The 57,142-nt window shown below is 62.8% G+C and carries 53 protein-coding genes and 1 pseudogene (2 of these 54 only partly in view); 37 read left to right on the top strand and 17 right to left on the bottom strand.

Annotated elements, in window-relative coordinates:
- From J4G32_RS14075 to J4G32_RS14045, 7 genes and pseudogenes are all read left to right on the top strand, one after another.
- Positions 1-384, top strand: partial view of an IclR family transcriptional regulator gene (locus J4G32_RS14075; protein WP_210495622.1) — the 3' portion only. Its footprint begins 366 nt before the window's first position; 384 of the gene's 750 nt are visible here — the last part of the coding sequence; the start codon falls outside the window, past its left edge; it ends in the stop codon at positions 382-384.
- Between the two features lie 57 nt (positions 385-441).
- The gene (locus J4G32_RS14070; RefSeq protein ID WP_210495619.1) at positions 442-1,590 is read left to right on the top strand and encodes a thiolase family protein; all 1,149 of its coding nucleotides are present in this window, start codon (positions 442-444) and stop codon (positions 1,588-1,590) included.
- Complete coding sequence (locus J4G32_RS21805) at positions 1,587-2,018, top strand: Zn-ribbon domain-containing OB-fold protein (protein WP_210495616.1); 432 nt, start codon at positions 1,587-1,589, stop codon at positions 2,016-2,018. The genes J4G32_RS14070 and J4G32_RS21805 overlap by 4 nt, the downstream gene beginning before the upstream one ends.
- 38 nt (positions 2,019-2,056) lie before the next feature.
- Entirely contained in the window at positions 2,057-3,115 is a 1,059-nt protein-coding gene (locus J4G32_RS14060; RefSeq protein ID WP_210495605.1) for an AbrB family transcriptional regulator, read from the top strand.
- 115 nt (positions 3,116-3,230) lie between these two features.
- The gene (locus tag J4G32_RS14055; protein WP_210495602.1) at positions 3,231-4,223 is read left to right on the top strand and encodes a D-2-hydroxyacid dehydrogenase family protein; all 993 of its coding nucleotides are present in this window, start codon (positions 3,231-3,233) and stop codon (positions 4,221-4,223) included.
- Between the two features lie 359 nt (positions 4,224-4,582).
- Positions 4,583-4,840 (top strand): annotated as a pseudogene (locus J4G32_RS22195) (hypothetical protein); the annotation flags it as partial.
- A gap of 357 nt (positions 4,841-5,197) precedes the next feature.
- Positions 5,198-6,778 carry an ABC transporter substrate-binding protein gene (locus J4G32_RS14045; protein WP_210495595.1) on the top strand — a complete coding sequence of 527 codons (1,581 nt, stop codon included), beginning with the start codon at positions 5,198-5,200 and terminating at the stop codon, positions 6,776-6,778.
- Here J4G32_RS14045 and J4G32_RS14040 read toward each other — a convergent pair whose 3' ends face one another.
- Genes J4G32_RS14040 through J4G32_RS14030 form a run of 3 tightly spaced genes read right to left on the bottom strand, consistent with a single transcriptional unit; the run spans position 6,779 to position 10,682 of the window.
- Complete coding sequence (locus J4G32_RS14040) at positions 6,779-7,810, bottom strand: ABC transporter ATP-binding protein (RefSeq protein ID WP_210495593.1); 1,032 nt, start codon at positions 7,808-7,810, stop codon at positions 6,779-6,781. It lies immediately after the preceding gene.
- Positions 7,810-9,717, bottom strand: a complete 1,908-nt coding sequence (locus tag J4G32_RS14035) for a dipeptide/oligopeptide/nickel ABC transporter permease/ATP-binding protein (protein ID WP_210495589.1) — start codon at positions 9,715-9,717, stop codon at positions 7,810-7,812. Before J4G32_RS14035 ends, J4G32_RS14040 begins: the two co-directional genes overlap by 1 nt.
- Complete coding sequence (locus tag J4G32_RS14030) at positions 9,717-10,682, bottom strand: ABC transporter permease (protein WP_210495586.1); 966 nt, start codon at positions 10,680-10,682, stop codon at positions 9,717-9,719. Before J4G32_RS14030 ends, J4G32_RS14035 begins: the two co-directional genes overlap by 1 nt.
- A 220-nt stretch (positions 10,683-10,902) precedes the next feature.
- On the opposite strand from J4G32_RS14030, the gene J4G32_RS14025 reads away from it, so the two are divergent.
- Positions 10,903-11,667, top strand: a complete 765-nt coding sequence (locus J4G32_RS14025; protein WP_246505067.1) for an SDR family NAD(P)-dependent oxidoreductase — start codon at positions 10,903-10,905, stop codon at positions 11,665-11,667.
- 241 nt (positions 11,668-11,908) lie between these two features.
- On the top strand, positions 11,909-12,619 hold the full coding sequence (locus J4G32_RS14020; RefSeq protein ID WP_210495581.1) for a L,D-transpeptidase: 711 nt from the start codon (positions 11,909-11,911) through the stop codon (positions 12,617-12,619).
- 178 nt (positions 12,620-12,797) lie between these two features.
- Here J4G32_RS14020 and J4G32_RS14015 read toward each other — a convergent pair whose 3' ends face one another.
- Positions 12,798-14,132 (bottom strand): TAXI family TRAP transporter solute-binding subunit, encoded by a 1,335-nt coding sequence (locus J4G32_RS14015; RefSeq protein ID WP_210495578.1) that lies wholly within the window; start codon positions 14,130-14,132, stop codon positions 12,798-12,800.
- Between the two features lie 445 nt (positions 14,133-14,577).
- On the opposite strand from J4G32_RS14015, the gene J4G32_RS14010 reads away from it, so the two are divergent.
- From J4G32_RS14010 to J4G32_RS14000, 3 genes are all read left to right on the top strand, one after another.
- Positions 14,578-14,976 carry a baeRF12 domain-containing protein gene (locus J4G32_RS14010; protein ID WP_210495575.1) on the top strand — a complete coding sequence of 133 codons (399 nt, stop codon included), beginning with the start codon at positions 14,578-14,580 and terminating at the stop codon, positions 14,974-14,976.
- Positions 14,977-15,174: 198 nt separating this feature from the next.
- A complete protein-coding gene (locus J4G32_RS14005) occupies positions 15,175-17,025 on the top strand; it encodes a mechanosensitive ion channel family protein (protein ID WP_210495563.1) in 1,851 nt (616 codons plus the stop codon).
- A 916-nt stretch (positions 17,026-17,941) separates the two neighbouring features.
- Positions 17,942-18,193 (top strand): hypothetical protein, encoded by a 252-nt coding sequence (locus tag J4G32_RS14000; protein WP_210495559.1) that lies wholly within the window; start codon positions 17,942-17,944, stop codon positions 18,191-18,193.
- 20 nt (positions 18,194-18,213) lie between these two features.
- Here J4G32_RS14000 and purU read toward each other — a convergent pair whose 3' ends face one another.
- The 4 genes from purU to J4G32_RS13980 all read right to left on the bottom strand — a co-directional run bounded on the left by purU (position 18,214) and on the right by J4G32_RS13980 (position 21,335).
- Positions 18,214-19,083 (bottom strand): formyltetrahydrofolate deformylase, encoded by an 870-nt coding sequence (gene purU / locus J4G32_RS13995; protein ID WP_210495556.1) that lies wholly within the window; start codon positions 19,081-19,083, stop codon positions 18,214-18,216.
- 78 nt (positions 19,084-19,161) lie between these two features.
- Positions 19,162-19,380 (bottom strand): SlyX family protein, encoded by a 219-nt coding sequence (locus J4G32_RS13990; RefSeq protein WP_343232653.1) that lies wholly within the window; start codon positions 19,378-19,380, stop codon positions 19,162-19,164.
- Positions 19,373-20,131 carry an oxygen-dependent tRNA uridine(34) hydroxylase TrhO gene (gene trhO, locus J4G32_RS13985; protein WP_210495547.1) on the bottom strand — a complete coding sequence of 253 codons (759 nt, stop codon included), beginning with the start codon at positions 20,129-20,131 and terminating at the stop codon, positions 19,373-19,375. The genes J4G32_RS13990 and trhO overlap by 8 nt, the downstream gene beginning before the upstream one ends.
- A gap of 373 nt (positions 20,132-20,504) precedes the next feature.
- Positions 20,505-21,335: a GntR family transcriptional regulator gene (locus tag J4G32_RS13980; protein ID WP_210495542.1), complete on the bottom strand. Its 831-nt coding sequence runs from the start codon at positions 21,333-21,335 to the stop codon at positions 20,505-20,507.
- A 455-nt stretch (positions 21,336-21,790) separates the two neighbouring features.
- Here J4G32_RS13980 and J4G32_RS13975 point away from each other — a divergent pair, with 455 nt between their 5' ends.
- The 17 genes from J4G32_RS13975 (at position 21,791) to J4G32_RS13895 (ending at position 38,317) form a co-directional block, all read left to right on the top strand.
- Positions 21,791-22,465, top strand: a complete 675-nt coding sequence (locus J4G32_RS13975) for an isochorismatase family protein (RefSeq protein WP_210495539.1) — start codon at positions 21,791-21,793, stop codon at positions 22,463-22,465.
- Positions 22,466-22,474: 9 nt separating this feature from the next.
- Entirely contained in the window at positions 22,475-23,383 is a 909-nt protein-coding gene (locus J4G32_RS13970; protein WP_210495534.1) for a polysaccharide deacetylase family protein, read from the top strand.
- Positions 23,384-23,399: 16 nt separating this feature from the next.
- Positions 23,400-24,329, top strand: a complete 930-nt coding sequence (locus J4G32_RS13965) for a polysaccharide deacetylase family protein (RefSeq protein ID WP_210495531.1) — start codon at positions 23,400-23,402, stop codon at positions 24,327-24,329.
- Positions 24,330-24,354: 25 nt separating this feature from the next.
- On the top strand, positions 24,355-25,800 hold the full coding sequence (gene leuC, locus J4G32_RS13960) for a 3-isopropylmalate dehydratase large subunit (RefSeq protein ID WP_246505065.1): 1,446 nt from the start codon (positions 24,355-24,357) through the stop codon (positions 25,798-25,800).
- Positions 25,800-26,411, top strand: coding sequence for a 3-isopropylmalate dehydratase small subunit (leuD, locus tag J4G32_RS13955; protein ID WP_210495528.1), 612 nt, complete (start codon positions 25,800-25,802; stop codon positions 26,409-26,411). Before leuC ends, leuD begins: the two co-directional genes overlap by 1 nt.
- Positions 26,412-26,488: 77 nt before the next feature.
- Positions 26,489-27,748 carry an ABC transporter substrate-binding protein gene (locus J4G32_RS13950; protein WP_210495523.1) on the top strand — a complete coding sequence of 420 codons (1,260 nt, stop codon included), beginning with the start codon at positions 26,489-26,491 and terminating at the stop codon, positions 27,746-27,748.
- A 78-nt stretch (positions 27,749-27,826) separates the two neighbouring features.
- Positions 27,827-28,696 (top strand): branched-chain amino acid ABC transporter permease, encoded by an 870-nt coding sequence (locus J4G32_RS13945; protein WP_210495519.1) that lies wholly within the window; start codon positions 27,827-27,829, stop codon positions 28,694-28,696.
- On the top strand, positions 28,693-29,679 hold the full coding sequence (locus tag J4G32_RS13940) for a branched-chain amino acid ABC transporter permease (protein ID WP_210495515.1): 987 nt from the start codon (positions 28,693-28,695) through the stop codon (positions 29,677-29,679). Before J4G32_RS13945 ends, J4G32_RS13940 begins: the two co-directional genes overlap by 4 nt.
- Positions 29,679-30,422 (top strand): ABC transporter ATP-binding protein, encoded by a 744-nt coding sequence (locus J4G32_RS13935; protein WP_210495511.1) that lies wholly within the window; start codon positions 29,679-29,681, stop codon positions 30,420-30,422. The genes J4G32_RS13940 and J4G32_RS13935 overlap by 1 nt, the downstream gene beginning before the upstream one ends.
- Positions 30,415-31,116, top strand: a complete 702-nt coding sequence (locus J4G32_RS13930; RefSeq protein ID WP_210495507.1) for an ABC transporter ATP-binding protein — start codon at positions 30,415-30,417, stop codon at positions 31,114-31,116. Before J4G32_RS13935 ends, J4G32_RS13930 begins: the two co-directional genes overlap by 8 nt.
- A 54-nt stretch (positions 31,117-31,170) precedes the next feature.
- Positions 31,171-32,067, top strand: coding sequence for an isocitrate lyase/PEP mutase family protein (locus J4G32_RS13925; protein WP_210495501.1), 897 nt, complete (start codon positions 31,171-31,173; stop codon positions 32,065-32,067).
- 41 nt (positions 32,068-32,108) lie between these two features.
- Entirely contained in the window at positions 32,109-33,545 is a 1,437-nt protein-coding gene (locus J4G32_RS13920) for an FAD-dependent oxidoreductase (RefSeq protein ID WP_210495497.1), read from the top strand.
- Entirely contained in the window at positions 33,542-34,324 is a 783-nt protein-coding gene (locus J4G32_RS13915) for an aspartate/glutamate racemase family protein (RefSeq protein ID WP_210495492.1), read from the top strand. Before J4G32_RS13920 ends, J4G32_RS13915 begins: the two co-directional genes overlap by 4 nt.
- Before the next feature lie 2 nt (positions 34,325-34,326).
- Positions 34,327-35,109 (top strand): aspartate/glutamate racemase family protein, encoded by a 783-nt coding sequence (locus tag J4G32_RS13910; protein ID WP_210495489.1) that lies wholly within the window; start codon positions 34,327-34,329, stop codon positions 35,107-35,109.
- A gap of 39 nt (positions 35,110-35,148) precedes the next feature.
- Positions 35,149-36,561, top strand: coding sequence for an MmgE/PrpD family protein (locus J4G32_RS13905; RefSeq protein WP_210495486.1), 1,413 nt, complete (start codon positions 35,149-35,151; stop codon positions 36,559-36,561).
- Positions 36,562-36,572: 11 nt separating this feature from the next.
- Complete coding sequence (locus J4G32_RS13900) at positions 36,573-37,499, top strand: 3-hydroxyacyl-CoA dehydrogenase NAD-binding domain-containing protein (protein WP_210495483.1); 927 nt, start codon at positions 36,573-36,575, stop codon at positions 37,497-37,499.
- Positions 37,496-38,317, top strand: coding sequence for a beta-keto acid cleavage family enzyme (locus J4G32_RS13895; protein WP_210495481.1), 822 nt, complete (start codon positions 37,496-37,498; stop codon positions 38,315-38,317). The genes J4G32_RS13900 and J4G32_RS13895 overlap by 4 nt, the downstream gene beginning before the upstream one ends.
- Before the next feature lie 6 nt (positions 38,318-38,323).
- Here the strand turns inward: J4G32_RS13895 and iolB are convergent, their stop codons facing one another.
- The 4 genes from iolB to J4G32_RS13875 are packed head-to-tail and all read right to left on the bottom strand — an operon-like array spanning position 38,324 to position 43,872.
- Positions 38,324-39,124, bottom strand: a complete 801-nt coding sequence (gene iolB, locus J4G32_RS13890) for a 5-deoxy-glucuronate isomerase (RefSeq protein WP_210495476.1) — start codon at positions 39,122-39,124, stop codon at positions 38,324-38,326.
- A gap of 12 nt (positions 39,125-39,136) precedes the next feature.
- Entirely contained in the window at positions 39,137-40,021 is an 885-nt protein-coding gene (gene iolE / locus J4G32_RS13885) for a myo-inosose-2 dehydratase (RefSeq protein ID WP_210495471.1), read from the bottom strand.
- Between the two features lie 50 nt (positions 40,022-40,071).
- Positions 40,072-41,919, bottom strand: coding sequence for a 3D-(3,5/4)-trihydroxycyclohexane-1,2-dione acylhydrolase (decyclizing) (iolD, locus tag J4G32_RS13880; RefSeq protein ID WP_210495467.1), 1,848 nt, complete (start codon positions 41,917-41,919; stop codon positions 40,072-40,074).
- 39 nt (positions 41,920-41,958) lie between these two features.
- The gene (locus tag J4G32_RS13875) at positions 41,959-43,872 is read right to left on the bottom strand and encodes a bifunctional 5-dehydro-2-deoxygluconokinase/5-dehydro-2-deoxyphosphogluconate aldolase (RefSeq protein WP_210495464.1); all 1,914 of its coding nucleotides are present in this window, start codon (positions 43,870-43,872) and stop codon (positions 41,959-41,961) included.
- A gap of 144 nt (positions 43,873-44,016) precedes the next feature.
- Here J4G32_RS13875 and iolG point away from each other — a divergent pair, with 144 nt between their 5' ends.
- On the top strand, positions 44,017-45,006 hold the full coding sequence (gene iolG, locus J4G32_RS13870; RefSeq protein ID WP_210495460.1) for an inositol 2-dehydrogenase: 990 nt from the start codon (positions 44,017-44,019) through the stop codon (positions 45,004-45,006).
- Positions 45,007-45,048: 42 nt separating this feature from the next.
- Here iolG and J4G32_RS13865 read toward each other — a convergent pair whose 3' ends face one another.
- Entirely contained in the window at positions 45,049-45,897 is an 849-nt protein-coding gene (locus tag J4G32_RS13865) for a MurR/RpiR family transcriptional regulator (RefSeq protein ID WP_246505064.1), read from the bottom strand.
- A gap of 275 nt (positions 45,898-46,172) precedes the next feature.
- On the opposite strand from J4G32_RS13865, the gene J4G32_RS13860 reads away from it, so the two are divergent.
- The 4 genes from J4G32_RS13860 (at position 46,173) to J4G32_RS13845 (ending at position 50,240) form a co-directional block, all read left to right on the top strand.
- The gene (locus J4G32_RS13860; protein WP_210495457.1) at positions 46,173-47,123 is read left to right on the top strand and encodes a sugar ABC transporter substrate-binding protein; all 951 of its coding nucleotides are present in this window, start codon (positions 46,173-46,175) and stop codon (positions 47,121-47,123) included.
- A gap of 66 nt (positions 47,124-47,189) precedes the next feature.
- Positions 47,190-48,329 (top strand): ABC transporter permease, encoded by a 1,140-nt coding sequence (locus J4G32_RS13855; RefSeq protein ID WP_210495454.1) that lies wholly within the window; start codon positions 47,190-47,192, stop codon positions 48,327-48,329.
- Positions 48,329-49,114: an ATP-binding cassette domain-containing protein gene (locus J4G32_RS13850; RefSeq protein ID WP_210495452.1), complete on the top strand. Its 786-nt coding sequence runs from the start codon at positions 48,329-48,331 to the stop codon at positions 49,112-49,114. The genes J4G32_RS13855 and J4G32_RS13850 overlap by 1 nt, the downstream gene beginning before the upstream one ends.
- Before the next feature lie 7 nt (positions 49,115-49,121).
- Positions 49,122-50,240, top strand: coding sequence for a Gfo/Idh/MocA family protein (locus J4G32_RS13845; RefSeq protein WP_210495447.1), 1,119 nt, complete (start codon positions 49,122-49,124; stop codon positions 50,238-50,240).
- A 1-nt stretch (position 50,241) separates the two neighbouring features.
- Here the strand turns inward: J4G32_RS13845 and recQ are convergent, their stop codons facing one another.
- Entirely contained in the window at positions 50,242-52,044 is a 1,803-nt protein-coding gene (recQ, locus tag J4G32_RS13840; RefSeq protein ID WP_210495441.1) for a DNA helicase RecQ, read from the bottom strand.
- Positions 52,041-53,312, bottom strand: coding sequence for a TIGR03862 family flavoprotein (locus tag J4G32_RS13835; RefSeq protein WP_210495437.1), 1,272 nt, complete (start codon positions 53,310-53,312; stop codon positions 52,041-52,043). The genes recQ and J4G32_RS13835 overlap by 4 nt, the downstream gene beginning before the upstream one ends.
- A 143-nt stretch (positions 53,313-53,455) precedes the next feature.
- Here J4G32_RS13835 and J4G32_RS13830 point away from each other — a divergent pair, with 143 nt between their 5' ends.
- From J4G32_RS13830 to J4G32_RS13820, 3 genes are all read left to right on the top strand, one after another.
- Positions 53,456-53,917, top strand: coding sequence for a CAP domain-containing protein (locus J4G32_RS13830; RefSeq protein ID WP_210495434.1), 462 nt, complete (start codon positions 53,456-53,458; stop codon positions 53,915-53,917).
- Positions 53,918-53,982: 65 nt separating this feature from the next.
- A complete protein-coding gene (locus J4G32_RS13825; RefSeq protein WP_210495430.1) occupies positions 53,983-55,758 on the top strand; it encodes an SLC13 family permease in 1,776 nt (591 codons plus the stop codon).
- A 51-nt stretch (positions 55,759-55,809) separates the two neighbouring features.
- Positions 55,810-56,010: a hypothetical protein gene (locus tag J4G32_RS13820; RefSeq protein WP_210495427.1), complete on the top strand. Its 201-nt coding sequence runs from the start codon at positions 55,810-55,812 to the stop codon at positions 56,008-56,010.
- A gap of 54 nt (positions 56,011-56,064) precedes the next feature.
- On the opposite strand, the gene J4G32_RS13815 is transcribed toward J4G32_RS13820, so the two are convergent.
- Entirely contained in the window at positions 56,065-56,346 is a 282-nt protein-coding gene (locus J4G32_RS13815) for a hypothetical protein (RefSeq protein WP_210495423.1), read from the bottom strand.
- Between the two features lie 159 nt (positions 56,347-56,505).
- Positions 56,506-57,142: the 3' portion of a M20 aminoacylase family protein gene (locus J4G32_RS13810; RefSeq protein ID WP_210495420.1), read on the bottom strand. 533 nt of this gene lie beyond the right edge of the window; only the last 637 of its 1,170 coding nucleotides appear in the window; its start codon lies off the right edge, out of view; the stop codon is at positions 56,506-56,508.

Below are 57,142 nucleotides of genomic sequence, written 5' to 3'. Positions count from 1 at the left end.
ATCCGACCGGGCGAAACAGTTGCGCTGGGACGCGGCGCGAGTGGAAAGCTCTTGCTTGCCTATAACGAGGATGCGCTGCTCGATCGGGTCATTGCCGAGAGCGCTGGCAGCTTGGACAAGGCCGCACTTGCGCGAAACCTCCGCTCCATCCGGAAACAAGGATTTGCCCATTCGCGGGGGGAGCGCGTCGAAGGGGCTGAGGCCATCTCGGTGCCGCTGCGCGATCACACCGGCCAGGTGCCATCCTGTCTCACGCTGACAGGCCCAAGCTTCCGCTTTTCATCGAAGCTGCAGCGCTTCACCGAGATCATGATCGATGCAGGCCGTCGCATTTCGCTCAGACTGGGCGCAGCGGATCCGCAAGCGAATACGCACGCGGCATAAAGAGACCACACTTGGCCTTCCGTCCGGCGAGGCCATTCCCGACAGCAGGATCTGGCAGTGAAAATATCCGATACCATCGCTTTTGCAGGTGTGGGCGCCACGCCACAGGGAAAGCTGAGCGGCCGCACCCCATTGGACCTCGGAATTGAAGCGTTCCGTCATGCCCTTGATGACGCGGGGCTGAAAAAGGACGATGTCGACGGGATATTGACGATGCCCGGAACGACCTCACCCGAGGGGGGCCTCCACTTTCTGCGGTTTGGCGAAGCCGTCGGAATCAATCCACGCTACACCGGCAGCATGACAATGGGCGGCGCCACAGCGGGTTGCCTCGTGCAGATGGGAGCGATGGCCATTGCCGCGGGCCTCGCAACGACGGTCGCCTGTATTTTCGGCGACACGGCCAAAACCGGCGGCAGCCGGTTCGACCGCGCCAGTGGCGGTGAAACCAGCTGGGCGACGTGGGGTATGATGAGTGCTGCTGCGAACAGCGGAATCGCGGCCGACCGTCATATGCACACCTACGGCACGACCAGCAGACAGCTGGCGGAGGTGGCGGTTGCATGCCGCTATCACGCCTCCCTGAATCCGGCAGCCGTGATGCGTGATCCGATCACCGTGGAAGATCATCAAGCCTCGCCCTGGATCGTCAGGCCGCTGCATCTGCTCGATTGCTGCCTCATCTCGGACGGGGCCGTCTGCGTCATCCTCACATCGACGGAGCGCGCGCGCGACCTTCGCAAGCCGGCCGTGCTGGTCGGTGGTTTCGGTCAGGCCCATACGACCATGAATCTCGAGCAGGAAGACTGGTGGTACGTCCCGCACCAGAAGCGGGCGTTGGCCGACGCCTTTGCGATGGCAGGTTGCGCGACCTCGGATATTCAGGTTGCGCAGCTCTACGACAATTTCACGATCTCCGTTCTGCTGTGGCTGGAGCATGCGGGATTTTGCGGAGCCGGGGAGAGCGGCGCGTTTGTTGAGAACGGCCGTATCAGGCTCGGCGGAGAATTGCCGGTCAATACTGCGGGCGGAAACTTGTCCGAGAGCTATATGGAAGGCTGGCTCCATATCGTGGAAGGCGTTCGTCAGGTCAGGGGCGAATCCGGCACGCGACAGGTTCCGGATGTCGAGCATTGCCTCGTCACCGGGCGCGGTATGATCCTGAACTGCTCAAATGCAATGATCCTTCGGAAGGATGCCCGATGACGAAGCCTGTTCCCGCCGCAACTCCCCTCTCTTTGCCCTTCTGGGAGGCCGCCTCGCGAGGCGAACTCAAAATGCAGAAATGCGACGATTGCGGCCATATCAGATTCCCGATTGGGCCCGCCTGTACGAAGTGTCTTTCGCCGCACAGCACATGGACCGGCGTGAGCCGCCATGGGAAAGTGTTGTCGCATCTTGTTTTCCACCGCGGTTACACGCCCGACTGGCGCACGGAAGTTCCTTACAGCGTCGTGATGCTGCAGCTTCCAGAGGGTCCGCGACTGTTTCTCGATGTCGTTGATCCTGACAAGAAGCTTGTGGAAGCCGATCTCGTCGGACAGCAGGTCCGCATCACCTTCGACACGATGGCCGACGGCGTCGGGGTTCCCCGGGCGCTCTACGAGGCACCGATGCAAGAGGCCCACACCTGACACGTCGCCCGCCCCGTCACCGCGCCATCGCTCGCACTGTGGCCTGCTATCTTGCGGCCGCCGCCGCAGGCGCGGGCGCATCGGCTACGGGGATTCCACTTGCCTGGATTCTGGCGCCTCTTGTCGTCTCGGCCGTGTTCTCGATCGCGGGCCTTGCGCCCTATGCACCTGTGCCGGTCCGGCGGATCGGACAGAGCATCATCGGCGCGTCCACTGGCCTTTATCTCACAGCTCCCATGATCACATCGGTCGGTTCCTGGGCTGGATTCCTCGTCGCGACTGCTGCCGTAGCCATCGCCAGTGGCGCCGTGCTCAGCATCGGCCTTGCCCGCCTCGCACGTATTGATGGCACAACGGCATACTTTGCGATGATGCCCGGCGGTCTCTCGGAAATGGCCACGATCGGGAGTTCCGTCGGCGCACACGCTGAAATGGTCGCGCTTGCGCACGCCATACGCGTGGCCGCTGTTGTCCTGCTCCTGCCGACGCTCATTCTCACTTTCGGAGAACCTGGTTCGGCTCCCGACCTTCCTGCCGCGGCGCCCCTCCCTTTCCTGACCGTCGTGCTCATCGTCCTCGTAGGCGGCGGCTTCGCCTACACCCTGTCGCTGGTCAAACTTGCAAACCCCTGGATGATCGGAAGCCTGATCGCTGTCAGCGTTCTGACAAGCTTTGGCTTCCTCCAGGGTCGCATGCCGTCGACGATTCTTGCGGCCGCCCAGATCGTTCTTGGTGTGAATATCGGCGTCCGCTTCCGTCGTGAAACACTCAGGAGAATGCCGCGCGCAGCCTGTGTCATGCTTCTGTTTGTCTTCATGCTCGGCGGGGTTCTCCTGATTTATTCGTACCTTGCGCAGGTGCTGACCGGGATCGATCTGGCCGATGCCGCTCTGGCTTCCTCGCCGGCGGGGATGGTCGAGATGAGCATCACGGCGCAGCTTCTTCATCTCGACCTGGCGATCATCATCGCATGCCACGTGATGCGAAACGTCATGGTGAACACGCTGGGGTTGCCTCTCTATCGCATTCTCGTGAAAGCCGGATGGCTTTCCAGTCCGGACAAGGAAACGTGCGAGAAAGGAAGGATCGATCCATGAGCGCGGCCGTCGTTGACCGACCTGAATCCCGGCGGAAGCGCCTCCCGTATATCGAAGTTTTCTTTGTCCAAACAGGCATGACAAGTGGGCGGCCCAGGCGCCGAAGGAGACCAAAATGCGGATAGCGATCCTGGACGATTACCAGAACCGAGCCCTCGATCTTGCCGACTGGTCCGCCGTGGCGGCGCAATGCGCGATTCAGGTTTTTGATCGTGCTTTTCCAAGCATCGATGCGGCCGTCGAATGTCTTCAACCTTTCGACATCCTCTGCACGATGCGCGAGCGCATGGCTCTCCCCCGCGAGCTCCTCGAAAGGCTGCCGCGCCTGAAACTGATCACGTTCACGGGCGCGCAGCATCGAACTCTCGATTTGGCGGCCGCCACAGACTTGGGGATCGTCGTTTGCGGCACAACGCGGAGAGGGAACGGCCATCACGCCACGCCCGAACTGGCCTGGGGCCTCATTCTCTCGCTCGCGCGCCACCTGCCATTTGAGGCGAACAACATGCGTCACTCGGGCTGGCAGCGCACGCTGGGCCAGGTCTTGTCGGGCAAGACGCTCGGCCTCATCGGCGTCGGACGTCTCGGCTCACGCATGGTTCCGATCGGTCGCGCGTTCGGAATGGAGATCATTGCATGGAGCCAGAACCTCACAGACGAAGCGGCCGCCGCTGTTGGGGTCAAGCGGGTCGACAAGCAAGAGCTCTTCAAGCGGAGCGACATCGTAAGCCTTCATCTCGTCCTGAGCGATCGCAGCCGAGGCGTTGTCGGCAGGCCCGAATTCGCCCTGATGAAGCCAACCGCCCTTCTGGTGAACACTGCGCGTGCCGGCCTCGTCGATAGCGAGGCTCTCCATGCCGCGCTCATTGGCAAGCAGATAGCCGGTGCCGGACTGGACGTCTTCGACCGCGAGCCGCTTCCGGACGACGATCCGATTCGTCAGTGGCCGAACGTCATTCTTACGCCGCATCTTGGCTACACGGTCGAAGAGCTGTTCCGCGTGTTTTATGAGGACACCGCCGATAACGTGCTGGCTTTCCTCGCCGGCAATCCCATCCGGGTCGTCAACCCCGCGGCGTTGGAAGGAGCAAGAGTGGCGCGGATTTGATCGGCCTGATCGCCGCCGCGGGGATTGTTTGGCGGGAGATCGCGGACCTTTCCGCTCGCCCGCGACTATCCCGAATCCCGCCCGCGGACGTGTCGCAGTGATAAACCGGGAGCCGCCGATGCGCACGCTTTCCCTGTCTGTCCGGTCGCCTGCCTCAACCCGTGGAAGTTGCGCACGCCCCTCCGAGACAGGGCACGACAAAGGATCGCGGTAGCATCATGTACCACTGATCTGATTAGAGAGGTATGGGAGCGGCGCTGCAACTCGTGGAACTAGGCCCCCGAAAGGCGACCAAACCTCGGAACTCCCCTATGTCATGCAAAAGCCTGGGGGCGTCATAGCGCCGAAACGACCTCGGCGGCATCACCAATACGATCGAAGCTCTCTTGCATTGCCGGCAGCGTGGCGTCGGCGCATGCCTCGGCGGCACAGCCAACGAGACTGATCAATCCGCACGCATCACGGCGCATATTGGGTTGGCCTGCGGAGCCGACTTCATGCTCACCAAGCCAGGGCTGGGCGGAGATGAGGGCCTCATGATCGTGACGAACGAGATGGCCAGATTCCTGGAGTTGATCCGTGCACGCCCAATGTCAAAGCGAGCTTTGACAAGTTGAATCGATGCAGTTCAGGCTCTCTTGCAGGCGGCAGATTTGAGTCCCGTGGGCGGCCAACCGGAATCGGCATGAGGACCGAGTGTACATGTGACTTAAATTCAAGACTTCATGCGGGCGTATCATCTTGCCCGATGGTCGATCCATCGAGGCACCCCGTATCGTCTTGGTTCTCGTGCATCAGACGCGCGGAAACGATGCAGGGACCGCTCGAAGAACGGGCAATTGCGCAGCATCACTGCAGCTTTTCAACTCGTTGCGTGCAAAGGCTTTGAGTGTTTGACAACAACTCAAAATCATGAACCCATGGTGCTTGTCGCAGCGGCGTGCTGCTTTCACATCGACACATCGGAGCGGCCCATGAAACTCCCTCCCTTTCGCCGTGCGCTGATGGTCTGTGGTGCCAGCTTCGCGCTCGCCAGTGCGGCATCCGCCGCAGATCCTGTGACGCTGATTGTTCCGCAGCTCGACTCGCCCAAGACTTTAAGTCCCAATTTCGCCATCGACAGTGGCGCCTATCCTGCTGCCAGCAACATCTACAGTACCCTGTTCACGATGGATTGGGGCGTGCTCCGCGGGACATCGGCTTACGGCGATCTAGCCGAGAAATGGGATGTCTCGGCGGACGGCAAGGTCTATACCTTCCACATGCGAAAGAACGTCAAGTGGCACGACGGGGAGCCTGTCACTTCGGCCGACGTCAAGTTCACCTACGACACCATCATCGCCAAGAAGTATCCGTATTCCACGTTTCTACGAAACGTCGAGTCGATCGAGACGCCCGACCCCGACACCGTGATCTTGCGCATGAAAACGGTCGACGTATCTGTGATTCCCATGATGGCGCAGGCGGCGCAATGGTGGGGTAAGATCTATCCGAAGCATCTGTGGGAGAAGGTCGACGGCTTCGATAAGGGCGACAATGTGCTCAAGCCGATCGGGAGCGGACCGTTCAAGTTTGTTCGCATGGAACCCGGCTCGGTGGAGCTTGCGGCAAACCCTGATTATTTCCGCGGCAAGCCCGCCGTCGACCGCGTCATTATCAAGCATGTGACCGACGCCAACGTGGCGCGGGCTGAGTTCGATGCCGGACAATATCCCTGGTTGCCGTTCGATTACGCGCCGCCTCTTTCTGAAGTGCCGGCGCTCCAGAAGGATCCGAGCGTGCAGGTCGTGTTCACGCCCTCGCATTACGGACGGGATCTTCTCATCAACATGCGCAAAGCGCCCTTCGACAAGCTCGAGGTGCGCCAGGCCATTTCCTATGCGCTCGATCGCGATGCGATCAACCGTCTGGCCTTCGGCGGCTTGTGGCGACCGACCTACAACGCAAGCGTGGAAACGCAGGAGAAATGGGTCAATCCCGCGGCTGTCTTCCCGCATTTCGACAAGGCTATGGCGGAGAAACTCCTCGACGAGGCGGGCTACAAGCGTGGTGCTGACGGATGGCGCTTTGCCACAACCGTCACCGGCCAGCCGCTGGCTGATTGCAAGGCCATGATGCCGATTATTGTTCAACAATTGCGACAGGTCGGAATCAACGCCAGCATCGTGCTGTACGATCAAGCAAGCTTCTTCAACATCCTCCCGCAGGGCAAGTTCGACCTGAGCTGCTATTCCACGCGGTATGGGCCCGATCCGGACGCCTATCGCGAACATTTCGCGACCGGCCGACCGCGCGACTACACCGGCTATAGCAACGCTGAGGTGGACGAACTTGCCGAACGTGCGATCACCCTCATCGACCCGGCCCAGCGGCAGCCTCTCTATCAGCGCATTCAGGCCAACATCGTTCGCGATGTCCCGTATGTGAACCTGTTCAACGAACAGAAGACCACTCTGAAGCGCCCGGGCTGGACCGGCTTCCCGACTGACGAAGATGGATTCAACAAGTCGATCACGTGGTACGGATATTCGGCTGTCAAACCCCCGGCAAAATAACTAGGCGACGCGCGGCTCGCGCACTGCGAGGCCGCGCGACGCGACTGTCTCTGCAAAATGACAGTCTGAGAAATGGCCAGCGGCCAAATTCACGCGCGGGGGGATCACCTCGCGACAGATGTCGGCTGCCAGCGGGCATCGGGGATGGAATCGACAGCCGCCGATGACGGCATCCGAAGCGGCTGCCTCTCCCCGTGTCTTGATCCGGCTGCGGCGTGTACCGGCTCGATACTCAGGCACTGCAGCGACGAGTAGCCGTGTGTAGGGGTGCGCTGCGCCCGCGATCATGACATCGGTGGGGCCTTCTTCGACGATCGTTCCGAGATACATCACGGCAATACGGCTTGACATGTGCCGGGCCACCGCGAGGTCGTGAGTGATGTAGAGATAGGAGAGGCCCATTCTCTCCTGCAGCTTCAACATCAGCGTCATGATGCTGGCTCTGATCGACACATCGAGCATGCTCACGGGCTCGTCAGCCACCACCAGCTTTGGCTCGAGAACAAGCGCTCTCGCAATCGACACGCGCTGAAGCTGGCCGCCGGATAGATCGGTTGGAAATCGGTTGGAAAAGATCGACGATGGCCGCAGGTCGACGGCGTCGAGCGCGGCCATCACACGCTCTCGACGCTCGGCTGAGGAATCGATCCCCTGAAGCCTCAGCGGTTCTGCGACGGATGTGCCGACGGTCAAACGGGGATCGAATGATTCATAGGGGTTCTGAAAGATCATCTGACAGTGCCGCCGATAGGCCCTCAGCGCCGCCCCGCTTAACGCGGTCACGTCCCGCCCCTCAAAGAGAAGGCTTCCTGAGGTTGGGCGTTCAAGTCGCGTGATGATGCGACCGGTCGTCGTCTTGCCGGATCCGCTTTCACCCACGAGAGCAAGTGTCTCGCCTTGCGCGATCGTGAGCGACACGTCGTCGACGGCGCGCAAGGGCGCTCGCTTAGCGCCCAGAAGCTGATCCATAAATCCGCCGCTGACGCCATAGTCCATCCGAAGATTGCGCGCCTCGAGAAGTCCACGGTTCATTAGGCCATTTCCCCGGCGGGTTGTTCAACGACGGCGGATGCGAAGTGGCAGGCTGCGAACTGATTGCCCGCGACGGGAAGAAGCTCGGGCGATTTCTCGCGACAGATGTCCTGAGACATCGGGCAGCGCGGCGCGAAACGGCATCCACTCTGCACGTCGCCCGCATGAAACGCCTCGCCCGATATGACGGCAAGTGCGGTCCTAGGCTTCGTCAGAGTCGGCGATGCGGCGATGAGCGCGCGCGTGTAGGGATGACTCGGTCTCTCGAAGATGGCTGCTGTCGATGCCAGTTCCACGATCTTGCCCGCATACATCACGGCGATCCGTTCGCAGGTCTCTGCGACCGCGCCCATGTCGTGAGAGATCAGGATCAGCGTCAAATTCAAGCGCTGGCGCAGTGCATCGATCTCGCCAAGGATTTGGTCCTGGATGAGGACATCCAGGGCGGTTGTCGGTTCGTCGGCGACGAGAAGTTTGGGCTCCAGCATGAGGCTGAGCGCGATCATCGCCCGTTGGCGCATGCCCCCGCTCAGCTGATGCGGATAGGCGCCGAGGCGATTGGGCGCGATCCCGATCATCTCAAACACTTCGGTCGCCCTCTGCCGAGCCTTCTCCCGGCCGTCCTTTGGACGGTGGAGACGATAGGCCCTGACCAGTTGGTCGCCGACCGTGAAAACCGGGTTCAACGCGTTCATCGCGCTCTGGAAGATGATGGCGACACGCGTCCAGCGGAGAGCCTGGAATCGCGGCTGACCGCGCTCAACGACCGCCCGGCCGTCAACAACAACGTCCCGGCCGTCAATGCGGATCCGGCCGGCGGACAGGACGGCGTTGGGTGGCAGGATCTGCAGCAGGGCAGATCCAAGGCTGCTTTTTCCGCATCCGCTCTCTCCGACGATGCCAAGGCTCTCGCCGCGCCGCAGCGCGAACGACAAACCGTCGACCGCCCGCACTTCGCGCCCGCCCACATAGTAAGTGAGCACGAGGTCATCGACCCGAAGGATCACATCGTCCGCGACGGGAGCCGGTTCGGGCGAAGCATTAATCGGTGGCCGGCGTCGCGCCACGCGTTGCCGGGCTCTGATCTGTGGATTCAGGGCGCGGTTGAGAGCGTCGCCGAGCAGATTCAGGGCGGAGACGAGGATCAGGAGCGACACGCCAGGAAAGATAGAAATCCATGGTGCGCTGCGCAGGTAGGCCTGACCCTCATAGATCATGCGCCCCCAGCTCACGCTGTTCTGGTCGCCGAGCCCGAGAAAGCTCAGCCCGGCCTCTGTGAGAATCGCGAGGCCCATGAGAATGGCGCCGTCCGTAATCAGGGGCGCGATGCCGTTCGGGATCACGTGAGACACAAGCGCCTGCCAGCTCGATGCTCCGGCGGCCAAAGATGCTTGAACGTAGGTCCGCGACTTAAGGCTGAGAACCTGAGCCCGCATGATCCTTGCCGATCGAGGCCATGTCGTGATGGCGATTGCAAACATCGTCAGCCCCAGATTAGAGCCGAATAGATTGACGATCAGGAGCACCAAAAAGAACGTTGGAATAAGCAGGAAGATGTCGAAGACGCGTCCGAGCACGCTGTCGACCCAGCCCCCATAATAGCCAGAAACCGACCCCACCACGATTCCGAGGATTGTCGACAGCGCCGAGGATCCGATCGCGACGATCAATGCGACGCGCGCACCCCAGATGATACGCGCCAAGATATCGCGCCCGAAATTGTCAGTGCCCATCCAGTACGCCGCACCGGGTGGCTGGGACGGGAGGGCATTCATCGCCTCCGGGTCAACCAGCCCCAGATACGGGACGGCGAATGCGAGGATCGACACGACGGCAACGATCGTCGCGCTGACGAGTGTGACGGGCTGACCGATGACGGCCTTCGCTATGGCAACAGATCTCGACATCACAGGGCGATCCTGGGATCGAGGACGGCGTAGAGAAGGTCTGTCGCCAGTGATGCAATGCCAACGGTCAGTGACATCAGAATGAAGGCGCCGATGATGACGGGTGTGTCGCGTGTGAGGATTGCTTCATAGATCAGGCGACCGAGCCCGGGCCATGAGAAGACGGTCTCCGTCAACACCGCGCCGGTCAGGACGAGACCGAGCTGCAGGCCGAAGACCGTGACGATCGGCAGGAGAGCGTTGCTGAGCGCATCACGAAGCACGATGTCGCGTTCAGGAAAACCGATGGCGCGCGCCGTCGTGATGTAGTTTTCGGATAACGCCTCGGAAACAGCGGTCTTTGCGATGCGAATGTACTGACCGATCCAGATGGCGGAGAGCGAGATCGCCGGAAGAACGAGGTGTCGGGCGACGTCAAGGACGGCGGGCCACCCCTCACGCACACCGCCGGGCGTTGTCATGCCGCTGGAGGGGAGCCAGCGGTTCATCACCGCGAAAACCAGGATCAGCATGAGGCCCAGCCAGAACACTGGGATGCTGAACAGTGCAACGGACAGGGTGCTGACGGTCGTGTCGAGCCAGGAGCCGGGCTTTTGTGCAATCAGGCTCCCGATCAATGTCCCGACGGCGACTGAAATGACGAGACTTGTCCCGACGAGCAGAAGGGTAGCGGGGATGCGGGGCAGGATGACGTCCAGCACAGGCGCATGAGAACGGTAGGATTGGCCCAGATCGCCTGTGAGGATGCGGCCGAAATAGCGCAGCAGCTGCTCACCGAGGGGCCGATCCAGTCCGTAACTGCTCCGCACGGTTGCCAGATATTCCGGATCTGCGGTCTCACCGGCAAGAATGCTGCCAATATCGCCGGGCGCAAGGTGAATCAGCACGAAATTGAGTGCTATGACGACGAAGACGACGAGCACGACCTGTATGGTCCGGAGCAAAATGTACTTCTGAAGACGCATCGATTGTCCGAACTTCTTCTCATTGAGCCGCGACTGACAGATCACAGGCAAGGACACGGCGCAGGGATCTGCGCCGCTCGAATGGGTCATGATCAGTGAAAGGATATGCGTTTGGCAGTCGGAGATATTCCGCCTGAAGCCGCTCTTTTATTTCTCGTCAAGTTCAGTCTAGATAGCAAAAGCATCCTTCGCTTATGCACAAATGTCGAGAGGGAATAAATTGTCTTTTGTAAATGATTTTTCTAACAGGACCGTTCTCGTCACCGGCGCAGGTCACGGCCTCGGCAGGGGCATCGCCCATGCCTTCGCCGATAGCGGCGCTGACGTTTGGTGCTGCGACCTCAATGAGGAGGGACTGCAGGAAACAGCGCGGCTTGCAACGCGCCCGATCAAAGTTCGAACGGTGGATGTGCGCGACAGGAACGCGGTCCAGGCCTATGCCGATGAGGCGCTGTCGAGCACAGGCCGGATCGACGTTCTCGTCAATGATGCCGGCGGCCTGGCAGGCCAGTCGGGAAAAGCAGTCGAGGATGTCAGTGCCGATGATTGGCAGATCATCTTCGACATCAACTCGACTGGCGCTTTCTACTGCACGCAGGCAGTCGTTCCAGCGATGAAGAAGGCAGGCTACGGACGGATCGTGAATATTTCGAGCGGGGCTGGTCTGGCACTGACGGTCACCGGCATCCAGGCATATGCCGCCACCAAAGCGGCGATGATTGGCCTGACCCGACAGCTCGGCCACGAACTCGGAGAATTCGGAATCACCGTCAACTGTGTGGCGCCGGGGTCCATCCCGTGCAATCCCTATTCGGAAGCAAAGTGGGAGTCGCTCGGAGCCGAAGGGCAGCGCGCGGCCTTGGAGAAGATCGCGATGCGGCGCACGGGCAAGCCGTCCGACATTGCAGGTGCCGTAATGTTCTTTTCGTCTGAACAGACAAGTTGGGTCACCGGACAGACGCTTCTTGTCGACGGAGGCAAATAGGACGGACCCGAACTGGGCAGCATCGGACCCAGGGTAGGCGCGCACGCGAGGGATGGTGGGGTTCCGCTTGGTGAGGGGCGGCGTCCCCGCAACCTTTCGACGTGCTGACCGTGCGGACGCTATCGTGTCTGATTCCGGCTCGCCCGCACCGTCTGCGGCAGGTGCTTGCCATTCGAGCCGCGCGAGGCCAATCTCGGATCCGCACGACAGTCGAGCAACGGGACATAGGAACTTTCAGATCATGATTTCGAATGGTAGTATTGACGATGCCCGGGAGGCAGACGACGTCGCTCGGCATGAGTTTCGGTCGGGGCTTCTGAACCGCCGGTCGTTTCTCTTTGGCTCTGCCATCGGCCTCGGCGCGCTCGGGCTGACCGGTTGCGCGACGTCCGACGGCATGAGCCTCGCCGAAGCCGCAAAGGTCTACGGGCCTGTGCCTGACGAGAAATTCCCCATTCCAGCGGTCGATGTCGCCAAGGTCGATCCGAAATATTTCCGCCGGACGGTGCGCTACGAGAGCAAGGAAGCGCCGGGAACGATCATCGTCGACCCGGGCAACTACTACGTTTACCGCATTGAGGGCGACGGAGATGCGACGCGTTACGGCGTCAATGTGGGCCGCGCCGGCTTCCAATGGAGCGGTGACGCCTATATCGGACGCAAGGCCGAGTGGCCGGTCTGGACGCCGCCCAAGGAGATGATCCAGCGCCAGCCAGAGGCCCGCCAATATGCTGGTGGCATGCCGGGTGGGCTCGACAACCCACTGGGCGCCCGGACCCTCTATCTTTATCAGAATGGCGTCTACACGCTCTACACGATCTACAGCACAAGCGTGCCCGAAACGATCGGGAGCGGCATCACAAGCGGTTGCATCGGCCTCCTCAGCCAGGACATGATCGACCTTTATTCGCGCACACCCGTCAAGACGAAGGTCGTGGTCCTGCCTGCATAGGCATCGGCGGCAGCTGCCTGAAGGGGGGGCGAGGATGGCCGTGGAGCAATTCTCTGGCATATCGCCAGGTAAAAGAGGGTTGCGACGCTCCTTCCGCTCGCATCGTCATTGCGAACTCACGTCGCCCAAAGCGTGTGCTTTGGCGCGACGCCGTGGTGAGCCGTCGCACGTTGCCGCGTTACAATGCCACCTGCCGCGACCCGAGCTCTCTCGCGACCCCGCCACCGGCTAGCAGCACACCCCGGCGGGCCTGGATCGCATAGCGTGCATGATTGACCGCAAGCGAAACCGTCGAGCCGTCGCCGGCGTGGCCGCTTGAGGCCACGGCGTTGTCGACAAGGCGATGCAGGGTTTCCTCTAGCCGGTCGAGTGTCACCTCGTCGGCGCCGCGGGCGGCGTCGGCAATCTGGATCATCTCACCGATCCTCGCCTGGTCGGCGAGCGAGCGGCGAGTTCTCAATCGCGCCAAGACGGCAGTAGAGAGGGACCCCAAAACGCTCAATACCGCCGCGAGCACGTAGAAATAGCTTTGGAATTCGTCGAAGAAGCTCTGCTCGCCATTATTGAGATAGTTGGCCACACCGGGATGAACCGGAAGGATAGGATTCTTGTCGTCAGGGTCTGGGGCCTCGATCTGGCTTGCGAGGGGGGTCAGCGCCACAAGCTTCGGCTTTCCCGTGAGAATGTCCCGCGCGATGGCGCCTGCGATGACGTCGAGCATGGTGTCGCTGGCAACAAGCCGATAGCTCACCGACAGGGTCGTGACCGTGTCGTCCGGCGTTGCCGGGCGCGTCCGCAGACCGCCTTCCGGGATATCGAGAGATTCGAAGGCGGGGTAACGGCTGTGAAAGGCGTCCGCATCAGCGAATGCCAGCAAGGTTGGCGTCCCGCCAGTGCCTTTCGCCATCGCGGACACGGCCGCGACTGCCTCGCCTGGAGCGACCGGGCCAACAGAAAGGATCGCCGCGATCTGCTTCTGGTGAACAGCCGCCACCATGGCGTCCGGAGGCAGGAAGACCCGGTGCACGTCCTTAGGAGGGACATTGTAATAAGTAAGGATCGTATCAAGCAGCGCAGAATTGTCGACCTGAAGCCGTCCCTCAGGGATCCCGATGGTTTTACCCACCAGCTTCGAGATGCTGTCGATGGGCGATTTTGGAGGGAGCACCAAGGCCACCGCATCCCGCCGAATGATGGCGATCGTCTGTCCATTGGCCGGGGGCGAGACATCACTCCTGATCAGCGCGAGATCCGCCGTTCCTGACTCGATCGCAGCTGAGCTGGCTTGGAGGTCTGCAACCGGCACAGGCTGGAACCTGATCAGCGGGTGATCCTTTGCGGATTCCGTGCTGAGTGCGGTGATGAAACGTGCACTCTCCGTGCCAAAGGCGCCCGTCGTCACGCGGATCGTCGCATGCGGTGAGCCGAAATGGATGGCGATGGCGATCGCCGCAACGATCAAAAGACCCATGCTCCAATAGGCCATGCGCATCGGTCTGGGACGGTCACTCATCGGCGGATGACATCATATGACGATACCGTTTTGTTCCCGGTGACCAGTTCGACTTGATCCAATACCGATCGTCATCCTAGGCGGATTTCCACCATCCCCAAGTCCCGGTATCCGTCCCTACTTGGCAGGGCCAGATTTACTGAGGCGTGGGCGATCTCAAGCAATGTTGTGCACAAGAGCATCCCCACCGTGCCAGAGCGCTCTTGGGAAAGCCAGACCGCCAAGGCGGTTACCTGTGGGATTTGGCACAGTCGCGCAGGAACCTGCCTCTGACGCGTGATCGAGACAGCCGCAACAGCGCGCCCCTGGCCAGTTGCCCCACGTGAACTGCAATCAGAATCGCGACCTGGTGCGTCCGTCTGTCGACCAGGCCGCGTCGGCCTGAGGAACCGCATCTTCCCAGGGCCGTTAGCCATGCCCCATCAAAGATGCAAGGACGTGCGTGATGATCTTGGAAAAAGGCGCCCTCGTGGCGGTCGTAGACGGCGAGAAGCTTCTCATGTTCACCAATGTGGGAGATCACGCCCCCCATTTGTCGCCTCTGGCGACGCCGCATATGGAAGAGGGCCGGGCTGGATCAGGCGGCCATAGCTCCAGCTCTGGTAATCCCGACAATGACACCCAGGCGGAAGATGGATTTGCGGCGGGCGTAGCTGCCATGCTGAACAAGCGGGCGTTGGCCGGTGAAATGACTTATCTGGTCGTGGTCGCCGCTCCCAAAACCTTGGGAGAGCTGCGCAAACACTGGCATAAGCAACTTGAAGCGAAGCTCGTGGGTGAGATTGCGAAAGATATGACCGGCCAATCCGCCGAGGAGATCGCAGCAGCCATCGCAAAAGTCTGATTGTTGAAGATAAGCCCCGCGGGAATAATGCCCGCTGGGGTGCCGGCCCTGGCTGGAGGCGGAGGCTTCTGCTGTCGCTGAACCGCGTTCCCCACTCCTCAGCGCGTCGACTGCGGCGTCGCGTTCACCATTTCAACGGATAACAATCCCTTAACGGCAAAAGATCGCTATTCTGACTAGCGGCTGTGGGGACCGATGATGGCTGAGGCCGAATTGCTGAACAACGACCCGACCGAACTCGTCTCGCGGATCGAGGAGGCCTCCGGCACTCTCGAACAAGGCTTGATCGCTCGGCTGACGTCGGTGCGCCTGATCGGCGATGACTGGAGCGCGTTTCAGCTCAGCCTTGGGGCGAAAGGCCTGACGATCGGCACGCTCGTCCTGCTTTTGGTTGGAACGGCTCTCCTGACCTATGGTTTGACACGCCTCGCGCAGCGACTCATGAACCGTCGTCATGGTGACGCCAAAGGCTGGAGACGGGCAGGCGTGCGCATTGGCGCGACTTTGCTCGTCTTCGCGGCCATGTTCCTTCTGACCCGCTTCACCGTGGCGGATCTTGAGCTGCGCCGGATCCTGAGAATATGGGTCATGGCGGTCACCCTCTATATTCTCGTTCGCGCGGGTTTGCAGAGCCTCTTCAGAGGGGAGGTTCGTGACGGGGCGGAGGATTCCCGGCCGGGGTCCGAGGGATTTTCCCGCACGATCCAGTTCGGGATTCTCTGGGGACTGCTGGGGATTGCTCTCACGGCGACTTTACGGATCTACGACACTGGCCCGGCCCTGCGGGATGTTGTCGGGACAATCCTCGTGTCGATTCCCGCGATGCTGCTTCTCGTCTACGCTTATGCCCGCCATCGACACGTGGTCGAGGCGTTGATCGCGCCACCGGGAACCGCATCGCGCGCCCGGCAGCATATCGCCGCCAGTTGGCCCTGGATTGCCATTGTGGTGATCGTCATGACGTGGATCGCCCTTCAGGTTGGAACAACCGTGGGTCGCCCGTTGCCTCCCCTGGCCATCTTCTCCACCCTGATCCTGGTGCTGATCGCCCCTCATCTCGACCGGATCGTGGCGCAGTGGATTGAGCGGGGCGTCAACTCACCGTCCCTTCCCATCGTCGCGGTAGCCCTGCGCAAAACCACGCGATTCGTCGTTGCGATCGCTATCGTCTGCCTGCTTCTTTACCTCTGGATTCTCCCGTTGCTGACGGCTCTCGGAATTGAAGCAGCGGAGATTGCGCGTCGTGTTGTCGAGATTGGTCTGATCTCGCTGGCCGCGGCGTTCCTGTGGAATTCCGTCAGTGCCTTTACGAGCCGCGTCGCTCAGTCGGAGGGCCATAGCGGAACCCTCGTCGAGGTGGGAGGGCCCCGTTCACGTCTGGGGACTCTTCTGCCGTTGCTCAGCGGCACCATCAAAATCGGTTTGCTCTGTCTGACCGTTCTTACCATCCTCATCGCCATCGGCATCAATGTCTGGCCGATCGTGGGAGGTCTGAGCATCTTCGGCATAGCCATCGGCTTCGGATCTCAGACCCTCGTGAAGGACATCGTTTCCGGTCTCTTCTTTCTCATCGATGACGCATTCCGCCTGGGCGAGTACATTGAAGCGCCGGGCGCCAAGGGAACGGTCGAGAAAATCTCCGTCCGCTCCGTCAGTCTGCGCAACGCCCGCGGAGCCCTCGCGAGCGTGCCATATGGTCAGATTGGAAAAGTCGTCAATTTCAGCCGAGGTTGGGTGATCGAAAAATTCGCCTTCCGGGTGGCCTTCGACACCGATGTCGAGAAGGTCCGAAAGATGTTCAAGGAAATCGGCAAGTCCATTGCCGAGGACCCTGAGCTTCAGCCTGACCTTCTCGAAACCTTCAAGAGTCAGGGTATATCCGCCGTTGAGGACGGCACCCTGATTATTCGGGGGAAGTTCAAAGCGCGCGCTGGCCAGCAGTTTGCCATCAAGAAGGCGGTTCTTACGGCCGTGCAGAAGGGCTTCTGCGAGAACGGCATCGAAGTCGTATCCAGTCCCTACGGTCCGCCAGGGTCGTTCAAAAAGTGACCACCAGCGGCTCCCTGCCGGAATGTCTAACCTGCCGCCGACGCAATGAAATTCTGTCACCTGCGACCGTTTCCTTCGTGATTCTTTAACAGGGTTATGGGAGGGTCGCCCCCCGGACCTTCAACGAGCGACATCAGATTCCGAGAGCGCCCGAGCACATGTCCAATTGGCGAGACGAGAGAAACGAGAAATCCCGTGTCCGATTGGCCCGCAGGCTGTCGGCTGATTTCCCGCCTTGCGTCCTCGCGCATGCGCTGCGCCAACCGTTCACGCCGCCGACGCAGCGCCGTGCCGTCGAATCCTACTGGCGGCACCGCCCCTTGCTCGCCGATCGCCTGTGCCGAGCGCTGGCGGCGAAGAGCAAGGCTCCCGAAACTTGGACCTGGCAGCTGGATCGGGAGGCGGGGAGCGGTTCACCCATATCGTTCCGCACCCCACCCGCACCCTACCGGGAGGCCAAGTATTCGCTCGGTCCTGGACATTGTTGCGTCTGCGGACAGCCGGTCTACCGTTTGGGGTGGCATATAGACCTCTGGGGCGACGATCACCCCAACAAGAATGCGACATGGCACGCGGCCTGCGTGGTCGCTTGGGAGTTCTGGGCCGCCCCGACGGGGCACTTGCGAAGCCTCAAAGTCCGTCAAGGCCGGAAATGTCCGGCCACAGGCAAACGTCTTCTGAAAACGTCCGAAGTCGATCACCGAACCCCACTCTTTGCCGTCTGGGCAGACCATCGGGACCGGCCGTGGCCGGAATTGCTAGCCTTCTGGGGCGCGCCAAACCTCCAGGTCATTAACAAGAGCGCTCATTTCGACAAATGCGCGCAGGAGGCGTCGCTTCGCGCAAAGAGGCGCGCGGCAGAATCCTTCAAGACCCTGTTGGAGACCTCTGGTGCAGTGCTGGAGGATGCGGTCTCATGATATCGATATTCCTGTTTGGGCTCGTGGGCGGGCTGTTTTCGGCCTATCTCGCCCTGCCCTATGGATGGCTGGCAGCCTTCGCAGCCTACGCGGTCGGCGGCGCGGCTTGCGCGCTCATTCCCGGAGTGATCGAGTGGCGACGCGAGGTCATCCGCGAGCGCAACGCCCGGTCGGCCCGTCACCATGCCGCCCTTGAGAGCCTGGCTGTTCCAGGAGATGCGCGCGAGGACGAGGTTGTCCGCCGCTGAGAGCAGCCGCACCCTCCGTCTCACCCGGTCAACACGACCGTCTTCTTGCCGCTGAGCAGGACGCGATCCTCAAGATAGTAGCGCACTGCGCGCGCCAGCACCCGCCGTTCGATATCACGGCCCTTGCGAACGAGATCCTCCGGTGTATCCCGGTGTGAGATGCGCTCGACGTCCTGATCAATGATCGGGCCTTCGTCGAGATCGCCGGTCACGAAGTGAGATGTCGCTCCGATCAACTTCACGCCGCGCTCGTGAGCCTGATGATAGGGCTTTGCGCCCTTGAAGCCTGGCAGGAACGAGTGGTGAATATTGATGCACCGCCCTGTGAGCTTGGCCGCGAGGTCATCGGAGAGGATCTGCATGTAGCGCGCGAGGACCACGAGATCCGTTTCGGTCTCTTCGATCAGCGCCCAGAGTTGTGCCTCCTGCTCCCGTTTGGTCGCTTTCGAGACCGGAAGATGGAAGAACGGGATATCGCCGAAATGCGCGTGAGCGAAAGTCTCACGCGGGTAATTCGACACGATTGCGCTGATATCCATCTGGAGCTCGCCGATCTGCCAGCGATAGAGGAGATCGTTCAGGCAATGATCGAACTTCGACACCAGCAGCATGACCCGGCGGCGCTGACATTCGTGGCGAAGACTCCATGTCATGCCGTATCGGATGGCGATCGGTTCGAACGCCCTTGCGAGATCGGCCGCCGCCGGCTCCGATGTGGAATCGACAGTGTCGAAGACGATTCGCATGAAGAAATTATTGGTTTCGACATCGTCAAATTGCTGCGCGTCGAGAATGTTGAAGCCCGATTGAAACAGATGCGTCGAGACCGCGGCGACGATCCCGGGTCTGTTGGCGCAGGAGAGCGCAAGAACAAACGAATCGTGCGGCATGTGAGTGCTCCTCAACTCGACGAGAATGAACCGGAGTTGCGCGCCCCCATCACGCGAGCCCCGCTGGGCGACGGTCCCTCAGTAATGAGGCGGCGGGGGTTCCGGCGCGGAGCTGCCCGCGTTGACGGCAGCCTCCTGCACACGATCACCGAGCGCGACAAGGCGTCGGGTCAGAGCATCGATGTGCTTCCACTGCTCGGTGATGGTGTTGTTCAATTCGTCGATCACATGATCCTGGTGGGCAAAACGCATCTCGAGGTGATCCACGCGGGCGCCCAGTGTCTCAAGGTCAGTCACTGTCTGTGTCTCCTCTGGCCAGCGCTCTCTCCACGAGGCCATGGCTCAACGCCACCCGTTCGTCGAAAACGAAACACTCGCCGTTCCACCGGCTGTCCGCCTCCGGAACGGTTTCGAGATACTTCAGGACGCCGCCCTTGAGGTGATAAACGGCCTCGAAACCTCTGGACAACATGAAGGAGCTCGCCTTCTCGCAACGGATGCCGCCCGTGCAGAACATGGCGACCGTCTTGTGGATCCGCGGGTCGAGCTGGCGATCGACGAAATCGCGGAATTCGCTAAATCGGTCAATCCCCGGATCGAGGGCGCCCTCGAATGTGCCCAGTGCGACCTCAAACCGATTGCGCGTGTCGATGAGCAGCAGATCAGGCGTATCGAGCAGCGCGTTCCACGCCTTGGGCTCCACATAAGACCCAACCTGCCGCGTCGGATCGGTCGCGATGTCGCCGAGTGTGACGATTTCCCTCTTGAGTCGGATCTTCAAGCGACGGAAAGGCATCTCGGCGGCCGTGGACAACTTCAACTCGAGATTGTCGAGACGGTGGCTGAACAGGGCGCCGGTCAGGCATTCGTGGATGAAAGCGTCAATCGCACGGGCTTCGCCCGCAATCGTCCCATTGATTCCTTCAGCCGCAAGCAGAATGGACCCCTTCAGGCCCAGGCGCACGCAAAGCCGATCCAGCGGATCCTTGAGATCGCGGAAGTCGGGCAGTGGGACGAATTGATAGAAGGCGGCAACCTTGTACGACATCGCCTTGCTTTACCAGCCCGCACGAGAGGGGGAAAGCCATCCCGGTGCCTCGCGCTGCCATCATCAAGGGACGCGCGACCGATGGACAGCCGCAGAGCATAGGTTGACGTCGGCAGAGTCGCAGGCGAGCGCCCCACCCCAGTCGCTGCTCTGGACGCTGATGTCCCGCCCATCCGTCGTCACCGTCGCGGTGCTAAGGGAACCGGACACCGCGCAACCGCCCATGACAAGCGCCAGAAAACCTACAACCGGGATCATGAATGAACGCATGTGACCTTATCCCCCCACGGGTAAGTTTGCGGAGGAGACGCTGTCCGACATAATCTTGGCCGAACTGCGAGGCCCTGTCCTTGGAGGCGTCCTGTCGGTCCGGCTAGCTGCGGTCGAGCTGAAATTTGTTGTCGGCGCCGCGGGACAACGTCATGCGGTATTCGAAACGATCAGGACGATAAAAGATCTCGACGTAGTCCACGGGCCGGTTGTCGGCGTCGTAGAACACGCGCCTGAGCTTCAACAACGGAGAGCCGGGCTGGACACCAAGCCGCTGGGCTGAAATCTCATCCGCCAGCGCTGCCGTAATGCTCTGTTTCACGTGGCCGATCGCCGTCCCGGCCCGTGTGATCAGGTCGATGAGCGGGATCGCCACCAATTCTTCCTGCGTGTACGTGCGACCGATCCGCTCGAGCACGAACGTCGTCGACATGGAGAACGGCCCATCGGCAAGGCTGCGGACGCGCACGGCTCGCTGAACGAGATCGGTGGGACCCAACTGCATTTCTGTCGCCACCGTGTCCGGAGCGACCACATAGGCGAATTCGAACACTTCGACGGTCGTCTGCTGGCCGATGATCGACAGATTGGCCATCAATCCGTCGATCCCCGCGATGATCGGGACGCCGCCAACACGCGGAGCAGCACCCGCCGAAACCTGCGTACCACGCCCCCTGACCCGATCCACAAGTCCCTCGAGCGACAGCTCATCAAGCGCGCGCCGGGCGGTGATGCGGCTGACGCCGAAGCGCTCCATGAGCTCCGCCTCACTGGGAAGCGTCTGACCGACCTTGTAGGTGCCGTTGACGATCCGCTCCCGCAGGATCACGTAGATCCGGTGGTAGAGCGGAATCGGCGAGCGATCGGAGCCAAAACGCGTGTCGCCCGACGCTTCAGGTTCCTGCGAACGTTTTCTTGAAACTGGGCGGCCCATCAATGTCAGACCTCATAAGTCAGGCAGCGGCAGCCACCGGGTGCACCCGCTTCAACGCCGGATCCTATTGGCGATTCCTCGCCTTCGTGCAAGCCAGAGGCCGGAACCTGCCGGGACCCCTCCCACGCGTTCCGCCCAAAGCGCTGGGGTGCCACATTATACCAATTCTGGGGAAAAGTTTTCTCTCGAACCATTCCAAAGACCGCTTTACATTCTTCTAAAGATATATCTTTATGATATTTGACCGCGTGCGCAAGACTTTTGCATGCGTCGATCGCCAGAGATCTTTTCGCTTCTTGCTTGGGAAAGGTGACTGATGAAACGTCGGATTCACATGGTGCCTCGACCGGCCGTCGCCTCCACCCCTGCGGAGCCACCCGCCGCTGGCGCCCGCTGGGCCGCAAAAACGGCAAACACCCCCACCATACATTTATCGAACCACTAGGAGATCGGCTGTGGAGCTTTCGACCAAGACGGCCCGCGAGTTGTATGAGGCGATCAAGGCCAAGCCGGTTCGTCCACGTTTTGGGTTCGGCAAGAAGCCGATTCTCATTAATATCGATCTGCAGAAGGCGTACACGAATGTCGGCGAATTCGCCGGCGCCTATGAGACCGATCCGCAGCAGATCGACCACATCAATCGGCTTTCCACCATTGCCAGGGCCAAGCAGTTGCCCGTTGTATGGACGTACGTCGCCTACATGGAATCCGGCGAGGATTGCGGCGTCTGGGGCACGCGGAGCAATACGCCTGATTCACTGCAGAATATCAAAGTGGGCTCGCGCAGAGCCGAATTCGATGACCGTCTTGCCATCGACCACGTCGTCGACGTCATCGTCAACAAACGCATGGCCTCCGTGTTTCACGAGACGCATATTCCCTCACTGATGGTGTGGCATCGGTGCGACACGGTGATCCTCACTGGGGGCTCGACCTCGGGCTGCGTACGCGCCAGCGTCGTCGATGCGCTCTCACACGGCTACCGCGTCGTCGTGCCGGAGGAATGCGTGGCGGACAAGCACGAGAGCCCGCACTTCGCCAACCTCTACGACATTGCCATCAAGTACGGTGACGTCGTGCCGGTTGCCGACGTGCTTGCGTATTACGAATCCTACAAGCCAGCCACCTAAGGTAGCGCGATGTCGAGTGATCCAGGCCTCTATGGCTTCATCCCCTATAACCGGCGCCCGAAGATCACCTGGCCCAACGGCGCCAAGATTGCCGTCTGGGTCGCACCGAACGTGGAATACTACGAGTACGCACCGCCGCCGAACCCGCAGCGTGTGCCGTGGAGCCGGCCCCTGCCGGATGTCCTGGCCTATTCCCAGCGCGATTACGGCAATCGTGCCGGCTGGTGGCGCATGATGGAGGCGATGGATAACGCGGGAATTCGCGGGTCCGTATCGCTTAACGTCGCGCTTTGCGAGCATCACCCGGAGATCATCGAGGCGTGTGCCAAGCGTGGCTGGGAGTTCTACTCCCACGGCATCTACAACACCCGATACACCTACGGCATGAGCCCCGACCAGGAGCGCGCGATCATCGAGGATTCCATCGAGACGATCCGCAAATGGACCGGACAGGCGCTCGCGGGTTGGCTTGCACCTGCTCTGTCGAACAACCCTTGGACGATGGATCTTCTCGCTGAATATGGCCTTCTCTACACCTGCGATCTCTTCCACGACGATCAGCCCATGCCGGTCAACGTGAAATCCGGCCGCCTGATCAGCATGCCCTACTCGCTCGAGATGAACGACGTCATCGTCTACAATTCGAACCTCTCCTCCCCGCGCCATTATGGCGAAATCATCAAGCGGCAGTTCGATCAGCTTTACGCGGAAGGCGAGCGCTCAGGCACGGTGATGTGCATCCCGCTGCACCCTTACCTCGTGGGGCAGCCTCATCGCATCGAGCCTTTCGCGGAGGCGCTGCAGCACATCGCCAAGCATGACGACGTCTGGCTCGCGACCGGACGCGAGATCGCGGAGCATTATTATGCTCATTCCTATGACCGCATGGCCGCCGACATCGCCGCGCTTCAGGCTTGAGTGAGGACACACCATCATGCCTCTCCCAGACGACTATCTGATTTACCCGGCGCGCCGTCATGGAATGGACCACGACCGCTATAGCTGGTCTCATCTCTTCGACCGCAAGCCCATCGTGTGGCCGAACGGTGCGCGCATTGCGCTGTGGGTGATGCCCGCCGTGCAGTGGTTTCCCCTCGACATGACCGGCAAGCCGTTTCGGGCGCCCGGCAGCCTGACGATGCCTTTCCCGGATTTCCGCCACTACACCAATCGCGACTACGGCAACCGCGTCGGCATCTATCGTATTCTCGAGGTGCTTCAGGAAAGAAACATTCCGGCTTCTGTCGCCGTCAACGGAATCCTTGCCGAGCGCTACCCCTTGATGCTGGCCGATCTCGTCTCCGCCGGGATGGAGATCGTCGGCCATGGTCTCGACATGGAGCATGTGCATCATAGCGGCTTGTCGCGTGAGGAGGAGAGCCATCTGGTGGGCCATACCCTGCGCCTGCTGCGCGAGGCATCCGGCCAGCCCGTGACCGGCTGGCTGTCGCCTGGACGCGCGCAATCCTACGCAACGCCCGATATCCTGGCCGAACACGGCATCGCCTATGCGTGCGACTGGGCCAATGACGATATGCCCTACGCCATGAAGACGGAGTCGGGTCCGATCTTCGCCATGCCGAACGCCTACGAAACCGACGACCGCACAGTCCTGATGGATTTCCATCATCCCGAGGATTCGTGGGTCCAACAGCTCAAGGACCGGTTCGACGTGCTCTATCGTGAAGCCGAGCAGTATGGCGGGCGGGTCATGAGCATTCCGCTCCATGCCTGGGTGTCTGGCGTGCCGTATCGCGTCAGTTACGTGCGCGAGGCGCTGGACTACATTCTCGGCCACGATGCGGTTTGGCCGGCAACGGGGGCACAGATCCTGGCAGCCTTTCGCGAGCAGAGTGACGCATGAACCCGAAGCAAGAAGGGGATCGGGCATGACGGACCACATGGGTGACGCGGGCAGTCGCACGAAGGCCATGTTCGACAAGATCTGGGATCGTCACGTGGTCGTCGCGCGCGCTCAGGGGCCATCGCTGATCTACATTGATCGCGATATCATTCACGAGGGCTCGTTCCACGCTTTTGCGGACATGAAGCGGCGCGGCCTGACCGTTCGCAAGCCCAAACAGATGTTCGGCACGCCCGACCATTACGTCCCCACAACCGGGCGGATGATCGGCGACGCCGCGACGCCCGAAATTGCCCGGATGATCAGCCAGTTCGACGAGAACATGAGTTGGGGCGGAATTCGCAATTTCGGCTTGCGCGATCCGCGTCAGGGGATTGTGCACGTTGTGGGTCCGGAGCAAGGCATCACACTTCCCGGGCTAACCCTCGTCTGCAGTGACAGTCACACATCGACGCACGGGGCCCTGGGCGCCATCGCCTTCGGGATCGGCCAATCCGAGAACGCCCATGTGATGGCCACCCAGACGCTCTGGCAGGCCCGTCCGAAGACCATGCGCATCACGATCGACGGGCGTCTGGCAAGGGGAGTGCACGCAAAGGATGTCATCCTCGCCATCATCGGCAAGATCGGCGCGGCCGGGGCCGGCGGGCATGCTATCGAGTATGCGGGCGCCGTCGTGCGGGCGATGAGCATCGAAGAGCGCCTGACCATTTGCAACATGTCGATCGAGGCAGCGGCTCGATGCGGGATGGTCGCACCGGATGACACGACATTTGCCTATCTCCACGGCCGACCTTTCGCGCCGAATGAGCAGGATTGGGATGCGGCGGTCAGCTATTGGCGCACGCTTCCGAGCGGGGATGACGCCCGATTCGACAGTGAAGTGTCGATCGACGGCAGCGCGATCGAGCCGATGGTTACCTGGGGAACGAGCCCCGAGGACGCGTTGCCGATCAGCGGACACGTCCCGGGCCCCGACCCCAAGGCCGACTTGCAGCGGCAGGATGCCGTCGCGCGCGCGCTTCGCTATATGGGCCTTGAAGCAGGCACCGCCCTGACGGACATCGCCATCGACAGGGTGTTCATCGGATCCTGCACCAACAGCCGGCTGGAGGATCTTCGTTCCGCTGCCGCAGTGCTCGATGGCCGCAGGGCCGTCGTTCCCGCAATGGTCGTACCCGGCTCGACCGGCGTCAAACTGGCCGCGGAGGCAGAGGGGCTCGACGCGATTTTCCGCAACGCGGGATTCGAGTGGCGGGAATCGGGGTGCTCCATGTGTGCCGCCATGAACGGCGATTTCGTGCGGCCCCAGGAGCGCTGCGCTTCGACATCCAACCGGAATTTTGTGGGTCGCCAGGGCCCCAACGCCCGCACGCATCTGATGAGCCCGGCCATGGCCGCAGCCGCAGCGCTGACCGGAAGACTGACGGACGTCCGTCAGTTCATGGGCGCTCGCTCGGGAGTGCAATGATGGACGCCTTTATTCGCGAAACCGCTCTTGCGGCGCCCTTCGAGGGCAGCAATGTCGATACCGATCAGATCATTCCGGCGCGGTTCCTCAAGGTCGATCGCACGGTCGGCTACGGCTCGTTTCTGTTCCATGATCTCAAGTTCGAGAGCGACGGCACGGAGCGTCCGGATTTCGTGCTGAACCAGCAGCCCTTCCGCCATGCGCGCATCCTGGTGACGGATGAGAATTTCGGCTGTGGGTCGTCGCGCGAAGGCGCCGTCTATGCGCTGTCCGACTACGGCATCAAAGCGCTGATCGGCCCGAGCTTCGGCGACATCTTCTACAACAATTGTCTGAAGAACGGCCTCATCCCGGTCCGGCTTCCGCACGACGTGGTGGCAGGTCTCCGAGAGGACCTGCTGAGGGGACCCGATCGGGAGATTTCCATTGATCTCGATTCGCAGGTCGTGACGCTGCCAGACGGGACGTTGCATAATCTCGAGATCGACCCGTTCTGGCGCGAATGCATCATGAAGGGTGTGGACGAGGTGGAGCTCACATTGGGCTACCTGCCGGAGATCGAAAGCTTCGAGGCACGCTATCTCGACGAGATGAAATGGATCAACAGGTGAGGCCAGCTCACCGGCGAAAGTTGCCGCGAACGCGACAGCTCAACTCATAAGAAAACCTCCAGTTCAGGGATCAACCAATGTCAAACGACGAAACGAAATTCGGCCCCTTTCCCCTCAGCCGCCGCGGCTTTCTCAAGGTAGGCGGCTCGGGCCTTGCGCTGACGGCTTTCGCCGGCACCGTTGCCGCTCCGACCGTACTGCGCGCTCAGACGCCGACCGTGAAGGTGGGAATTCTCGAGCCGCTTACCGGCAACCTGGCCTATAATGGCACGCAGGCTCGGGCTGGCGCCATGTTCGCCATCGAGGCGATCAATGCGGCAGGCGGCATCAAGAGCCTCGGCGGCGCCAAGCTCGAAGCCGTGGTGGCGGACGCGCAATCCCGTCCTGACGTGGCTGCGGCGGCGGTCGACACGCTTGCCCAAGCCGGCGTCTCGGCGTTCATCGGCTGTCAGGCGAGCGCGCTCGGTCTCGCAAGCTCGCAGGCCGCCGCACGCTACAACCTCGCCCAGGTCTTCGACGTTGGAACGGCCGAGCAGGTTGTCGAACGCGGCCTCAAGAACGTTTTCCGCTTCACGCCAGGCGTGAACAAATGCACGAGCACCGCGCTTGAGAACCTCAAGCTTCTCAACCAGAATGCCAAAAATGTCGTGAAGACCGTGGCGATCGTCTACGAGGACGGCCCGTTCGGCTCCAATATGTCCAAGCTCTTGAACGAGCGCCTGCCGCAAATCGGCATGACGGTGGTGGAGAACATCGGCCACCCGACGCCGCAGCGCGACTTCACCAACATCGTCCTGCGCATCAAGGCCGCCAAGCCCGACCTGATCATTCCGTCGAACTACCTCAACGAGTACACGCTTCTTGCCATGACGCTGCGCCAGCAGAAAGTCGAGGCGAAGGCGATCTACTCGATTCTCGGGGGTGCAGCGTCGAATATCAAATTCGTTCGCGAGCACAACGATGCTGCCCAGTACGTCATGGACTGCAACCATTGGTACGACCCCCGCAAGCCGGAATCACAGGCACTGGCCAAGAAGACGGCGGACGCCAAGCTTGATCTCACCTACGACATCATGGTGGCGTATGCGTGCATCCAGCTCATTGCGGATTCGCTTGAGCGGGCAGCGTCTCCCGACCGCGAGAAGCTGATCGAAGCATTGGCCAGTTCCACCTATGCTGGCTCGATCATGCCTTATGGCCCGACCAAATTCGTGAACGGCAACAACGAGGCTGCCCAGCCGGTCAACACCCAGATCCGCGGTGAGAAGATCGAGCTGGTTTTCCCGAAGGAATACGCCACCGCCGAGGCTGTTTTCCCGATGCCGCCCCGGGGCTGACCGGCTCCTGACCTTCTGCTCGCGGGCGCCGTTACACGCGCCCGCGACCCTTCCGGCAAAGTTTGAAAGAGCCGTACCATGTGGTCCCTGGTCCTGCCGGCGATTTTGGGTGGTCTGACGACAGGCGCGATCTACGCGCTCGTTGCACTGGGCCTCACCCTGATCTACGGCGTCCTGCACATCATCAATTTCGCCCATGGCAGCCTGCTGATGCTGGCGCTTTATGGCGTCTACTTTCTGTACGCCATTCTCGGGATCGATCCCTACCTCGCTCTGCTGATCGTCGTGCCCGTGTTCTTCGTCCTGGGTTATGTTTTGCAGCGCGGTGTCATCTCGGTGTTCAGCCTGGGCAAGGAGCAGAATGTCCTCCTCGTGACGCTCGCGCTTGCAATCATCATCGACAATCTGGCGCTTTATTTCTGGACGTCTGACACGCGCACGATCTCGCTGCCCTACGCTTACACCATGGTGGAGATCGGGCCGGCCTTCATCCCGCTGCCACGTGTCATCGCGTTCGTGGCGGCCCTCGTCGCCGCGGTGATCCTCTGGCTGATCATGAGCCGGACCCGGCTCGGGAAAGCCATCCGGGCGGTCGCCATCGAGAAGCGTGGCGCCGAACTCGTCGGCATCGATGTCGATCACACCTACGCCATGTGCTTCGGCATCGGCACGGCCTGTGTGGCTGCTGCCGCCTGCCTTCTCCTGCCAACCTTCTATGTGACCCCGCAGGTGGGTTACGCGTTCGTGCTCGTCGCGTTCACGACCGTCGTCCTTGGCGGCATGGGGAGCTTCATGGGGGCGCTGGTCAGCGGCCTCCTGCTTGGTGTCATCGAGGCGTTGTGCGGCCTCTTCCTCGGGGAGAGCCTCGGGCAGATCGGCATCTTCCTCGCCTTCATCCTTATCCTCCTGTTTCGGCCGTCAGGCCTGTTTGGACGGCGCGCAGCATGAAAACGACATCGTTCGGCGAATGGGTACTTTATGGCGGGATCTGCGCCTACCTGCTCACACTGCTCGTCATGCCATCCCAGCTCTGGCTCGGCTTCACCATCAACGCGCTGATCGTGGCGATCCTGAGCGTCGCCTGGAACCTGCTGGGCGGGTTCGGAGGACAGATGTCGTTCGGCCATGCGGCGCTGTTTGGAACCGGCGCCTATGTGACGGCGATGTTGCAGGTCCGCTGGGGAATCAATCCCTGGCTTGCGGCGGTCGCAGCCATCGTGGCGGCGACCGCGGTGGCGGGCTTCATCGCCGCCCTCTCGTTTCGCTATGGCCTGCGCGGCTCCTACTTTGCGCTGGTGACACTCGCTTTCGCCGAAGTGCTCCGGATCCTCGCGAGTTCGTTCGAGATCAGCGGCGGGGGGCAGGGCATTCTCGTCCCCTACAAGGCGGGTCTCGCCAATTTTCAGTTTGCCGACCGATCCACCACCTATGCCCTGGTGCTGTTCCTCGTCGTCGTCGCCATGCTCATAACGCTGGCGGTGCAGCGGTCGCGGTTCGGCGCCTATCTCATCGCGATCCGTGAGAACGAGGAGGCCGCCAAGGCTCTGGGCATCGACACATTCCGCACGAAGGTGCTGGCCATGATGCTGTCGGGGGCGATCGGCGGTGCGGCGGGCGTCGCGTATCTGCAGACCTACCTGTTCATCGATGCGCCCATCGCTTTCGGATCCACGATGTCGATTGAAGCGCTCCTGGGCCCGATCATCGGGGGCGCCGGCACCGTCTGGGGGCCACTGGTGGGGACCCTGATCATCCACGGCCTCGGCGAAACCGCGAAGCATCTCGTCAGCGGCGCACCGGGGCTGAACCTTGTGCTCTATGGCGTGGTGCTGATGGTCATCCTGCGTTATCTGCCGGACGGAATCGTCGGTCTTGCTCGCCGCATCGGCCCCAGGCGGGCCGCGCCGACCGCCATGCCGGAGGATCGCTGATGCTATCCGTATCGAACGTCACCAAGCGCTTCGGTGGTCTTGTGGCCGTCAGCGACGCGTCCCTGAAGGTCGACCAGGGCCGGATCGTCGCCTTGATCGGACCCAACGGAGCGGGAAAGACCACTCTCTTTGCGATCATCGGCGGTTTTGTCACGCCCGATTCCGGTCGCATCCAGTTTGAGGGCCGGGACATTACAGGCATGCCACCGCATGCCATCTGCCGTCTTGGGCTGACCCGCACATTTCAGATCGTGCAGCCTTTCGCCGGCCTGACCGTTCGGGAGAACATCGCCATCGGCGCGCATCTGCGTCATCGTGGCCGGGCAGAGGCGCTGGAGCGGGCGGCCATTGTCGGCGAGCAGGTCGGGATGGGTCCTCTGCTGGATCAGCCGGCGCAGTCGCTGACTGTGGCGGGCCGCAAGCGCCTCGAACTGGCGCGCGCCCTCGCCACGGAGGCAAAGCTGCTTCTCCTCGACGAGGTGATGGCCGGCCTCATTCCCAGCGAGATCACCGAGATCGTCGCAACCATCAGAAAGATCCGCGATTCCGGCGTCACCATCCTGCTCATCGAGCACGTCATGCAGGCGGTCATGAGTCTGTCCGAGGAGGCCTACGTGCTGAACCAGGGCCGCATGATCGCCCACGGGACGCCGGCTCAACTCGTCGCCGACCCCACCGTCATCGAGGCGTATCTCGGGCACGGGGCAGCCGAGCGTCTCAAGCAGGAGAGCGACAATGCTTGAGGTCAACGGCATCAAGGCCGGCTACGGACCGGTCAATGTGCTTCAGGGCATCAGCATGACCATCGGCGATGGGGAGATCGTGGCGGTTCTCGGATCGAACGGCGTCGGCAAATCGACCCTGAACAACGTCATCAGTGGCATCATCAAGCCACGAGAAGGGACCGTTCGGTTCGACACCGTCGACATCACCGGTGCCTCGCCAAGAGCGGTGGTGGATGCTGGCATTCTGCAGGTTCCGGAAGGCCGTCGCATCTTCCCCAATCTCAGCGTGAAGGAAAACCTGGAGCTGGGCGCCTATCGCCGGGCGCGCGAGCGGATGGCCGTCAATTTCGAGCGCATGTGCACGATCTTTCCGCGATTGCGGGAGCGCCTCGGCCAGCTCGCCGGAACCCTTTCGGGCGGCGAACAGCAGATGCTCGCCATTGGCCGGGGCCTGATGGCAGAGCCGCGGCTGCTCATTCTGGACGAGCCCTCTCTCGGCCTCTCACCACTGATGGTCGAGGAGATGTTCAATCTCGTGCAGCGCATCAGCCAGGAGGGACTCGCGATCCTGTTGGTCGAACAGAACGTGGTCCAGTCCCTGGCGATCGCCTCCCGCGCCTACGTGCTCGAACAGGGCCGCTTCGCGCTTGAGGGACCTTCGGGCGACATGCTCGCCGATCCGCGACTGCGCAAGACATATCTCGGCCTCTAGCCAAGACCGCGGCTGCCCGTCTCGGGCGTCGCAGTCGATCGGAAGGATTGCTCAATGACCGCCACACTGAGACCAACGACCAAGCTTCGCCAGCTTCTGGCGCAGCCAGGCGCGATCATGGCTCCGGGCGTCGTCGACCCGCTCTACGCCCGCCTTGTGGCGCGCCACAACTTCGACGCCATGTATATGTCGGGCGCAGGCACGTCTGCGGCCAAACTTGGCATGCCGGATGTGGGGTTGCTCACCCTCACCGAAATGGTCGACAACGCCGCTCGGATCACCGCGATCAGTGACATTCCGCTCATCGCAGATGCCGACAACGGTTATGGCGGACCTCTCAATGTGCGCCGCACGATCCAGCTCTACGAACGGGCGGGGGTCGCGGCGATCCATCTCGAAGATCAGGTGCTGCCAAAGCGGTGCGGCCATCTCGCGGGCAAGCAGCTTATTTCCACGACCGACATGGTGGCCAAGATCAAGGCCGCGACAGATGCCAGGATTGATGGCGACTTCGTTCTGATTGCCCGCACTGATGCGCTTGCCCTCGAAGGTCTCGAGGCCGCCTTGGAGCGCGCCGAACGCTACCGCGAGGCCGGAGCCGACGTTCTCTTCGTCGAATCGCCCGGCAAGGAACATCTCAAGGCCATCCCGGAAAGACTGCAAGCGCCCACGCTCTACAACATGGCGACGAGCGGGAAGACGCCGTTTCTCACCAAGTCGGAGATCGCGGCGCTCGGCTTCAAGCTCATCATCTATCCGAACTGGCTGATGCTCGCCGCCATTCGGGCAGCGGATGGCGTCCTGGCGACCCTGCGCGAGGAAGAGTCCATTGCAAGCATCGCCCCTCAGGTTCCGAGCTTCCAGGAATTCTTCGATCTCGTCGGCATGCAGGATGTGCGGGAGCTGGAGGAGCGCTACGGCGTGCCCGACGCGGCGCGCGCCGCCTACTGAGACTCATCTCACGATCCATAGCGGAAGCGGAAACAGCCACCATGACAGTTCGCCCGGCCCATGAGGCCACATTCGAGTATCGGGTGCCCATCGTCATCGTCGGGGCAGGGTCGTGCGGTCTGACCGCAGCACTTGCGGCCAATGACGCGGGTGCCGACGTGCTCGTTCTCGAGCGCGATGAAAATCCAACCGGCAGCACCTCCCTGTCGGCGGGCCTGATTCCCGCGGCTGGCACCCGCTTTCAGCGAGAGAAGGGAATCGACGATAGCGTCGATCTCTTCGAAGCCGACCTGAACGCAAAGGCAAAGGGCCAAAGCGACCCGGTGATCGTTCGAACCGTCGCGGAAGCGTCCGGACCGACGATCGACTGGTTGGCCGACGACCATGCGGTGGAACTGCATCTCGTCGACAGCTTCTACTATCCGGGGCACTCACGGCTGCGCATGCACGGCCCCCTTCGCCAGACCGGTTCGGAACTGGAGCAGTCGCTCCTTTCAGCCGCCGAGCGCGCCGGCATCGATCTCATCACGGGCGCCTCCGTCGAGGATCTTTTTGCGACCGAGGATGGGACGATCGTCGGGGTGTCGTTCAGACGTCCCGATGGAGAACTGGAGCGGGTCGGTTGCGACGCCCTTGTGCTTGCGTGCAACGGCTTCGGCGGCAATCGCCAGATGGTGTCGCAGTTCATTCCCGAAATGGCAGACGCGGAATATTACGGTCACGCATCGAACACCGGTGATGCCGTTGACTGGGGCAAAGCGTTGGGGGCCCAGCTTGCCGATATGGGGAGTTATCAGGGCCATGGATCCGTCGCCTATCCGCACGGGCTTCCTCTGACCTGGGCGGTCATGACGCAAGGGGGATTTCAGGTCAACCTGACGGGCGAGCGCTTCGCCAACGAGATGAAGGGCTACTCGGAGCACGCGCAGGAGGTGATCCGCCAACCGGATCATCTGGCTTGGAACATCTACGACGAGCGCTGTGAAAAGCCGGCCCTCGCCTTCCATGACTACAAGGAGATCTGCTCTCTCGGCGCGGTCAAGCGCGCCTCAAGCGTGGACGAGCTTGCGGCCGTCACCGGTCTGCCGGTTGACGCCCTGAAGCGGTCGATGGAGCAGGTCGAAGCCTATGCTGACGGGACGGCGATCGATCCTTTCGGTCGGGATTTCACGCAGCAGCCTCCCCTGTCGCCACCTTACCTTGCCGCCAAAGTCAATGGCGCGCTGTTTCATACCCAAGGCGGCCTGGCGATCAATTCGGCAACCCGCGTCCTGAGGACGGATGGCGCGCCGCTCCCCAATCTGTTCGCGGCCGGAGGCGCTGCCCGCGGCCTGTCTGGCCCGTCGTCCTGGGGATACATGTCGGGCAATGGCCTTTTATCCGCAACCGTGCTGGGCCGGCTCGCAGGCATCGCCGCCGCGCGCCTCGTGACCGCAGCCACACCGCAGCAACAAGACGACAAGGGGAAGATCGCATGAAACGCGTCCTGGTCATCGTGCCATTTCCAATGAACGATGAGGAAGTGTCTCGTCGCAAAACCCAGCTCGACTCGGTCAGGCTCGGCGCCGATATCGCGTTCGATTTCCGTCCTGTCCGGCTGGGCCCCTCGAGCTATACGAGCCAGCACGACTTCACACTTGCGGATTTTTCGATCCTCGATGCGGGCATCGATGCGGAGACGGACGGCTACGACGCCGTCTGCATCGACACCATGAGTGATTCCGGCATGTCTGCCTTGCGCTCAATCCTCAATATCCCTGTCATCGGGCCTGGTCGTCACGCGATGCTGACGGCCCTGATGCTCGGCGAGCGGTTCTCGGTTCTCGTGATGTGGGATCGCTGGAAACCGCTTTACACCAAGACGCTCGGCGAACTCGGCCTGCGCGACAAATGCGCGTCCATTCGCTCCATCGGCGTCCAGCCCGACAATCGCAAGCTTCTCGCCGGCAAGGAAGACGACGTGTTTCCGAAGCTTCTCGAGGCTGCGCAACGCTGCATCGACGAGGACGGCGCCGATGTCATCATCCTTGGCTCGACCACGATGCACCAGGCGCACGCCTATCTGGCCGAGCGGCTGACTGTCCCGGTCATCAATCCCGGCCCCCTCAGCTATCGGCTTGCGGAGACAGCCCTCAAGCTCAATCTCGTTCACAGCCGCTCCACCTATCCGTCGCCTCTCGTCGAGAAGAAGGACATGATCCGCGCGATCGGAGCCGCCGGTGCGGCTGCTGCGGCCACAGCCGGACAGGGAGCATAACCATGCCGAAGATCCTCGTCATTGTCCCGTTCGCCCTCGACGCCGAGGGACTCGCCAATCGGGAAAAGCAGCAGAAATACGTGCAACTCGACTCCGATACCGAGCTCACTTATCGGCCGGTGACGGCCGGCCCCACATCCTTCATGAGCCCCCATGACTGGACGCTGATGGATCTTGCGATCTTCGAGGCGGGCCTCAGCGCCGAGGACGACGGTTTCGACGCCGTCTGCATCGACACCATGAGCGATTCCGGGATGGCGGCACTGCGCTCGGTTCTCAATATTCCGGTGGTCTCGCCAGGTCGCGCGTCCATGCTCTACGCCCTGACACTGGGCTCGAAATTCTCCGTGCTGGCGCAATGGGAACCGGCTCTTCCTCGCTACAAGAAGGCCATTGTCGAGTACGGCCTCGAGAAGCAATGCGCGTCAGTCCGCTCGTTCGACACGCCACCTGACTTCTCGGCGCTGCTGGACGGCAAGGAGGAGAAGGTCTTCCCGCGGATGCTCGCCGTCGCCCGGCAATGCATCGAGGAAGACGGTGCCGACGTAATCTGCCTGGGATCGACCACGATGCACCAGGCGGCCGAGTTTCTCGCGGCGGAGTTGCCTGTGCCGGTCATTAACCCCGGCCCGCTGACCTATAAGCTCGCCGAGATGTTCCTGTCGCTCGGTCTGAAACCCGGCCGCAGCGCATACCCTGCGCCCGTGGTTCGCAAGGATGCGCTTCTCCACGCCATGCTGGCCGGTGGCGCCGCAAGCGAGGGTCAAAAGGAAGACCTGACGTAACTTTGCATTCAAGCACAGCAAACGAAGCGAGACAGACTGATGATGGGAAATCCTGGATCGACCCCCGCTCGCCGCCTCGCCTCCGCAGCATCTGCGACGACGTGGACGACGACGCCGGAAGCCGTGCGCCTTCAGATCCGCGACCTCGTCATCGACACCTTCGCGGTCATCGCGGCCGGCAGCGTTCACCCGTCGCTTCGGCCCGCCATTACACGGATGACGGAGGATTCGGGGGTCTGCACGGTGGTGGGATCGTCGCGTCCAACGACCGTCAATTCCGCGGCGCTGGCCAATGGGGCCGCAACGACGGTCCTTCAGTTGCAGGATGGACACCGGATCGCTCGGGGTCATCCCATGAGCCACGTTCTGCCAGCTGCCTTCGCAGTTGCGGAGACCATTGGCGCATCGAGCGCGCAGTTGCTGTCTGCGATTGTCGCGGGCTACGAAGTGTCGGCGCGCGTCGGGCGCGCCTTGGGCGGCATGCAACCGCTGCTTCACGATACAGGGACGTTTGGGACCATCGGAGCCGCTGTCGCGACCGCGCATCTTCTCTCAGAGGGTGACGTGAACGCCCTCGCGGAGGCCATCGAGGGCTCGGCTGCCGTGGCCTTGTTCCCTTATCGCGACACGCCCCTGGCGGGCGCAACTGTCCACCATCTTTACGTCGGTCTCGGAGCCTCGACCGGCGTGACGGCCGGTCAGGCGGCCGTCTTTGGCCTCACCAGCTTGTCGGGAACCCTCGAGTCCTTCTTCGGCCCGCGCGCAGGCGCCGGATTTGACCCCAGCCTGCTGATCGATGGTTTGACGCCGGAAGACACCTGGTCGTCCTACGAATGCCGGCAGGCCTACTACAAGGTTCATCCCACCTGCGCGCATCTCAATGGCATCAATGACGCTTTAGTCGAGATCATCACACAGCAAAGGGTGGATCCGGACCGGGTCGAGCGCGTCGATGTGAGCAGCTATGGCTACGCGCTCGAGTACAACACGGATAAGCCGGAAAATGATCTCTCGGCACGCTTCAGCATCCCCTTTGCCGTCGCCATCGCACTCCTGACGGGCCCCCTCGATGCGACCAGCATCCGGGACGACGTTCTTGCAGACCCTCGCGTGCGCGCGCTCGCCGCGCGCATTCGCGTGAAGCACGATCCCGATCTCGACGCGGGATATCCCGCGGGGCGGCCCGCCGTGGTGACCGTCACCATGACGGACGGATCGACGTTCTCGGCCACAGCGCATTTTCCCAAGGGCGATGTGTCCAATCCGCTCACCGCGCAGGAACGGCGCCAGAAGGCGACGCAACTGTTCAGCCATGCGTTTGAACCGTCCGCCGTGCCGGGTCTCCTGGCCGCGCTCGACGGGCTGACAACCGGCGGCAGCGTGGCGGAAGTCGGAAGGCTGCTCCGTGCGGCCTGCAAGGACACGATCCGCGACGGCGGTGTGATTTCATGAGGGAGGCCGCCATGTCACGCAATCCCGTCAAATCGGTCGCCGTCATCGGCTGCGGAACCGTTGGCGCGAGCTGGGCCGCGCTCTTCTGCGCGGCGGGCCTCGACGTTACGGCGGCGGACCCTGCTCCGGGGGCGGAGGAGAAGCTGCGGGCCTTCGTCGAACGGGCGCGGCCGCAGCTCATGCAGCTGGGCTTTTCCAAGCAGGGCGATCTCCGGTTCGTGCCGACTCTTGAAGACGCCGTCGGTCACGTCGATTTCATTCAGGAGAACGCGCCCGAGAATGAGATCCTGAAGCGGGACTTGCTGGCACGGATCGATGCGGCGGCACGACCGGATGCGATCGTGGCCATCAGCACATCGGCGCTTCTGCGCAGCCGCATCGTCGTCGACTGTCCCCGCGCACACCGGCATATTGTGGCACATCCCTTCAATCCGCCCCACCTCCTGCCTCTGGTGGAGATCGTCGGCGTCGACGACGATGTCGTAACGCGTGCTTGTGAATTCTATCGTTCCCTGAAGCGTTGGCCCGTCGTCCTCAAGCGCGAAGTCCCGGGGCATATCGCCAACAGATTATCGTCCGCCTTGTACCGCGAGGCCGTCAATCTGGTGGACCAGGGGATCGCGAGCGTGGCCGATATCGATGCGGCCATCTGTCAGGGCCCCGGCCTCCGCTGGGCCATCATGGGGCCTCACATGACGTACCATCTCGGCGGCGGAGACGGCGGCATCGCGCATTATCTCGACCATCTCGGACCGAGCCAGGAGCGCCGCTGGGCATCGTTGGGGAGTCCAACCCTCACTGACGGGGTCAAGGCGGCCATTGTGGCGGGCGTCGATGCGGAATCCGGCGGACGGACGATCGCCGACCTCGAGGCCGAGCGCGATCGGCTCCTGATCGAAATTCTGCAGATCAAGCAGCGGGAGACCCCGCTCGCATGACCGGGCCGGTGATCATCACGTCCGCGCCTAACGGCGCACGGCGTCAAAAGAGCGACCATCCGCAGATCCCGCTCACCATCGCCGAGATCGGCTACGACGCCGCTCGTTGCGTCGCCGCGGGTGCGGCCATGGTGCACATCCATGTGCGCGACCGTGAAGGTCGTCACGTGCTCGACGCCGATGCATATCGAGACGCCACGCGAGAGATTCGGCGCCAGGCAGGTGCGGGGGTGATCATCCAGATCACCACCGAGGCCGTTGGCCGCTACACGCCCCAACAGCAGATGGACCTGGTCGATGATGTCGGACCGGAAGCCTGCTCGATCGCCCTCAAGGAGATCATGCCTGACGACGCATCGGAGATGGCGGCCGCACGTTTCTTCGAAGCATGCGCGCGAACCGATTGTCTGATCCAGCACATCCTCTACAGCCCTGACGAAGTCCGCCGCTTCCAGACCCTCGGGCGGCGCGGCCTCATTCCGACGACCCGGGCCAGCGTACTGTTCGTGCTGGGGCGCTACACCGCGGGCGAACAATCCAACCCGGTGGAGGTGATTGATTTTATGAATGCGTGGGAACTGGCACTTCCCTGGGGTGTGTGCGCCTTCGGACGACGGGAGGCGGCCTGCGTCACCGCCGCCGCCCTTTTCGGCGGCCACGCAAGGGTCGGGTTCGAAAACAATCTCCACCTGCCGGATGGGAGACTTGCCCCCGACAATGCGGCGCTCGTGCGATGTGTGGCAGACGCGGCGACGCAGCTTGGAATCCCCCCTGCGAGCAGCGACGAGGCGCGGGCGATTTTTGCCGCCCAGGGCTGACGCGGGCTACTTGTTCATCAGCCAAGCGTGGTCGGGATCATTGTGGAACTTCCACACGCGCTTGGGTCCGGCCATCACGTTGAGATAATACAATTCATATCCGTGCGGCGCACCGACCGGATGATATCCTCGCGGCACGAGCACCACGTCGCCGTCACTGGCCGCTACCGTCTCATCCAGCGATCGATCATCCGTGTACACCCGCTGCAGCGCGAAGCCGGAGGGCGGGTTCAGCCGATGATAATAGGTCTCCTCAAGAAGAGACTCGGCCGGGAGCATGTCGCGGTCATGCTTGTGCGGCGGGTAGCTCGACCAATGGCCCGGCGGTGTGATGACCTCGACCACCAGCAGGCTCTCCGCAGGCTCCGTCTCCGGCAGGATGTTGCGGACATGGCGCGTGTTGGTGCCGGTGCCGCGGGTCTCCTGGCCGACCTGATCGGGGCGAATCACGCGGGCCGGCAGGGTGCCCTTCGCCGGCGCGGTGCAGACCCCGATCTCGCAATCGTTTTCGGCCGTGATCGTCCAGTCGGCCTGAGCCGGTGCATAGAGCGACCAGGGATCCGGCGCGAAGGGCGACGCGCGTCCGCCAATCACGCCAAAATCCTGCCCTGCCGCCTCCGCCCTCGCCTTGCCTGACAGCATGACGATGCAAGCCTCCCGGCCACCGGTTTCCTGCCGGACGCGCTGGCCCGCCTTCAGCCGGTAAACCTCGAAACCCACATAGGTCCAGCCGGCGGAATCCGGCGTGACCGCATGAACACGCCCGTGCGCATCCGGAAGGCTCGGCTTGACCAGGAGTTTCGACATGGCTGAGATCCTCTAGCGCAAGCCTGCTTCTTTCAGGAAGCGGGTCAGATTGGCATAGCCCATTTTGGCATAGACGAGCGGGTTTGCCTTCTTCGGATCCTGCTCCGCTTCGATGACGACCCAGCCGTGATAATCCGGGAGCTCTTTGAACACGGACACGAAATCAACCATCCCGTCGCCGGGCACCGTGTAGACGCCGGCGAGAACGGAATCGAGGAAACTCCAATCCTCGGCCTTCGCCTTGTTCATCACCTCCCTGCGCACATCCTTGGTGTGGACATGGCTGATGCGGTTGCGATAGCGGCGCGCCAGGGCGGCAGGATCCGCGCCGCCCCAGGTGGCGTGGCCCGTGTCGAGCAGCAGATGCGCCGCATCGCCGGTTGCATTCATGAACGCGTCGATATCCGCCTCGGATTGGACGATGGTGCCCATGTGGTGGTGGTAGACAAGGCGCACGCCCTCTTCCAGCGTCCTCTCGGCAACCTCCGTCACCCGTCGGCCGTAGGCGGCCCAGTCGCCAGCCTTCATCACCGGGCGCTGCGAGAGCGGCTTGGAACGGTCGCCGTGAATCGCGTTCGATGTCTCGGCGAAGACGAGCACATTGGAGCCCATCGCCTTGAGCAGATCGAGATGCGGACGCAAGGCCGTCATCTCGGCTTGCGCATCGCGCAGCAGAAGTTCGGCCGAATACCAGCCCGAGATGCAGGCCATCTTGAAGGGCGCAAGCGCCGTTTTCAGGGCCTGCGCGTCACGCGGGAATTTGTTGCCGAGTTCCATCCCGACGAAACCCGCCTCACGCGCCTCGGAGAGGCAGACCTCCAACGGTGTTTCGCCACCGAGTTCCAGCATGTCGTCATTCGACCAGCCAATGGGATTGGCCCCGATACGGATCGTCATCTGCTTGTCTTTCCTCAATCCCTGAATATCCTGATCGTGACGAGCCACCGTCAGTTGTTGTCCCGTCCCGACGCCAGCGCGCGTTCGTAGGTCCTGCGCGCTTCGTTGACCTGCGGGCGCCGGGAGACTTCCGGAACCGCCACATCCCACCAATGGCCGCCCGCATCGGTCGTCGCAAGAGGATCCGTGTCGATCACGATGACGCTGGTGCGCTCCGCCTTGCGCGCGTCCTTGAGCGCGGCTTCAAGCCCGGCAATTCCATCCACCTTGATCGCAAGCGCACCCAGACTCGCCGCATGGGCCGCGAAATCGATGTCCGGCAGCGCCACGTGGCGGGTGTCCTCGAGCAGGTTGTTGAAGCTCTCCGAACCAGTCGCGCGCTGCAGTCGGTTGATGCAACCGTAGCCGCGATTATCGAGCAGCACGATGGTCAGTCTCAATCCCAGCATGATCGACGTCGCGATGTCGGAATTCATCATCAGGTAGGACCCATCTCCCACCATCACGACGACCTCCCGATCGGGATCAGCCATCTTGACACCGAGCCCGCCTGCAATCTCGTATCCCATGCAGGAATAGCCGTATTCCATGTGGTAGCCCAGCGCCTGCGAGGCCTTCCAGTGTTTGTGTAGCTCGCCCGGCAATCCGCCGGCGGCGCACACAATCACGTCCGATGGCGCGGCATTGCGCTGGACCGCTCCGACGACCTGCGCATCGGAAGGGCGTTCCGCATTGGTCGGGTCCGTGTAGCGCGCGGCCTCCGTCACCCACCGCGCCATCTCAGAATCCGCCTTGGCCACCCAGGCATCCGGCGCAGTCCATCCCTGCAGCGCGGCACCCAGCTCCTCCAGGCCGACCCTGGCGTCGCAGACGAGGGGAGAGGCTTCGTGCTTGGTCGCATCGAAGGTCTGAACATTCAGCCCGATGATGCGACGGTCGGGATTTTTGAACAGGGCCCAGGAGCCGGTCGTAAAATCCTGAAGGCGTGTGCCAACCGCAATCACCACATCGGCTTCCTCGGCCAAGGCGTTGGCCGCAGCCGTCCCGGTGACGCCGATGGCGCCGAGATTACGCGGATGATCGTGCGGCAAGCTTGACTTGCCGGCCTGCGTTTCCGCCACCACGACACCATGCCGGCTCGCGAAGTCCGCCAAGACGGTCTCGGCACTGGAGAAGAGAACGCCGCCGCCGGCGACGATGAACGGCTTGCGGGCCGATCTGATCAACGCGACGGCCCGGGCGAGCTCGCTCTGATCCGGGCGAATCCGCCGCTGCGTCCAGAGGCGCTCGGCGAAGAAGCTCTCGGGATAATCATAGGCCTCGGCCTGCGTATCCTGGCAGAGCGCCAACGTCACCGGGCCGCATTCGGCGGGATCGGTCAGCACAGTCATTGCCTGATGAAGCGCCGGCATGATCTGCTCCGGCCGCGAGATCCGATCGAAGTAGCGCGACACGGGCCTGAAGCAATCGTTCGCCGATACCGTCCCGTCGGCAAAGCTTTCAATCTGCTGCAGCACCGGATCAGGCCGTCTGTTGGCAAAGACGTCGCCGGGAAGAAACAGCACCGGAAGACGATTGACATGCGCGAGCGCGGCGGCCGTCACCATGTTGGTTGCACCCGGGCCGATCGACGTGGTGCAGGCCATCATGCGGCGCCGCCGCGAGGCTTTTGCGAACGCGATGGCCGCATGGGCCATGCCTTGTTCGTTGTGCCCACGGAAGGTCGGCAGCGTGTCGCGCACCCCGTGCAGAGCCTCGCCCATGCCGGCCACGTTGCCATGCCCGAAGATCGCCCAGACGCCGGCGAAAAGCGCCGTCTCGACGCCGTCGATCTCAGTCTTCTGCGCGGCGAGAAAGCGCGTGATGGCTTGCGCCATGGTCAGGCGGATGGTGCTCATGGTTGCTCCTCTGGCGACCGGAGTTGCTCGGCCTGCATCTCAGGCGGCCCTTGTGTCGCCGGCGATTCGCTCCCACGAATCGACCAGTCTCTGAAAGCGGCCGGCCATATCGGCAACCGCTGCCTCATCTGTCATGTCGCCCTTGAGCCAACGACGGGCTGCCTCGCTGAAGATGGTGCGACCGACCGCAAAACCCCTGACCAGGCTTTCGCTGGCAGCGGCTTCAAACGCCGCCTCCAGCGCGGCCTCGGGCGCTTCGAGACCCAGGAGCACGATTCCCCGACAATAGGGATCATTCGCCCGGATCACATCCCCGACGGCACGCCAGGCTTGCTTGTCCGATTGCGGCTCGAGCTTCCACCAGTCAGGCTTGATGCCGAGATCATAGAGGCGCTGCACGACGAGCGCGACCGTGTCGGTTCGAAGCGGGCCGTTCTTGCCGGCGATGATCTCGACCAGCAACTCGCGGCCGACCTTGCGGGCCGCATCGTAGAGGCGCAGCAATTCGCGCTCCTGACGTTCCTTGAGGTCGGCCGGATCGTCGGGGTGGTAAAAGCAGAGGCACTTGATGGTGTGGCCCACCGGCCATTCGATCAACTGCGCGCCGAGGCTGCCCTTGCCCTCGAAATCGAGCGGCCGCGAGCCGGGAAATTCGACCGGACGACCGACCCAGAACGGATGGTCGCCGGCGCGGAACAACGCTTCGCGCCCATAGGTGCCGTCGAGCAGCATGCCGAATCCTGCGCGGCCCTTGGCAACACGCGCGGCGGCATCGACCGCCAGCACCTTGAAGGCGGGAATCCGGTCCAGGGAGGCGCCGACCTCCTGCGCCATCGCCTCCAGTTGGGCCCGGTGATCGATGGCAAGCGCCCGCAGGGTACCGGCCTGGGGACGGCGGGTGGTGGCCCAGTGGATGTGATTGATGTCTTCGTCGAGCCGCAACGCTTTCGACCGGCTGCCATGCTCAAGGAAATGCTGCAGTTCCGGAAAGGTGGGAATTTCCGGCGAGCACAGGAGCCGGGACACGGCGAACGCCCCACACGCGTTGGCGTAGGTGCAGCATGTGATCAGCGCCTCGTCCCTGAGCCAGCCGCGCAGGAAACCCGACAGGAAGGCGTCTCCTGCGCCAAGGACATTGTAGACCTCCACGGGAAACCCCGGTCCCTTGACGCCGTCATCCAGCGAGGCCGGAATTGGGCCCGGGAAGACGACGCATCCCATTGGCCCGCGCTTGCACACGATGGTCGCGCTTGATGCGGCCCGAATGTTGCGGATGGCCTGCAATGTATCTTCGGAACCGCCGGCGACGTGCAACTCCTCCTCCGTGCCGACGATGAGGTCGCAATCGGCCAGGATGGGTTTGAGATGCTCGGTGACGGCCTCGGAGCGGACGTAGCGGGAATCGCCCGCCGCATGGCCGAGAAGGCCCCACAGGTTGGGGCGATAATCCACGTCGAAGACCACTTTCCGGCCATTCGCCTTGGCGATTCGGATTGCCTTCTTCTGCGCCGCGTCCGTGTTGGGTCGCGAGAAATGCGTTCCCGTGACCACCACCGCTCCGGCCGAGGCAACGAAGCTCTCGTCGATGTCGTCCGGCGTCAGCGCCATGTCGGCGCAGTTGTCGCGGTAGAAGATGAGCGGGAACGAGCTCTCGTCGCGCACGCTGAGAATGACGAGTGCCGTGAGACGCTCCGTGTCCGTGACGATCCCGGCCGTCGCGACGCCTTCGCGGACCATCTGCTCGCGGATGAAATGGCCCATCCCCTCGTCCCCGACCCGGGTGATGACGCCCGATTTCAGACCGAGACGCGCCGTACCGATGGCGATGTTGGCCGGGCAGCCGCCAACCGCCTTGGAGAAGGACGCCATGTCCTCTAGCCTGCCGCCCACCTGCTGGCCATACAGATCGACCGAGGAGCGGCCGATGGTGATGACATCGAGAAGGGGCTTCATGGTCTTTCTCCCGGAGCCGGTACGATACCGGTTTCGAGCCTTGTGGCGGCCCTTGATGGCGTGGAACGTTTATTCTATTACCATCATGAGCTGGAACATCAATTCCAAAATTGCCGCTGAGCCGGACATCGAAATGGGACTATCATGATCAAGATCGCCGTACTGGGCGCCGGCCGCATCGGCCGCATTCACGGCCGCAACGCGGCCAACCATCCGGACGCCCGCCTCGTCGCGGTGGCCGATCCGCACGACCCTTCCGCACAGGAACTTGCGGCCGCCACGGGGGCCGAGGTCGCCTCCCTTGACGCGGTCGTCGAACGCGCGGATGTGGATGCCATTCTGATCTGCACGCCCACGACCACGCACGCCGATCTCATCGAGCGCGGGGCCCGCGCCGGCAAGGCTGTGTTCTGCGAAAAGCCGGTCGATCTCTCCAGCTCGCGCATCGAGGCTTGCCTGTCCGTTGTCGAGAAAGCCGGATCGCTCTTGATGATCGGCTTCAACCGCCGCTTCGATCCCAATTTTGCGAGCTTGCGGCGGCGTCTGGCTGAGGGTGAAGTGGGCGAGGTCGAGCTGGTGACGATTCTGTCGCGCGACCCCGGCCCGCCCCCGGTCAGCTACATCGCCACCTCCGGCGGTCTGTTTCGCGACATGATGATCCACGATCTGGACATGGCGCGGTTTCTGTTGCTCGGCGATGAACCGGTCGAAGTTCACGCTGTCGGCTCGGCTCTGGTCGATCCGGCGATCGGCAAGGCTGGCGACGTGGATACGGCTGCGGTCCTGCTCAAGACCGCCAAAGGCCGGATCGTCCAGATCTCCAATTCGCGGCGCGCCACTTACGGTTATGACCAGCGCGTGGAAGTCCACGGGTCAAAGGGCATGATCCGCGCCGGCAACATTCACCGCACGACGGTGGAAGTCGCGAACGCTGCCGGCATCACGGCCGATCCGGTGCAGGATTTCTTCCTTGAGCGCTATGCGGATGCGTATCGGGCGGAGCTCGATTCCTTTCTGGCAGCGGTCAAGAACCGCAGCCCCTGCGAGCCAACCGGGCGCGATGGCCTGATGGCCCAGAGGCTCGCGGATGCTGCGACCGAATCGGCGAAATCCGGCCGGCCCGTCAGACTCTAGACTGGCCACATGGCGCGAGTGGCTGGGCGCCGGCCCTCGCATTTACCCCTCGGCGCGTTTCTCCGCCGTTCCGACGACGAGCGCCATGGCGAGCGCGAACGAAGCAGACAAGGACCGAAAGGCGCCGAAATCGGATTCGGCCACTTCCAGCCAGACATCGGCGCTCGGCACGAGGGGGCTGAAGGCCGAATCGGTGATTGCCACCACGGGAATGTCGCGCCGCGCCGCTGCCGCTGCGAGTTCCGCGGTGACAGGGGCGTAAGGCGTGAAGCTGATCGCCAGCACGGCATCCCGCTCGGTCGCCGTGGCCAGTTGCTCGGGGCCGAGCTGGGCGATGTGATCGATGAGAATCGCCCGCACCCCCAGCTTGCCGAACGCGTAGGCGCAGTAAAGCGAAACGGGAAAAACCCGCCGCGCGCCCAGCAGATAGATCGTGTCCGCCTTGGCCAGCGTCTCAATGGAGCGCGACAATTCCTCGGGCCGCACGGATCCGCGCATCCGCTCGAGCGAAACGGCCGCCGCTGCGGCAAAGCCGTCGAGCAGCGAGACCGCATGGACGTGGTGGCCCTCCGCCTCACGCAGGCCGCGCAGCCGTTCTCGGTAATCGGGAAACCGTTCGCGCAGACGATCGCGAAAGAGCTGTTGCAGATGCGAGAAACCGTCATAGCCCAGGCTCTTGGCAAACCGCACCAACGTCGAGGGCTGGACCCCCGCATGTTCGGCGATTCCCGCCACTGTGCCGAAGGCCATCTCCTCTGGGTGGGCGAGCGCAAAAGCCGCGAGTTGCTTGAGCCGTTTCGGCATCGCCTCGCGGCGGTGCAGCAGCAACTGCCGGAGTCCCTCGTAATCCTCCGGGGCGGCCTCAGCCATCACTCCCAAGCCGTCCGCCATCGTGCTGTCAGCCTCCGTGTGCCCTCTTTCGACATGATGATTGAGCTTGACACCGATCAGCCAAGAATGGAATAAAAATTCCAAAGAATGAGACAAAAGGCTTGATCATTCCGTTTTGATCGGCCGGCAGCGGAACGCCAATTGCTCGATGCCGCCCTCATGCATCGGACATTCCCTGCCAACTCAACGACGCGGCGCTTTGACAGCCGCGCTTTCCATCGGTGCCGGAGCCTCCGGACGATGGATCTCAGGGACCCATCCGGGGAGGACACATCATGACGTCTCTTGTTACCCGCCTGGCTGCCGCGGCAGCTCTCACCACGACCCTCGCGCTCTCGACCGCCCTTCCCGCCATGGCCCAGCAGGGCGGGCGGATCATTGTGGTGAGCCATGGGCAAGCCAACGACCCGTTCTGGTCGGTGGTCAAGAACGGCGTCACCGCCGCCGGCCAGGACATGAAGGTCCAGGTCGATTACCGCGCGCCCGAGACTTTCGACATGGTGGCGATGAGCCAACTCATCGACGCCGCCGTCAACCAGAAGCCCGCCGGTCTCATCGTGTCGATTCCGGATTCCTCGGCGCTCGGCCCGGCGATCCAGAAGGCTGTGGCGGCGGGCATTCCCGTCGTGTCGATGAACGCAGGCTCTGATGTTTCAAAGAAGCTTGGCGCCCTGCTCCATGTGGGACAGGACGAGATCGATGCCGGCAGGATTGCGGGCGCAAAACTGAAGGAGATGGGCGGCAAGGCCGGGCTCTGCGTCAACCACGAGGTCGGCAACGTCTCCCTCGACCTGCGCTGCAAAGGATTCACGGAAGGCTTCGGCGGCAAGGTGACCGTGCTGCCGGTTTCGAGCGATCCCACCGAGATCCGCGCGAAGGTGAAGGCGGCGCTGACCACTGACACCGCCATCGACACGATCATGGCGCTGGGACCGCTTTCGGGCGAGCCGGCGATCGCGGCCGTGAAGGAAGTCGGCAAGACGGGCGCGGTGCGCATCGCCTCGTTCGATCTGTCGGCCAATCTCCTCAAGTCGATCGCGGCCGGCGAGGCTGCGTTCGCCATCGACCAGCAGCAATACCTGCAGGGTTACCTGCCGGTCGTCTTCCTGGCGCTGAACGCCAAATACGGCCTGATCCCCGGCGGCAACGTTCCGTCCGGCCCGAACCTCGTCACCAAGGAGAAGGCAGCCCAGGTCGTCGACCTGTCGTCCAAGGGCATCCGCTAAGGCAATCCGATCCGGCAGTCCGCCAAGTCGTGGCGGACTGCCATCCTGACGGCCAAGGAGGCGGCAATGGCGCGTGGCGAACAGCCAGGATCATCCTCACCGACCGCAGACGTGGCGGCAGCCCCCGATGAACGGCTCAAGGAAGCATCGTTTGTCACGAAACTCATGCGGAGGCCGGAATTGGGGGCGGCCGCTGGGCTGGTTCTCGTCACCCTGTTCTTTATGTCGACCGCCGACCCCTCGATGTTCACGCTGGCGGGGATCATGAATATCCTCGCACCCTCCTCGCAACTCGGCATTCTGGCGATTGCCGCCGCACTCCTGATGATCGGCGGCGAGTTCGACCTTTCCATCGGGTCGATGGTAGCTTTCTCGGGCCTGATCTTCGGCTGCTTCCTGCTGCTGGCGGGCCTGCCGCTGCTGCCAGCGATCCTCGCCACCTTCGCGACGGCCTGCGTGCTGGGTGGCATCAACGGTCAGATCGTCATTCGCACACGGCTGCCGTCCTTCATCGTGACGCTGGCGTTCCTGTTCATCCTGCGCGGCCTGTCGCTCGTCGGCCTGAAATGGGCCACCGGCGGGTCCACGCAGATGCGCGGAATCGGCGAGCAGGCGGGGGAAGGCATCGTGCGGGAAATGTTTTCCGGCAACGCCCTTGAGGGCCTGTTCGCGTGGCTTGCCGCCAAGGACATCGTGGCGAAGTTTCCCAACGGCGTTCCTACCGTCACGGGCATACCCGTCTCCATCGTGTGGTTCGTGCTGTTCACCGCCTTTGCCACCTGGATCCTTCTCAGCACGAAAGCCGGCAACTGGATTTTTGCGGCCGGTGGCGACGCCAATGCGGCGCGCAATTCCGGCGTGCCGGTCGACCGGGTCAAGACCAGCCTGTTCATGCTCACCGCGTGTGCCGCGACGCTTGTCGCCATCCTGACAGTACTGGATGCCGGCTCCACAGACGCCCGGCGCGGGTTCCAGAAGGAGTTCGAGGGGATCATCGCCGCAGTGATCGGCGGGTGCCTCCTGACGGGCGGCTACGGCTCCGCCATCGGGGCGTTTTTCGGGGCCATCATCTTCGGCATGGTGTCGATCGGGCTGACCTACACGCGCTTCGATTCCGACTGGTTCCAGGTCTTCCTGGGCGCCATGCTGCTGCTGGCGGTGCTGTTCAACAACTTCATCCGCAAGAAAGTGACGGGGGAACGCTGATGGCCACCACCGACACGCTCATCGACGTCCGCAACATCGTCAAACATTTCGGCTCCGTCATCGCCCTGTCGGGCATCTCGATGACGGTGCGACGCGGTGAGGTGATGTGTCTGCTGGGCGACAATGGTGCTGGAAAATCGACGCTGATCAAGACCTTGTCGGGCGTCCACCGGCCGAGCGACGGCGAATTCCTGGTGGAAGGCGAGCACGTGGTGTTCACCAGCCCGCGCGATGCGCTCGATGCCGGCATCGCCACCGTCTATCAGGATCTTGCCATGATCCCGCTCATGTCGGTGACGCGCAACTTCTTCATGGGACGAGAGCCGACGAAAGGGATCTGGCCCTTCCGCTATGTGGATTTCGACCAGTGCAGCACCATCACCCGCGAGGAGATGAAGCGCATCGGCATTGACGTGCGCGACCCCAACCAGGCGGTCGGGACCCTGTCTGGCGGCGAGCGCCAATGCGTCGCCATCGCGCGCGCGGTCTATTTCGGCGCGAAGGTCCTGATCCTCGACGAGCCGACATCGGCGCTCGGCGTCGCCCAGACCTCGATGGTTCTCAAATACATCCATCAGGTGCGCCAGAAGGGGTTGGGGGTGATCTTCATCACCCACAATGTCCGCCATGCCTATGCGGTTGGCGATCGCTTCACCGTCCTCAATCGGGGCAAGACCCTGGGGACCTTCGCCAAGTCGGACATTGAAATCGACGAGTTGCAAAACCTCATGGCCGGCGGGAAAGAGCTGCAATCCCTGTCGAGCGAACTCGGCGGTATGGTCTAAGGTCACCATGGCACCCCTTGGCATCGGTCTGATCGGCACTGGCTATATGGGCAAATGCCACGCTTTGGCGTGGAACGCGGTGGCGTCGGTGTTCGGCGACGTGGAGCGGCCGCGCCTCGCGGTTCTGGCGGAGTCGTCCCAGGACCTGGCCGACATCCGGGCCCGTGAACTGGGTTTCGAGCGCGCGACCGGCGATTGGCGCGCTCTGGTGAACGATCCCGCGGTCGACGTCGTGTCGATCACGACGCCCAACGCCTTTCATCCCGCCATGGCGATTGCGGCGATCGAGGCCGGCAAGCACGTCTGGTGCGAAAAGCCCATGGCGACGACGCTTGCGGATGCCGAGCGGATGCTGGAAGCATCAAGGCGCGCCGGCACTGTAGCGGTGCTCGGCTACAACTACATCCAAAACCCGATCATGCGGCTGATCAGGAGCCTGCTCACGGAGGGTCGCATCGGCCCCGTCAATCACATCCGCATCGAGATGGACGAGGATTTCATGGCCGATCCGGACGCCCTTTTCTTCTGGAAGAGCGAGGCCTCGTCCGGTCATGGGGCCCTGGACGATTTCGGCGTTCATGCCCTCAGCCTCCTGACGATACTGGTGGGCGGCGTCCGCCGGGTCTGCGGCCAGATGGCAAGACCCTATGTGGATCGCCCGGTTGAGGACGGAACGCGACGCGCGGTGGAAACCTTCGACATTGCCACCATGCTGGTGGAACTGGAGACAGGCGCCTCGGGAGTCATCGCTCTCAATCGCTCCGCCTGGGGCCGCAAGGGTCGCATCGCGGTCCAGATCTTCGGGTCACGCGGCACCCTCGTGTTTGATCAGGAGCGGATGAACGAGGTCCAGCTCTTCGTCGCCGACGGCGACCCGCGGACCCGGGGCTTTCGCACCATTCTGTCGGGTCCCGATCATCCGCCCTATGACCGGTTTCTTCCGGCGGCCGGCCACAGCCTTGGCTTTGGCGATCTCAAGATCATCGAATGCCGCGAGCTGATCGGACGGATCAGAGGTGAAGACGCGATGGTGATCGATTTCGAGTCAGGGATTCGCATCGAGCGCTGCGTGGACGCCATGGCGCGAAGCGCTCGATCCGGCACATGGGTCGAGGTTGCGACCTGAACTAGGCCGCGTGCTGGCGGATGACCGGCAGGAAGGCATCGGCATAGCGATCGAGTTTGGCCTGGCCCACCCCGTGAATGTCGCCGAATGCCGTGACCGAGGTCGGACGTTTCACCGCCATGTCGATCAGCGAGCGATCGGAGAAAATCACGTAGGCCGGAACCGCCTCTTCCTTGGCGAGGCGGGTGCGCAGCACCTTCAGGGCCAACAGGAGCGGATCGTCGCCGGGGACGACGGTTTCGGCCACCATTCCGCCGCGCCGCGCCTTGCGCTCCTTGGGCTTCATCAGAACGTCGGCGCGAAGCTCCACGCGCTCCTGGCCTTTCAGGACGGCCACGCCCCGGTCGGTCAACGTCCAGCGCCCATATTCCGAAAGCTCGAGGGTGATCAGCCCGAGCGCATAGATCTGGCGCAAGAGGGAACGCCACTCGGTCTTTGCCCGATCCTTGCCGACGCCGAAGGTCTTGAGACCGTTGTGACCGAGCCGCAGGATCGCCTCGGTCTCCTCGCCCATCAGGATGCTGATGATATGCTCGGCGCCGAACCGCTCGCCGGTGCGCACGATGGCCGAGAGAAGTTTCTGGGCCTCGACCGTGCCGTCGAACGACACCACGCCGTCGATGCACAGATCGCAATTGCCGCACGGAGCCGTGGTCTCGCCGAAATAGGCCAGTAGCGTCTGGCGTCGACAGCGTGGCGCCTCGCACAGCGCCACCAGCGCGTTGAGACGCTGGCGCTCCACCCGCTTCTGCTCCTCCGACGCGTCACTGTCCTCGATCTGCGAGCGGCGCAACCGCATGTCGTCGAGACCGTAGAGCGTCAGGGTGTCGGCTGATTCGCCGTCGCGACCTGCACGGCCGATCTCCTGGTAATAGGCCTCGATCGATTTCGGCAGCGCCGCATGGGCCACGAACCGCACGTCGGGCTTGTCGATTCCCATACCGAAGGCCACCGTCGCGACCATGACGACGCCGTCCTCCTGAAGGAAGATGTCCTGATTGCGTGCCCGGTCGGCCTGCGCCATGCCGGCGTGATAGGGCATCGCCCTGTAGCCCGCCTGACAGAGGGAATCGGCGAGCTTCTCGGTGGCGTTGCGGGACGCGCAGTAGATGATGCCGCTCTCATGACGATGCTTGTCGAGGAAGGAGAAGAGCTGTCGCTTGGTCTGGTCCTTCGACTGCATGGCGAGCCGCAGATTGGGCCGGTCGAAACCATGAATGAAGATGCGCGGCTCCGTGTCGAACAGGCGATGCATGATATCGCCACGGGTGGCCACATCGGCGGTCGCGGTGAGCGCGATGGTCTGCACCCCACCGAGCCTTCGGCGGACTTCGCCGAGCATCGCGTATTCGGGCCGAAAGTCATGCCCCCATTGGGATACGCAATGGGCCTCGTCGATGGCCAGAAGATTGACGCCGGACCGGGCGAGCCATTCCGTTGCGTTCGAATTGGCAAGGCGCTCGGGGGAGGCATAGAGCAGCCGCATGGTGCGATCGCGAATGGCATCGGCCACCCGGCGATTCTCGTCCGGATCGTTGGCCGAGTTGAGGCTGCCGGCCTCGACCCCGAAATGGCGCAGGGCCGCCACCTGATCCCGCATGAGCGCGATGAGCGGCGAGACGACCAGCGTCAGGCCTTCGCGCACGAGGGTGGGAAGCTGGAAACACAGGGACTTGCCGGCGCCAGTGGGCATGACGGCCAGAACGTCCTCGCCGGCAAGCACCGCCCGCACGATATCCTCCTGACCGTCGCGAAAGGTCGAGAAGCCGAACACATCGTGGAGGATTTTAAGCGGGTCGTTCACGGGTTGGGTGTGGCCTTGCGGCCGGATTCGGTCAATGCGGCATCTGGAATCGCCAAATAGGCGAGCACTCCGCGGGCCGCCGCCGCTCCGGTCGCAATGGTGGCCTGCAGGAGGTAGCCGCCCGTCGGGGCCTCCCAATCCAGCATTTCGCCCGCCACGAAGACGCCGGGCAGGGTGCGAAGCATCAGGTGCGCGTCGACGGAATCGAACGTCACGCCGCCTGCCGTCGAGATGGCCCGCGCCAGCGGCTTGATGCCGGTCAGGCGAAGCGGCGCGGCCTTGATGAGGGTCGCAAGGCCCTCCGCATCGGGCGGCAGCGCCAGATCGCCCTCGCGCAGAAGCGCGATCGCCAGGGGCGAGAGCCCCGCCGCCTTGCGCAGGAAGGTTGAGGTCGATTGGCCTTTGCGCGGCACCGAAAGGCGCGCTGCAAGCGCCTCCCGGGCGATATCCGGCCGCAGGTCGACGGTGAGCGTCGCCTGTCCGCTTCGTTCGATGGCATTGCGAAGGGGAGCGGCCAGCGCGTAGACCGCGCCGCCTTCCAGACCGTCGGATGTGACGACGGCCTCGCCGCGGACCGTGGTTCCCTCGAAAGTGAGTGCGATTCCCTTCAGGGGCTGCCCTTCAAACCGGTCGCGCAACAGATCCGACCAAGGAATCTTGACGCCCATATTGGCCGGCCGAAGCCTGGCGACCGGGACGCCCAGCGCCTCAAGAAGCGGGACCCAGCCACCATCCGAGCCCAAACGCGGCCAGCTCGCCCCGCCGAGGGCCAGCACCACGGCATCGGGCTTCACCACAAGCGGTTGTTCGTCGCCATGGTCAAACACGAGGTTCCCGGCTCCGTCCCAGCCCATCCAGCGGTGCCGGAGCGCAAAGGCGACGCCGAGCGAGTCGAGCCGGCCCAGCCACGCGCGCAGCAGCGGCGACGCTTTGAACGCCTTTGGAAACACGCGCCCGCTCGTTCCCACGAAGGTTTCCTGCCCGAGGTCTTCGCTCCATTGGCGCAGCATGACGGGCGTGAAGGCTTCGACGATCGGCTTCAACTGGGGCAAGGCCTCGGCGAATTTTTCCAGGAAGGGCCCCAGATCCTCGCTGTGGGTGAGGTTGAGTCCGCCTCGTCCCGCCATCAGCAACTTGCGGCCCACACTCGGCATCCGGTCGTACACCGTCACCTTGAGACCGGCGCGCGCAAGCGTTTCCGCAGCCATCAGGCCGGCGGGACCGCCGCCGATGACGGCGATGTGGGGCGAAGGCAAGGATGTTGACATGCGATGAGCTGACGCGGGAGGCGTTATGGACCCGACGCGCACGACATGGCATGCAGCGGCATCGGGTCGGCGGCAGTTCCACATGACTGCCATCGCGATTTTTTTCAAGGGGAATGGCGGAGAACGCCATCTGGGGGATTTTCATGAAGGCTCTTACCCTCGCGGTCGTGGCAAGCATGGCTCTCGCCGGGTGTGCGGGCCAGCCTCTGGCGGTCAATCACGAGGTCACGGGCAGCTCCACCAGCGACGCTTCACAGGCTGCCGCCCTCATTTCCGCCTATCGGGTGTCCAAAGGCCTGCCACCCGTCACGGTTGATTCCCGTCTCAACCAGGCCGCGGCCTACCAGGCGCGGGCGGTTGCGGCGGCCGGAACCTTGAGCCATGGCAGCTTCGGGAGTCGCATGCAGGAATTCGGCGTGATGGGCTACTCGGCCGAAAATCTGTCGGCGGGGTCGGCGACAGTCGATGGCGCCATTAACCGCTGGAAAGCCTCGCCGGGCCATAACAGCAACCTTCTGATGCCGCAGGCACGGCGCATCGGTCTCGCGCGGGCGGATGCCAAGGGCGGCTACGGGCGTTACTGGGCCCTCGTTCTGGGCCAATAATTTGCGGCACTAACTTGGCTTTAGCGCGTTGGGGGCTTGTTCGTTTCCCCTCGCGCGCGGTCCCCATGACAACTCCTCAGATTCTTGCCTTCGCGGTCGTCGCCGGGATGATGGCGCTCTTCGTATGGGGGCGCTTCCGCTACGATGTCGTGGCCACGTTGGCATTGCTGACGGCGGTGCTGGTCGGCATCGTGCCGGCCGACAAAGCCTTCTCTGGCTTCAGCGACGACATCGTCATCATCGTGGCGAGCGCGCTTTTGGTGAGTGCGGCAGTGGCCAAATCCGGCATTCTCGAGGCCGGCCTCAACCATCTTGGACCCTACCTCAAGACCACGCAGATGCAGATCATTGTGCTGGTCGGCGTCGTCACGGTGCTGTCCGCCTTCGTGAAGAATATCGGCGCGCTGGCGATGATGATCCCGGTGGCATTTCAAATCGCCCGGCGGACCAACACGCCGCCGTCGCGCTTTCTCATGCCGATGGCCTTCGGGTCACTGCTGGGCGGCATCGTCACGCTCATCGGCACATCGCCCAATATCATCGTGTCGCGGGTGCGCAACGAGATGCTGGGCGAGCCGTTCAAGATGTTCGATTTCGCCCCCGTGGGCATCGGCATCGCGATTGTTGGGGTGACCTTTCTGGCCTTCGGCTACCGCCTGCTGCCGAAAGACCGGAAGGGCGCTGCGAGCCTCGACGAGGCGCTGAACATCACCGATTACGTGACCGAGGCGCGTGTACCGGGCGGCGCGGAGATCATCGGCAAGACAGTGGCGGATTTGATCAAGCTCGCCAATGGCGACGTCAAGGTCGCGGCCATCATCCGCAACAAGACCCGCAGCTCGAGTCCGCTGCCGGATGCGCTCCTGCGTGAAGACGACCTGTTGATGCTCGAGGGCGAAACCGACGCCCTCGACAGCCTCGTCGCCAGGTCCGGCCTCAAGCTCAGCGGCGAGCATCGCCAACCCGCCAAGGAGGAAACTGACGAAATCGGCGCCGTCGAGGCGATTGTCGGTCCAAACTCCCTGCTGACCGGCATGACCGCCGAACGCATTGGGTTACATGAGCGCTATCAGGTCAATCTGATCGCCGTCAGCCGCAGCGGCAAGCGCTTTACCGAACGCATGCGCGACATCGCGCTGCGAACGGGCGACGTGGTCGTCCTGCAGGGCAATCTCACCCGTCTCCCCGATACCTTGAAGGAGCTGGGGTGCCTGCCGCTGGCGCAACGCACGATTCGCCTGGGCAGCGCCCGGCGGAGCCTCCTGCCCATCGCCATTCTGGCCGTCGCCATGGGGCTGGTGGCCTTCAACATCCTGCCCGTCGCCATCGCGTTCTTTGGTGCAGGCGTCCTGCTGGTGCTGTTTGGATCGCTGACTTTGCGCGAGGCGTACGAGACGATCGAATGGCCAATTCTCGTCATGCTCGGCGCGCTTATCCCCGTCAGCGAGGCAATCCGCACGACGGGCGGCACGGATCTGATTGCGGGATGGTTGTCCTCGGCGGCCGCCATGCTGCCGCCAACCGGCGCGCTGGTGCTGATCATGGTCTCGGCCATGGCCGTTACGCCGTTCCTCAACAACGCCGCCACCGTGCTGGTGATGGCGCCGATTGCGGCGAGCTTTGCGACGCAACTCGGCTTCCGGCCGGATGCCTTTCTGATGGCGGTCGCCATCGGGGCGGCGTGCGACTTTCTCACCCCCATCGGCCACCAGTGCAACACCCTTGTGATGGGTCCGGGCGGCTACCGATTTGGGGATTACTGGCGGCTTGGACTGCCCCTGTCGCTGATCGTCGTGGTGGTCGGAACGCCCCTCATCATGTTGGTCTGGCCGCTGCGATGAGGAACGGAGCCCGCCGCCAGCCGTTGGCTCATCAACCAAGGAGACGACAGCATGACGCGAGGCCCAGGCCCCTACGATCCGCAGCCGACCCCCGATACGCCCGATTCCAACCCCGTTCTCCCGGGCCACAATCCGACCGAAGTGCCCATCACCCAGCCCACCGAGATTCCGGCGACCGATCCCGACCGGGCGCCGGACGGACCGATGGTCAATCCGGATCCGACACCGAACAATCCCGGACCGGTCGCCTGATAGCCTTGGATCACCAGCAAAAAGCCCGGCCATGCCGGGCTTTTTTGTGCGGGTCTAGTGGAGAATGGACGCTACCAGCAGCGCGAGGCCCGTCACGGACGACACGACCGCCACCACCATCGACCAGCAATGAAGCCGGTCACGCTCCTCCTGGTTGAGGAGGGGCCGCGTGCGGGCCTCGGACCGCCCGAGGATGAACGTGTTGTGCCGGGAGGGCCTGGCCGGCGCCGGCATGATGCCGAAGCCTGCGCGCTCGGCCAGCCTCGGCCTCTCGTAGCGGGACGGGGCCGGCGTAAACATCGGGTTTGGAGTAATCTGCGGGCCCATATCCGTCATCGCGTATCAGAGGGACGTCATGCCGGCAGTTGACGTCAAAGCGATGAATGGGTCGTAAAACCTTCTGGCTGTTCGATTTCTTGGTAAACCGAGTCTTTACGCGCTCCGGCCCGAAGTTGCCCTGCCGGCATGAGTGCCGGCAGGCGCATCGGCGCCGGATCAATGGGCCGGCATGCCGGATTCGACGATCTTGGCCCACAGCGACACGCCGTATGGCGCGGCCTCGTCGTCGAAATTGTAGGCCGGATGATGAAGGCCCGCGGTGTCGCCGTTGCCCATGAAGATATAGGCGCCGGGTCGCTCATTGAGCATGAACGAGAAATCCTCCGCTCCCATCATCGGCGAGATCGCGGTATCGACCGCGCCGTCACCGGCGATCTGCTTGGCGATGCCGGTGAGAAACGCGGTCTTGTCCACATCGTTGATGGTGACCGGATAGCCGCGGGCATAGTTCATCGTCGCGGTTGCGCCGAAAGCTGCGCAGATGTGCTCGAGGATGGCTTTGATGCGCGCCTCGGCATGATCCTGAACGCTGGGGGACAACGTCCGCACGGTGCCGAGCAGTTCGGCGGTCTGGGGAATGACGTTGAAGGTCTCGCCCGCCTTGATCATGCAGACGGACACGACGACCGATTCGAGCGGGTCGACATTGCGCGACGCCACCGATTGCAGCGCGGTGACCACGTGGCTCGCCACAAGGATGGTGTCCACCCCGTCATGCGGGCGGGCGGCGTGCGAGCCCTTTCCCTCGATGGTGATGCTGAACCGGTCGGCTGCCGCCATGATGGCCCCGGGG

The sequence above is a fragment of the Microvirga antarctica genome, assembly GCF_017921815.1.
In the GTDB taxonomy this organism is placed as follows: Bacteria; Pseudomonadota; Alphaproteobacteria; order Rhizobiales; family Beijerinckiaceae; genus Microvirga; species Microvirga antarctica.
This window is presented reverse-complemented; position numbering and strand designations above follow the sequence as displayed.

What these genes read in the sequence shown, in the direction of transcription:
- J4G32_RS13860 (WP_210495457.1), top strand. Translation starts at nt 46,173, where the DNA reads ATGACGTCTCTTGTTACCCGCCTGGCTGCCGCGGCAGCTCTCACCACG.
- J4G32_RS13920 (WP_210495497.1), top strand. Translation starts at nt 32,109, where the DNA reads ATGACAGTTCGCCCGGCCCATGAGGCCACATTCGAGTATCGGGTGCCC.
- J4G32_RS13835 (WP_210495437.1), bottom strand. Translation starts at nt 53,312, where the DNA reads ATGTCAACATCCTTGCCTTCGCCCCACATCGCCGTCATCGGCGGCGGT.
- leuC (WP_246505065.1), top strand. Translation starts at nt 24,355, where the DNA reads ATGACGGACCACATGGGTGACGCGGGCAGTCGCACGAAGGCCATGTTC.
- J4G32_RS14000 (WP_210495559.1), top strand. Translation starts at nt 17,942, where the DNA reads ATGATATCGATATTCCTGTTTGGGCTCGTGGGCGGGCTGTTTTCGGCC.
- iolD (WP_210495467.1), bottom strand. Translation starts at nt 41,919, where the DNA reads ATGAGCACCATCCGCCTGACCATGGCGCAAGCCATCACGCGCTTTCTC.
- J4G32_RS14010 (WP_210495575.1), top strand. Translation starts at nt 14,578, where the DNA reads ATGATCTTGGAAAAAGGCGCCCTCGTGGCGGTCGTAGACGGCGAGAAG.
- J4G32_RS13930 (WP_210495507.1), top strand. Translation starts at nt 30,415, where the DNA reads ATGCTTGAGGTCAACGGCATCAAGGCCGGCTACGGACCGGTCAATGTG.
- iolG (WP_210495460.1), top strand. Translation starts at nt 44,017, where the DNA reads ATGATCAAGATCGCCGTACTGGGCGCCGGCCGCATCGGCCGCATTCAC.
- J4G32_RS13980 (WP_210495542.1), bottom strand. Translation starts at nt 21,335, where the DNA reads ATGGGCCGCCCAGTTTCAAGAAAACGTTCGCAGGAACCTGAAGCGTCG.
- J4G32_RS21805 (WP_210495616.1), top strand. Translation starts at nt 1,587, where the DNA reads ATGACGAAGCCTGTTCCCGCCGCAACTCCCCTCTCTTTGCCCTTCTGG.
- J4G32_RS13915 (WP_210495492.1), top strand. Translation starts at nt 33,542, where the DNA reads ATGAAACGCGTCCTGGTCATCGTGCCATTTCCAATGAACGATGAGGAA.
- J4G32_RS13970 (WP_210495534.1), top strand. Translation starts at nt 22,475, where the DNA reads ATGTCGAGTGATCCAGGCCTCTATGGCTTCATCCCCTATAACCGGCGC.
- J4G32_RS14035 (WP_210495589.1), bottom strand. Translation starts at nt 9,717, where the DNA reads ATGTCGAGATCTGTTGCCATAGCGAAGGCCGTCATCGGTCAGCCCGTC.
- J4G32_RS14020 (WP_210495581.1), top strand. Translation starts at nt 11,909, where the DNA reads ATGATTTCGAATGGTAGTATTGACGATGCCCGGGAGGCAGACGACGTC.
- iolE (WP_210495471.1), bottom strand. Translation starts at nt 40,021, where the DNA reads ATGACGATCCGTATCGGGGCCAATCCCATTGGCTGGTCGAATGACGAC.
- J4G32_RS14040 (WP_210495593.1), bottom strand. Translation starts at nt 7,810, where the DNA reads ATGAACCGTGGACTTCTCGAGGCGCGCAATCTTCGGATGGACTATGGC.
- J4G32_RS13875 (WP_210495464.1), bottom strand. Translation starts at nt 43,872, where the DNA reads ATGAAGCCCCTTCTCGATGTCATCACCATCGGCCGCTCCTCGGTCGAT.
- J4G32_RS13850 (WP_210495452.1), top strand. Translation starts at nt 48,329, where the DNA reads ATGGCCACCACCGACACGCTCATCGACGTCCGCAACATCGTCAAACAT.
- J4G32_RS13965 (WP_210495531.1), top strand. Translation starts at nt 23,400, where the DNA reads ATGCCTCTCCCAGACGACTATCTGATTTACCCGGCGCGCCGTCATGGA.
- J4G32_RS14005 (WP_210495563.1), top strand. Translation starts at nt 15,175, where the DNA reads ATGGCTGAGGCCGAATTGCTGAACAACGACCCGACCGAACTCGTCTCG.
- J4G32_RS13900 (WP_210495483.1), top strand. Translation starts at nt 36,573, where the DNA reads ATGTCACGCAATCCCGTCAAATCGGTCGCCGTCATCGGCTGCGGAACC.
- iolB (WP_210495476.1), bottom strand. Translation starts at nt 39,124, where the DNA reads ATGTCGAAACTCCTGGTCAAGCCGAGCCTTCCGGATGCGCACGGGCGT.
- J4G32_RS13815 (WP_210495423.1), bottom strand. Translation starts at nt 56,346, where the DNA reads ATGACGGATATGGGCCCGCAGATTACTCCAAACCCGATGTTTACGCCG.
- J4G32_RS13925 (WP_210495501.1), top strand. Translation starts at nt 31,171, where the DNA reads ATGACCGCCACACTGAGACCAACGACCAAGCTTCGCCAGCTTCTGGCG.
- J4G32_RS13945 (WP_210495519.1), top strand. Translation starts at nt 27,827, where the DNA reads ATGTGGTCCCTGGTCCTGCCGGCGATTTTGGGTGGTCTGACGACAGGC.
- trhO (WP_210495547.1), bottom strand. Translation starts at nt 20,131, where the DNA reads ATGTCGTACAAGGTTGCCGCCTTCTATCAATTCGTCCCACTGCCCGAC.
- leuD (WP_210495528.1), top strand. Translation starts at nt 25,800, where the DNA reads ATGGACGCCTTTATTCGCGAAACCGCTCTTGCGGCGCCCTTCGAGGGC.
- J4G32_RS13935 (WP_210495511.1), top strand. Translation starts at nt 29,679, where the DNA reads ATGCTATCCGTATCGAACGTCACCAAGCGCTTCGGTGGTCTTGTGGCC.
- J4G32_RS13905 (WP_210495486.1), top strand. Translation starts at nt 35,149, where the DNA reads ATGATGGGAAATCCTGGATCGACCCCCGCTCGCCGCCTCGCCTCCGCA.
- J4G32_RS13940 (WP_210495515.1), top strand. Translation starts at nt 28,693, where the DNA reads ATGAAAACGACATCGTTCGGCGAATGGGTACTTTATGGCGGGATCTGC.
- J4G32_RS13895 (WP_210495481.1), top strand. Translation starts at nt 37,496, where the DNA reads ATGACCGGGCCGGTGATCATCACGTCCGCGCCTAACGGCGCACGGCGT.
- J4G32_RS13910 (WP_210495489.1), top strand. Translation starts at nt 34,327, where the DNA reads ATGCCGAAGATCCTCGTCATTGTCCCGTTCGCCCTCGACGCCGAGGGA.
- J4G32_RS13950 (WP_210495523.1), top strand. Translation starts at nt 26,489, where the DNA reads ATGTCAAACGACGAAACGAAATTCGGCCCCTTTCCCCTCAGCCGCCGC.
- J4G32_RS13825 (WP_210495430.1), top strand. Translation starts at nt 53,983, where the DNA reads ATGACAACTCCTCAGATTCTTGCCTTCGCGGTCGTCGCCGGGATGATG.
- J4G32_RS14045 (WP_210495595.1), top strand. Translation starts at nt 5,198, where the DNA reads ATGAAACTCCCTCCCTTTCGCCGTGCGCTGATGGTCTGTGGTGCCAGC.
- J4G32_RS13855 (WP_210495454.1), top strand. Translation starts at nt 47,190, where the DNA reads ATGGCGCGTGGCGAACAGCCAGGATCATCCTCACCGACCGCAGACGTG.
- J4G32_RS13820 (WP_210495427.1), top strand. Translation starts at nt 55,810, where the DNA reads ATGACGCGAGGCCCAGGCCCCTACGATCCGCAGCCGACCCCCGATACG.
- J4G32_RS14055 (WP_210495602.1), top strand. Translation starts at nt 3,231, where the DNA reads ATGCGGATAGCGATCCTGGACGATTACCAGAACCGAGCCCTCGATCTT.
- J4G32_RS13845 (WP_210495447.1), top strand. Translation starts at nt 49,122, where the DNA reads ATGGCACCCCTTGGCATCGGTCTGATCGGCACTGGCTATATGGGCAAA.
- J4G32_RS14030 (WP_210495586.1), bottom strand. Translation starts at nt 10,682, where the DNA reads ATGCGTCTTCAGAAGTACATTTTGCTCCGGACCATACAGGTCGTGCTC.
- purU (WP_210495556.1), bottom strand. Translation starts at nt 19,083, where the DNA reads ATGCCGCACGATTCGTTTGTTCTTGCGCTCTCCTGCGCCAACAGACCC.
- J4G32_RS13865 (WP_246505064.1), bottom strand. Translation starts at nt 45,897, where the DNA reads ATGGCGGACGGCTTGGGAGTGATGGCTGAGGCCGCCCCGGAGGATTAC.
- J4G32_RS14015 (WP_210495578.1), bottom strand. Translation starts at nt 14,132, where the DNA reads ATGAGTGACCGTCCCAGACCGATGCGCATGGCCTATTGGAGCATGGGT.
- J4G32_RS13830 (WP_210495434.1), top strand. Translation starts at nt 53,456, where the DNA reads ATGAAGGCTCTTACCCTCGCGGTCGTGGCAAGCATGGCTCTCGCCGGG.